Source organism: Bacillus sp. AY3-1 (assembly GCF_008368785.1).
Classification (GTDB): domain Bacteria; phylum Bacillota; class Bacilli; order Bacillales; family Bacillaceae_G; genus Bacillus_A; species Bacillus_A wiedmannii.
On the sequence record NZ_QORZ01000021.1, the window covers coordinates 115,343 to 173,013 of the forward strand.

Annotated in this window: 49 protein-coding genes, 2 pseudogenes and 1 riboswitch (2 of these 52 running past the window's edge); of the genes and pseudogenes, 17 read left to right on the forward strand and 34 right to left on the reverse strand. The window is 34.8% G+C overall.

The window, feature by feature from the left end; all coding sequences use genetic code 11:
- The 5 genes in view from DN389_RS22575 to DN389_RS22595 are tightly spaced (at most 19 nt apart) and all read right to left on the reverse strand, a layout consistent with a single transcriptional unit that may run on beyond the window.
- Positions 1–633: the 5' portion of a uracil-DNA glycosylase gene (locus tag DN389_RS22575; RefSeq protein ID WP_098189261.1), read on the reverse strand. 45 nt of this gene lie to the left of the window's left edge; 633 of the gene's 678 nt are visible here — the first part of the coding sequence; its start codon is at positions 631–633; its stop codon lies off the left edge, out of view.
- A gap of 19 nt (positions 634–652) precedes the next feature.
- Positions 653–1,645: an ABC transporter permease gene (locus tag DN389_RS22580; protein WP_097858893.1), complete on the reverse strand. Its 993-nt coding sequence runs from the start codon at positions 1,643–1,645 to the stop codon at positions 653–655.
- Positions 1,638–2,555 (reverse strand): ABC transporter ATP-binding protein, encoded by a 918-nt coding sequence (locus DN389_RS22585; protein ID WP_097858892.1) that lies wholly within the window; start codon positions 2,553–2,555, stop codon positions 1,638–1,640. Before DN389_RS22585 ends, DN389_RS22580 begins: the two co-directional genes overlap by 8 nt.
- A complete protein-coding gene (locus tag DN389_RS22590; RefSeq protein WP_117584456.1) occupies positions 2,552–3,433 on the reverse strand; it encodes an SGNH/GDSL hydrolase family protein in 882 nt (293 codons plus the stop codon). The genes DN389_RS22585 and DN389_RS22590 overlap by 4 nt, the downstream gene beginning before the upstream one ends.
- 10 nt (positions 3,434–3,443) lie before the next feature.
- Positions 3,444–4,421: a LacI family DNA-binding transcriptional regulator gene (locus DN389_RS22595; protein WP_149237641.1), complete on the reverse strand. Its 978-nt coding sequence runs from the start codon at positions 4,419–4,421 to the stop codon at positions 3,444–3,446.
- A 98-nt stretch (positions 4,422–4,519) separates the two neighbouring features.
- Between DN389_RS22595 and DN389_RS22600 the strand changes: the two genes are divergently transcribed.
- Positions 4,520–5,146 (forward strand): YczE/YyaS/YitT family protein, encoded by a 627-nt coding sequence (locus DN389_RS22600; protein WP_060487941.1) that lies wholly within the window; start codon positions 4,520–4,522, stop codon positions 5,144–5,146.
- 30 nt (positions 5,147–5,176) lie between these two features.
- On the opposite strand, the gene DN389_RS22605 is transcribed toward DN389_RS22600, so the two are convergent.
- From DN389_RS22605 to DN389_RS22615, 3 genes are all read right to left on the reverse strand, one after another.
- Complete coding sequence (locus DN389_RS22605; RefSeq protein WP_098802365.1) at positions 5,177–6,472, reverse strand: homoserine dehydrogenase; 1,296 nt, start codon at positions 6,470–6,472, stop codon at positions 5,177–5,179.
- A 141-nt stretch (positions 6,473–6,613) separates the two neighbouring features.
- Positions 6,614–7,519, reverse strand: a complete 906-nt coding sequence (gene metA / locus DN389_RS22610; protein WP_098189258.1) for a homoserine O-acetyltransferase MetA — start codon at positions 7,517–7,519, stop codon at positions 6,614–6,616.
- Complete coding sequence (locus tag DN389_RS22615) at positions 7,503–8,801, reverse strand: bifunctional O-acetylhomoserine aminocarboxypropyltransferase/cysteine synthase (RefSeq protein ID WP_149237642.1); 1,299 nt, start codon at positions 8,799–8,801, stop codon at positions 7,503–7,505. Before DN389_RS22615 ends, metA begins: the two co-directional genes overlap by 17 nt.
- Before the next feature lie 92 nt (positions 8,802–8,893).
- Positions 8,894–8,998: riboswitch (SAM riboswitch) on the reverse strand.
- Between the two features lie 281 nt (positions 8,999–9,279).
- Between DN389_RS22615 and tnpA the strand changes: the two are divergent.
- The 3 genes and pseudogenes from tnpA to DN389_RS22630 form a co-directional block, all read left to right on the forward strand.
- A pseudogene (gene tnpA / locus DN389_RS22620) lies at positions 9,280–9,525 on the forward strand (IS200/IS605 family transposase); the annotation flags it as partial.
- Between the two features lie 3 nt (positions 9,526–9,528).
- Positions 9,529–10,617 (forward strand): IS200/IS605 family element RNA-guided endonuclease TnpB, encoded by a 1,089-nt coding sequence (gene tnpB / locus DN389_RS22625; RefSeq protein ID WP_075311655.1) that lies wholly within the window; start codon positions 9,529–9,531, stop codon positions 10,615–10,617.
- A gap of 169 nt (positions 10,618–10,786) precedes the next feature.
- Positions 10,787–12,019, forward strand: coding sequence for a chloride channel protein (locus tag DN389_RS22630; RefSeq protein ID WP_075311657.1), 1,233 nt, complete (start codon positions 10,787–10,789; stop codon positions 12,017–12,019).
- A 40-nt stretch (positions 12,020–12,059) separates the two neighbouring features.
- Here DN389_RS22630 and DN389_RS22635 read toward each other — a convergent pair whose 3' ends face one another.
- Positions 12,060–12,755, reverse strand: coding sequence for a YjjG family noncanonical pyrimidine nucleotidase (locus DN389_RS22635; protein WP_048542774.1), 696 nt, complete (start codon positions 12,753–12,755; stop codon positions 12,060–12,062).
- A 106-nt stretch (positions 12,756–12,861) separates the two neighbouring features.
- On the opposite strand from DN389_RS22635, the gene DN389_RS22640 reads away from it, so the two are divergent.
- Complete coding sequence (locus tag DN389_RS22640) at positions 12,862–13,533, forward strand: transcriptional regulator YeiL (RefSeq protein WP_087981907.1); 672 nt, start codon at positions 12,862–12,864, stop codon at positions 13,531–13,533.
- A gap of 62 nt (positions 13,534–13,595) precedes the next feature.
- Here DN389_RS22640 and DN389_RS22645 read toward each other — a convergent pair whose 3' ends face one another.
- The 3 genes from DN389_RS22645 to DN389_RS22660 form a co-directional block, all read right to left on the reverse strand.
- A complete protein-coding gene (locus DN389_RS22645; protein ID WP_000246726.1) occupies positions 13,596–14,222 on the reverse strand; it encodes an FMN-dependent NADH-azoreductase in 627 nt (208 codons plus the stop codon).
- A 190-nt stretch (positions 14,223–14,412) separates the two neighbouring features.
- The gene (locus DN389_RS22655) at positions 14,413–15,060 is read right to left on the reverse strand and encodes a response regulator (protein ID WP_000695802.1); all 648 of its coding nucleotides are present in this window, start codon (positions 15,058–15,060) and stop codon (positions 14,413–14,415) included.
- A gap of 20 nt (positions 15,061–15,080) precedes the next feature.
- Complete coding sequence (locus DN389_RS22660) at positions 15,081–16,652, reverse strand: GAF domain-containing sensor histidine kinase (RefSeq protein ID WP_046955478.1); 1,572 nt, start codon at positions 16,650–16,652, stop codon at positions 15,081–15,083.
- A gap of 134 nt (positions 16,653–16,786) precedes the next feature.
- Here DN389_RS22660 and pdxK point away from each other — a divergent pair, with 134 nt between their 5' ends.
- Complete coding sequence (pdxK, locus tag DN389_RS22665) at positions 16,787–17,611, forward strand: pyridoxine/pyridoxal/pyridoxamine kinase (RefSeq protein WP_000174240.1); 825 nt, start codon at positions 16,787–16,789, stop codon at positions 17,609–17,611.
- A gap of 85 nt (positions 17,612–17,696) precedes the next feature.
- Here the strand turns inward: pdxK and DN389_RS22670 are convergent, their stop codons facing one another.
- The 8 genes from DN389_RS22670 to DN389_RS22710 all read right to left on the reverse strand — a co-directional run bounded on the left by DN389_RS22670 (position 17,697) and on the right by DN389_RS22710 (position 27,109).
- Positions 17,697–18,755 carry a GGDEF domain-containing protein gene (locus DN389_RS22670; protein WP_097858884.1) on the reverse strand — a complete coding sequence of 353 codons (1,059 nt, stop codon included), beginning with the start codon at positions 18,753–18,755 and terminating at the stop codon, positions 17,697–17,699.
- Between the two features lie 146 nt (positions 18,756–18,901).
- Complete coding sequence (locus DN389_RS22675) at positions 18,902–19,105, reverse strand: YbdD/YjiX family protein (RefSeq protein ID WP_000919820.1); 204 nt, start codon at positions 19,103–19,105, stop codon at positions 18,902–18,904.
- Entirely contained in the window at positions 19,098–21,173 is a 2,076-nt protein-coding gene (gene cstA, locus DN389_RS22680; RefSeq protein ID WP_098191153.1) for a carbon starvation protein CstA, read from the reverse strand. Before cstA ends, DN389_RS22675 begins: the two co-directional genes overlap by 8 nt.
- A 121-nt stretch (positions 21,174–21,294) precedes the next feature.
- The gene (locus DN389_RS22685; RefSeq protein ID WP_060487932.1) at positions 21,295–22,011 is read right to left on the reverse strand and encodes a LytR/AlgR family response regulator transcription factor; all 717 of its coding nucleotides are present in this window, start codon (positions 22,009–22,011) and stop codon (positions 21,295–21,297) included.
- A 269-nt stretch (positions 22,012–22,280) separates the two neighbouring features.
- Positions 22,281–23,480, reverse strand: coding sequence for an MFS transporter (locus DN389_RS22690; RefSeq protein WP_000521099.1), 1,200 nt, complete (start codon positions 23,478–23,480; stop codon positions 22,281–22,283).
- A 291-nt stretch (positions 23,481–23,771) separates the two neighbouring features.
- Positions 23,772–24,512, reverse strand: coding sequence for a WecB/TagA/CpsF family glycosyltransferase (locus DN389_RS22700; protein WP_046955475.1), 741 nt, complete (start codon positions 24,510–24,512; stop codon positions 23,772–23,774).
- A gap of 15 nt (positions 24,513–24,527) precedes the next feature.
- On the reverse strand, positions 24,528–25,628 hold the full coding sequence (locus DN389_RS22705) for a glycosyltransferase family 4 protein (protein WP_098814962.1): 1,101 nt from the start codon (positions 25,626–25,628) through the stop codon (positions 24,528–24,530).
- An 80-nt stretch (positions 25,629–25,708) separates the two neighbouring features.
- Positions 25,709–27,109 carry an O-antigen ligase family protein gene (locus tag DN389_RS22710; RefSeq protein WP_149237643.1) on the reverse strand — a complete coding sequence of 467 codons (1,401 nt, stop codon included), beginning with the start codon at positions 27,107–27,109 and terminating at the stop codon, positions 25,709–25,711.
- 271 nt (positions 27,110–27,380) lie between these two features.
- On the opposite strand from DN389_RS22710, the gene DN389_RS22715 reads away from it, so the two are divergent.
- The 3 genes and pseudogenes from DN389_RS22715 (at position 27,381) to DN389_RS29245 (ending at position 29,436) form a co-directional block, all read left to right on the forward strand.
- On the forward strand, positions 27,381–28,013 hold the full coding sequence (locus tag DN389_RS22715; protein ID WP_000924371.1) for a trimeric intracellular cation channel family protein: 633 nt from the start codon (positions 27,381–27,383) through the stop codon (positions 28,011–28,013).
- Positions 28,014–28,254: 241 nt separating this feature from the next.
- Positions 28,255–28,632: pseudogene (locus DN389_RS29240) on the forward strand (protoglobin family protein); the annotation flags it as partial.
- The gene (locus tag DN389_RS29245) at positions 28,630–29,436 is read left to right on the forward strand and encodes a methyl-accepting chemotaxis protein (RefSeq protein WP_370512820.1); all 807 of its coding nucleotides are present in this window, start codon (positions 28,630–28,632) and stop codon (positions 29,434–29,436) included. The pseudogene DN389_RS29240 and the gene DN389_RS29245, both read left to right, overlap by 3 nt.
- A gap of 93 nt (positions 29,437–29,529) precedes the next feature.
- Here DN389_RS29245 and DN389_RS22725 read toward each other — a convergent pair whose 3' ends face one another.
- A complete protein-coding gene (locus DN389_RS22725; RefSeq protein WP_098191149.1) occupies positions 29,530–30,843 on the reverse strand; it encodes an ArnT family glycosyltransferase in 1,314 nt (437 codons plus the stop codon).
- 320 nt (positions 30,844–31,163) lie between these two features.
- On the opposite strand from DN389_RS22725, the gene DN389_RS22730 reads away from it, so the two are divergent.
- The 5 genes from DN389_RS22730 (at position 31,164) to DN389_RS22750 (ending at position 37,813) form a co-directional block, all read left to right on the forward strand.
- Entirely contained in the window at positions 31,164–31,676 is a 513-nt protein-coding gene (locus DN389_RS22730) for an acyl-CoA thioesterase (protein WP_000412137.1), read from the forward strand.
- Positions 31,677–32,111: 435 nt separating this feature from the next.
- Entirely contained in the window at positions 32,112–33,566 is a 1,455-nt protein-coding gene (locus DN389_RS22735) for an oligosaccharide flippase family protein (protein ID WP_060487927.1), read from the forward strand.
- Positions 33,567–33,594: 28 nt separating this feature from the next.
- Positions 33,595–34,416, forward strand: a complete 822-nt coding sequence (locus DN389_RS22740) for a glycosyltransferase family 2 protein (RefSeq protein WP_046958597.1) — start codon at positions 33,595–33,597, stop codon at positions 34,414–34,416.
- Between the two features lie 246 nt (positions 34,417–34,662).
- On the forward strand, positions 34,663–36,255 hold the full coding sequence (locus DN389_RS22745; RefSeq protein WP_003295909.1) for an ABC-F family ATP-binding cassette domain-containing protein: 1,593 nt from the start codon (positions 34,663–34,665) through the stop codon (positions 36,253–36,255).
- A gap of 97 nt (positions 36,256–36,352) precedes the next feature.
- Positions 36,353–37,813 (forward strand): ArnT family glycosyltransferase, encoded by a 1,461-nt coding sequence (locus DN389_RS22750; RefSeq protein WP_097914816.1) that lies wholly within the window; start codon positions 36,353–36,355, stop codon positions 37,811–37,813.
- A 190-nt stretch (positions 37,814–38,003) separates the two neighbouring features.
- On the opposite strand, the gene DN389_RS22755 is transcribed toward DN389_RS22750, so the two are convergent.
- Positions 38,004–38,876, reverse strand: coding sequence for a TetR/AcrR family transcriptional regulator (locus DN389_RS22755; protein ID WP_097858877.1), 873 nt, complete (start codon positions 38,874–38,876; stop codon positions 38,004–38,006).
- A 293-nt stretch (positions 38,877–39,169) separates the two neighbouring features.
- Between DN389_RS22755 and DN389_RS22760 the strand changes: the two genes are divergently transcribed.
- Positions 39,170–42,286: an efflux RND transporter permease subunit gene (locus tag DN389_RS22760; protein ID WP_098191148.1), complete on the forward strand. Its 3,117-nt coding sequence runs from the start codon at positions 39,170–39,172 to the stop codon at positions 42,284–42,286.
- A 25-nt stretch (positions 42,287–42,311) separates the two neighbouring features.
- Here the strand turns inward: DN389_RS22760 and msrB are convergent, their stop codons facing one another.
- The 6 genes from msrB to lytS form a co-directional block, all read right to left on the reverse strand.
- Positions 42,312–43,277, reverse strand: coding sequence for a peptide-methionine (R)-S-oxide reductase MsrB (msrB, locus tag DN389_RS22765; RefSeq protein ID WP_046958602.1), 966 nt, complete (start codon positions 43,275–43,277; stop codon positions 42,312–42,314).
- Positions 43,278–43,368: 91 nt separating this feature from the next.
- Complete coding sequence (locus DN389_RS22770) at positions 43,369–44,412, reverse strand: AI-2E family transporter (RefSeq protein WP_149237644.1); 1,044 nt, start codon at positions 44,410–44,412, stop codon at positions 43,369–43,371.
- Between the two features lie 328 nt (positions 44,413–44,740).
- A complete protein-coding gene (gene lrgB, locus DN389_RS22775) occupies positions 44,741–45,433 on the reverse strand; it encodes an antiholin-like protein LrgB (RefSeq protein ID WP_000168869.1) in 693 nt (230 codons plus the stop codon).
- Between the two features lie 34 nt (positions 45,434–45,467).
- Positions 45,468–45,899 carry an antiholin-like murein hydrolase modulator LrgA gene (gene lrgA / locus DN389_RS22780; protein ID WP_000104908.1) on the reverse strand — a complete coding sequence of 144 codons (432 nt, stop codon included), beginning with the start codon at positions 45,897–45,899 and terminating at the stop codon, positions 45,468–45,470.
- Between the two features lie 133 nt (positions 45,900–46,032).
- Positions 46,033–46,773, reverse strand: a complete 741-nt coding sequence (locus DN389_RS22785) for a LytR/AlgR family response regulator transcription factor (protein WP_000921823.1) — start codon at positions 46,771–46,773, stop codon at positions 46,033–46,035.
- Positions 46,751–48,520 (reverse strand): two-component system sensor histidine kinase LytS, encoded by a 1,770-nt coding sequence (gene lytS / locus DN389_RS22790; protein WP_000933595.1) that lies wholly within the window; start codon positions 48,518–48,520, stop codon positions 46,751–46,753. The genes DN389_RS22785 and lytS overlap by 23 nt, the downstream gene beginning before the upstream one ends.
- Positions 48,521–48,848: 328 nt before the next feature.
- Here lytS and DN389_RS22795 point away from each other — a divergent pair, with 328 nt between their 5' ends.
- Positions 48,849–50,147, forward strand: coding sequence for an MFS transporter (locus DN389_RS22795; protein ID WP_098191147.1), 1,299 nt, complete (start codon positions 48,849–48,851; stop codon positions 50,145–50,147).
- A gap of 108 nt (positions 50,148–50,255) precedes the next feature.
- Here DN389_RS22795 and DN389_RS22800 read toward each other — a convergent pair whose 3' ends face one another.
- Both DN389_RS22800 and DN389_RS22805 read right to left on the reverse strand, forming a co-directional pair.
- Positions 50,256–51,824 carry a BCCT family transporter gene (locus DN389_RS22800; RefSeq protein WP_149237645.1) on the reverse strand — a complete coding sequence of 523 codons (1,569 nt, stop codon included), beginning with the start codon at positions 51,822–51,824 and terminating at the stop codon, positions 50,256–50,258.
- Between the two features lie 361 nt (positions 51,825–52,185).
- The gene (locus tag DN389_RS22805; protein ID WP_088123826.1) at positions 52,186–53,256 is read right to left on the reverse strand and encodes a nitric oxide synthase oxygenase; all 1,071 of its coding nucleotides are present in this window, start codon (positions 53,254–53,256) and stop codon (positions 52,186–52,188) included.
- 217 nt (positions 53,257–53,473) lie between these two features.
- Between DN389_RS22805 and sodA the strand changes: the two genes are divergently transcribed.
- Positions 53,474–54,100 carry a superoxide dismutase [Mn] gene (sodA, locus tag DN389_RS22815; protein ID WP_088123827.1) on the forward strand — a complete coding sequence of 209 codons (627 nt, stop codon included), beginning with the start codon at positions 53,474–53,476 and terminating at the stop codon, positions 54,098–54,100.
- Positions 54,101–54,188: 88 nt separating this feature from the next.
- Here sodA and DN389_RS22820 read toward each other — a convergent pair whose 3' ends face one another.
- The 4 genes from DN389_RS22820 to trhA form a co-directional block, all read right to left on the reverse strand.
- On the reverse strand, positions 54,189–55,076 hold the full coding sequence (locus tag DN389_RS22820; protein ID WP_149237646.1) for an NAD-dependent epimerase/dehydratase family protein: 888 nt from the start codon (positions 55,074–55,076) through the stop codon (positions 54,189–54,191).
- A gap of 99 nt (positions 55,077–55,175) precedes the next feature.
- Positions 55,176–55,766 carry an AmiS/UreI family transporter gene (locus DN389_RS22825; protein WP_000542569.1) on the reverse strand — a complete coding sequence of 197 codons (591 nt, stop codon included), beginning with the start codon at positions 55,764–55,766 and terminating at the stop codon, positions 55,176–55,178.
- Between the two features lie 460 nt (positions 55,767–56,226).
- Positions 56,227–57,243, reverse strand: a complete 1,017-nt coding sequence (galE, locus tag DN389_RS22830; RefSeq protein WP_088123828.1) for a UDP-glucose 4-epimerase GalE — start codon at positions 57,241–57,243, stop codon at positions 56,227–56,229.
- Between the two features lie 213 nt (positions 57,244–57,456).
- Positions 57,457–57,671, reverse strand: partial view of a PAQR family membrane homeostasis protein TrhA gene (gene trhA / locus DN389_RS22835; RefSeq protein ID WP_000995371.1) — the final stretch only. The gene runs 433 nt beyond the window's last position; the window shows 215 of its 648 coding nt (coding positions 434–648); its start codon lies beyond the right edge, outside the window — the gene reads right to left on this strand; it ends in the stop codon at positions 57,457–57,459.

The following is a 57,671-nucleotide window of genomic DNA, read 5'->3' on the forward strand; positions in this document are numbered from 1 at the left end:
AGCTAAAATCGTATTTACTTTAGAGTATGGCCTACTACCAAAGAAACCACGTCTTGCCGATAATGGGCTTGGGTGTACAGATTCGATAATATGATGATTCGGATTCGTAATTAACTTCTTCTTCGCCTGCGCATGGCGCCCCCACAATATGAAAATAACTGGCTTTTCACGTTCATTCAACAGTTCAATCACACGATCTGTGAAGTGTTCCCATCCTTTTCCCTTATGAGAATTTGCTTCACTTTGACGAACTGTTAATACTGTATTTAGTAGTAATACTCCTTGCTCTGCCCACTTTACTAAATAACCGTTATTCGGAATTTCATAACCATATTCCTCTCGAAGTTCTTTATACATATTTAACAATGATGGTGGTGTTTTAACACCAGGTTGTACAGAAAAACTTAAACCATGCGCTTGATTCGGTCCATGATATGGATCTTGTCCTAAAATAACAACCTTTGTATTTTCATAACTTGTATACTGAAGAGCGTTAAAAATATCTTCTACCTTCGGATAAACAACATGTGTACTATACTCTTCTTTCAAAAAACCAGCCAACTTGCGATAATATTCTTTCTCAAATTCTGGTGCCAATAATGGTCCCCAATCATTTTTTAAAACATTTTCCATACTTTCACTTCCTGTTCAATTAATTCACCATATCCTGCTTTGTAAATACTACAAATGAAATAATAAGAGATACAACTCCCCAAACAGTTAAATTCATTAAAGAAAATCCCATGGATAAACCTTGTAATGCAGGTAGTTTCCCTGATAAATAATCCGTTAATGATAAATTCACACTAAAAATATATTTCGCACCTTCCCAAGATGTTGCGAATGAGCTTAAAATACCACCTGCGATTAATGCGGCTAGCATAATGCCCATACCAGCTGGTGTATTTCGAATTAAAACAGAAACCATAAATGATATAGTTCCGACAACGATAGCAACAAACCAAGCTAATCCGTACGCCATCAAGATATATTGCCACTGCGGAATAAGATGTACAAAATTCGTATTTAACATTTCCTTATCGATAACAAACCCAGTTAAAACGGGTAAATTCCATCCTGAGTATCCAAATACAAGCCCCGATAATACGTAAGCAAACAAACCGACAAGAAGCAGTATGAGTGAAATGAAAAATAACATCGTCACGTACTTACTAAGGAGTATTTTCCAGCGCCGGATCGGCCGTGTAAGTAACATCTTCATCGTTCCATCACTTCGTTCTCCTGAAACAATATCAATAGCGACAATCATTACGAGAAGCGGAATAAACAATGTAATTCCTTGCTCAATAAACGCCCTTACAAAAGTAGGTGCGCCCGGTGCCATCGGGTTAATATCATGATCTAAATAATATTGTTGTTGCTCCACTCTTACCTTTAACCAATCACGCCATTCTTCTGGTAATCTAGAGTTGTTCAAGCGATTTTGAGAATCAACAATTTGTTGTTGTAATGACACTTTCCAATCCGTTGTACCGAGCCTTTTTTGTGTCGTTTCTACTTCACGGTACTGCGCATACACGAAAAGCGGAATCAAGATTGCTAAAATAAGCATGACAACAACAATCCGTTTCTTACGATAAACCTTTTCTGATTCGTTTAAAACTAGATTCGCAAATTCACGCATGTTGCTCACCCCTTGTGAGTTCAATAAATAAATCTTCTAGCGTAAATACGAGCTCCTTAACGCTATGCACATCTATCCCATTTTGAACAAAATGTTTATTCCAACTGCTTATAGATGCAATATCCATGCGGCATAGTAATCGATCGCCTTCTATACTCACTTCTCTTACTTCTTCAGCATCTTCTAGCATATTTTTCGCCTTAGAAATCGGTGTAACAATCCATTCTACACGATCACTTGCTGTTTTAATTAACTCTTCAACCTTGGCAACTGTTATCATTTTTCCTTTATGAATAATCGCCACACGGTCACATATCATTTGTACTTCGCTTAGCAAGTGACTTGAAATAAACACACTCATGTTTTCTTCTTTCACAAGCTTATGTATAAATTCCCTAAGTTCTCTAATTCCAGCTGGGTCTAAACCATTTGTTGGCTCATCTAATATGAGCAATTTTGGATTTCCAAGAAGCGCTTGCGCAATGCCAAGGCGCTGTTTCATACCGAGTGAGTATGTTTTTACCTTATCGTGAATTCTTTCATCTAAATGAACCATTTGAGCAATTTCAATAATACGTTCATCTGATATATCACCTAGCATACGGGCAAATTGTTTTAAATTTTCCCATCCCGTTAAATATGTATACAGTTCTGGGTTTTCAACGATACTCCCAATTTGACGCATCGCTTCTCTGAAATTTTCCTTAATAGAATAACCACCGATAGAAATCGTACCTTCTGTTTCTTTAATCAATCCAACTAACATTCGAATAGTAGTTGTTTTTCCGGCACCATTCGGTCCTAGGAAGCCAAACACTTCTCCTTGTTTTACATCGAAGGAAATATTCTCTACAATTGTCTTCTTTCCAATTACCTTCTTCACGTCTCGTACGGAAAGTATCGTCGTCATTTTACCCCTCCTTGTTCTAGTTTTAATTTACTCGCAACATTTTGAACTAATCGGTCCGCCATATATGTATACCCTACTTCATTCGGATGGAAATGATCGGAGTATAATAAATCTTTCCCGCGGTTTTGGAATAAATCAAATGTCGGTGTAATATATACATTTTTATCATTTAACGCTAATTTTTCTAAAGATGCATTCCAGTCTACAACAATGTTTGAAGAACCTTTTAAATCTTCTACATCTTCAAAAGGATTATATAAACCTAGCCAAAAAATAGGACTATCTGTATTTAACTTACGAATTTCTTCTATAATTTTCTTTGCTTCATTCTGGAATGTTTCTGTATCAGGACGGTATGTTTCTAAATCTACCTTTCCAAGCGATTCCCAACCTGGAAATAAATCATTCCCTCCAATCGTTAAAACGATTACATCTGCTTGCTTAATTGAATATTGAGCACCACTACTCTCCATTTGTTTTAATAAGTCAGGCATTTTCGCACCACTAACAGCTAAGTTCGTTAAAGCAACCTTTTGCTTATAATCTTTTTGTAAATCTTCTTTCACCCTTCCAATATAGCCAATTCCTTCTTTATCACCAACACCGCGTGTTAATGAATCACCTAAACTAACGATTTTTAACGTTCCCGTTTTCTTTTTCTCTTTTGCCACTACATCGGTCTTTTTAATTAAATTTGAAGCTTTCGGATTTAACACATCATTTACACCTGAAACAAAGCCATATGCAAATAAACAGAAAGATGCAATTGTAATGAGTAGAATTACTTTTACTACTTTTGATCTCATATCAAAACCCCTTTTAGCCCTCATAGATTGTCCATAATTATACCAAACGCAATTTTGAAAAGCGATTTTCACACCTTATCTATTATGTTGTTTCCCTATGTACTAATTCTGGCAATAGCTCTACATGCTTTATATCGATTTTCTCATCATTAATCTTGTCATATAACAATTCAAATGCCTTCACACCAACATTTTTACTACAATACGAAATCGTCGTAATACCTAAAGTGTCCGCCACATCTTGATCATCACAACCGATAATCGTAATATCTTCCGGAATACGAATTCCTTGTTTTTTCGCTTCCGTTACCATTCCCGCCGCAATATGGTTGCAAGATACAAGAAACGCGGTTGGTTTTACTGACATATGGACCCATTCCCTAATCACATTACGCCCATCTTCCACTGTAAAACAGCCTTTAAACTTCCAGGCCTCCATCGGTGTTACAGCAATCTGTTGAAGCGAATCCTCATACGCTTGTTTTCTTCGCTGACTATTAATGCTATTACTTCTTCCAATGCAATACCCAATACTTGTATGGCCGGCATCTATTAAGCTCTTCATCCCGCGCGAAAAGACTTTATAGTAATCAATATGCACACTCGAAATGAAATTCGAGTCTATTTCTTCACACATAACAATTGGACCAAATTTCGTATATTCTTCAAGCTTTTCCTTACTATTTGCTCGGGAACATATAATAACCCCATCAAGCTTTTTCATTTTTAACATATTCAAAATTTCTAATTCTCTTTCCTCACTATAATTCGTCTGACAAAGCATCATATTATAGTTATTCTTTGCTGTTTCCTTTGATATTCCCTCGATAATAGCGCTATAATATTGATCATTTACGTGCGGTAATAAAACACCAATGACATTCGTTTTTCCTTTCACTAAATGAATTGCATTCACATTTTGCGTATAATTTAATTCTTCTATAATTGCTAAAATTTCTTTTCGTTTCTGTTCATTCACATATGGATGATTATTCAGTACACGTGAAACAGTTGAAACAGATACTCCAGCAAGTTCAGCAATCTTCCTTATATTCGTCATCTCATTTTCCCCTTCTCTGCAAAAATTCTCCCTTGACCTGGTAAGCTTTCCACAATATATCCTTTCCTAGCAAATATATTTTGAAAGGATATACAACTATGCTTCGATTCAAATTAGAATATATATTTTTCATTGGCGGTCTACTCACTCTCGCCATCGGTATTAATATGATGACGACAATTACTTCCTTTGGACTTAGCCCTTATGATTCCTTCTTTATTGCACTATATCAAAATTTTGGGATAAGTATCGGTTTTTGGATTTTCATAATTAACTTTGCTTTTACCCTTATCGTACTCTTTTGGAATAAAAAACAAATTACGATCGGTACAATTGTAACGATGGCTCTTATTTCTCTTTTTGTTGATTGGATTGGTTCCATGCCAACTATTATGGACGCTATCCGTTCTCTTCCAAAATATATAACACTTATTTGCGGAAATCTATTCGTTGGAGCTGGAATTGGTCTTTACGTCTCTACAAACCTTTGCGCAGCACCTCAAGAAGCTTTCGTTTTAACCGTTTCTGAGAAAAAGAAATGGACATTTAGAAGAACAGAAATTTCGTTAGCGTTTTTATTTTTAACATTAAGCTTCCTATTAGATGGACCTATCTATTTTGGAACAATCATCTTATCCTTTACAACAGGCTGGATTATCCAAGCATTTATTCAAATTGGTACGAAGATTTTAAATAGAAAAGAGCCTATTAAGCAAGCTGCTTAACAGGCTCTTTCTGTTTTATGAGAAGAGATACTACTTAGCATCTCCTTCAATTCGATAGTTTGCTTTCAAACAATCTATTTCTTCATACCCTTGCAACGTATGTAGAATATAATCATAATCAGCGAGAGACGCACGATGCGTCACAATTACAATTTCAGCCTTCCCTTTCTCTTCAAGCGGCATTTGAATAATCTTTTCAAAGCTAACGCCACGCTCAGAGAACAATGCAGTAATTTTTGCAAATACACCAATTTCATCTTTTACATGAAGTCTTAAAAATTTCTTCACAACAATTTCGTCTGGTTCTTTTAATACTTTTTTATACTGCGGGGATACCGCACTATTTCCGTTTACACCTAATCGAATATTTTGCATTACAGCTACTAAATCTGAAACAACAGCTGTTGCTGTCGGTAAACTTCCTGCACCTGGCCCATAAAACATCGTTTCTCCGACCGCTTCACCATACACATATACAGCGTTATATTCGTTTTGCACGGCCGCAAGAGGATGTGTATTTGGAAGTAGTGTCGGTTCAACTGTCACCTCTAATTTTTCACCATCTCGCTTCGCAAGACCGATTAATTTAATCGTGTATCCTAAACTCTTACTGTATTCAATATCTTCTTCTGTAATAGAAGTAATCCCTTTTACCTTCACATCTCCAAGCTCTACATTTGTAGAAAAACCAAGGGTAGCCAAAATCGTCATTTTTCTCGCTGCATCTAAACCTTCCACATCTGATGTTGGATCTGCTTCTGCAAATCCAAGTTGTTGGGCTTCTTTTAACACGTCGTTGTATGCTCTCCCTTCATCTGACATTTTCGTCAAAATAAAATTTGTCGTTCCATTTACAATTCCCATTACTTTCGTAATAAGATCTGAAGAAAGTCCTTCTACGATACTTCGTAAAATCGGAATCCCTCCAGCTACACTTGCTTCATAAAATAAATCTGCTTTATTATCTTTTGCTACCGCTAAGAGTTCCGCCCCGTGTAACGCCATTAAATCTTTATTGGCAGTCACAACATGCTTCCCGCTCTGTAAGGCTTGCAAAATATATGCTTTTGCATCATCGATGCCACCCATCACTTCGATGACAACGTCAATATTTGGATTATCTAAAATTTCATTTACATCTTGTGTTAATAGAGTAGAAGGTACCTCTACTTCTCTCTCTTTTTCAATATTTTGTACTAGTACTTTCGTTACTTTTACAGGACAACCTACTTGGTGGATAAGTCGCTCTTGATGATCTGTAATAATACGAACTACACCGCTACCAACTGTCCCAAGACCTAATAAACCAACTTGAATTTCTTTCATAATACTGTCCACCCCTCAAAAATTGTGTTTAGATGAAATTATATGAGTGAAAAATCTGAAAAACAATGTTTTTTGAACATTCGGAAAAATATAAGTTAATCTTTACAAAGAAAACGTTACCACGTGTTACACAATCTTTTTTTATAATACATAAGGGGTTTCTTGATACACGTAATAATTCAGCCAATTAGAGAATAATAGATTCCCATGGCTTCTCCACCTTACAAGTGGTTTCTCATCTGGATTATTATGCTTAAAATAATTTTTCGGCACATCAATATTTAACCCTTTTTGGCGGTCCCGTTCGTATTCTTGCTTTAACGTATCACAACTATATTCACTATGCCCGAGCGCAAACACTTGCCTTCCTTCTTGCCCAATGACAAGGTGAACACCCGCTTCCTCAGAATTTGCTAATAATGTTAAGTCTGTCACCTCTCTAATATCACGCTCTCGTACTTCTGTATGACGAGAATGCGGGGCAAAAAACAATTCATCAAACCCTTGTAACAATTTCACATGTTGCTCACGAACTTCATGTTCAAATACACCGAACATTTTTTCCTTAAGAGGATACTTTGGAACACCATAATGATGATACAAGCCAGCCTGTGCCCCCCAGCAAATATGAAGCGTAGATGTTACATTCTTTTTTGAATACTCCATAATACATTTAAGCTCTTCCCAATAATCTACCTCTTCAAAAGAAAGAGTTTCAACTGGTGCTCCTGTAATAATAAGTCCATCAAATTTCTCATTCTCAATATCACGAAATGTTTTATAGAAACTCGTTAAATGGTCCTGCGCTACATTGCGAGACAAATGTGATTCCATATGAAGTAAGTGAACATCTAATTGCAGCGGTGTGTTGCCAATTAAACGAAGTAATTGCGCTTCTGTTTCTTGCTTTGTAGGCATTAAATTTAAGATAGCAATTTTCAATGCCCGGATATCTTGTGTTTCTGCTCGCTCCTTCGTCATTACAAAAATATTTTCCTTCTGCAACACTTTGCGAGCTGGTAAATCTCTATCAATTATGATCGGCATGTTCTTTGCCTCCGACTAGCGCTGCTTCTAAATCTGCAATAATATCAGAAACATCTTCTATACCAACCGATAAACGAATTAAATCTGATGTAACGCCAGCTAGACGCTGATCTTCAGCATTTAATTGTCTATGCGTTGTGCTAGCAGGATGTATAACACAAGTTCGTGCATCCGCTACATGCGTTACGAGAGTTGCTAGTTTTACATTTGCGATAAATTCTTTCGCTGCTTCTAATCCGCCCTTAATGCCGAATGTTAAAACACCACTAGCACCTTTTTTCAAATACGTTTGTGCTAACGAGTAATTTTCATTGCTATCTAATCCCGGATAATTCACCCATTCAATACGTTCATGGTTAGCAAGCCACTTAGCAACTGCGAGAGCATTTTCACTATGACGCTCCATTCTTAAATGTAGCGTTTCTAAGCCGATATTGCTAATATACGCATTGAATGGGCTCATACAGTTTCCATAGTCTCTTAATAATTGAACACGTGCCTTCACAATATACGCTGCTGCACCAAAATTTTGAACGTAACTTACGCCGTGATAACTTGGATCCGGTTCAACAAGTTCAGGATATTTCCCATTTGTCCAATCAAAGTTCCCTCCGTCAATGACAATGCCGCCTAAAGAGCTTGCATGACCATCAATATATTTCGTCGTAGAATGAACGATAATATTTGCTCCGTGCTCAAATGCTTGGCATAAATAAGGAGTTGCTAATGTATTATCCACGATAAAAGGTACTTCTAACTCTTTCGCTGCATCTGAAAATTCTTTGAAATTTAAAACGTTCATCGCTGGATTTCCTAACGACTCTGCATAAACAAGTTTCGTCTTATCATTAGCAAGGGCCACAATTTCATCAGCACTTAAATTCGGATTAAAGAACGTAACGTCAATACCAAGCTTACGCAAACTTACTCCAAATAAATTAAACGTTCCGCCATAAACTGTGGAAGAACAAAGCAAGTGGTCTCCGCTACTACAAATATTTAAAACAGCAAGCATAATAGCAGCCTGCCCAGAAGCCGTTGCAACAGCTCCTACACCACCCTCTAAATCCGCTAACTTTTGCTCAAATGCAGCTAAAGTAGGATTTCCAATACGCGTATATATATATCCTTCTGCCTCTAAATTAAATAGCGCTGCTAAATCATCTGAAGTATCGTATTTATACGTTGTACTTTGATAAAGTGGCAAAACACGCGGTTCACCATTCTTTGGTGTATAGCCACCTTGCACACAAATTGTTCCTTTTCCCCATGATTCTCCCATCTCTCATTCTCCTTTCTTTTATACAAAATAAAAAACTGCTCCTTTCCTGAAAACAAGAAAGGAGCAGTTTGAAAACACGCTCTAAAGGCTCTTTCTTATCTTTCAGGATTATTACCTGCAGGATTTGGCACAATTCCGTTATACGGCTGTTGCCAAGGTTTCATCGGGCCTGTCCCTCCACCTTTTCTTGATAAGACTATGCAATTACCGTTGATTTTATAGCAATAATTTCCTAATGTCAATCAGTTTTTCTGAATGTTCTAAATTAAACACGAAGAATTTGACATACATAACAAAAGAAATATATTCCATATTCATTTGAAAAAGACCTTTTAAAACCCTCGATTACTATATAAAATTAAGTAAGTAGTTTAACTGTATACATTTCAAATTCTCACGATACCTCAATATATTTAATAAGCCAACCTCTCAAAAAAATACTATATATATTCATTTCATTTCACAGGAGCATATTTAATGGAATCATGATGTAGACCATGTACATATCTTATTCAAGGCACATCCGAATACAGAAATGACAAAGTTCATTAATGCTTATAAAAGTGCAAGTTCTCGACTAATCAAGAGAGACTTTCCCCATGTGAGAAAGAAACTTTCGAAAGAAATGTTTTGGTCAAGAAGCTTTTGCTTGATTACTACGGGTGGTTCGCCGATAGATGTAGTAAAGAAATATATTGAAAATCAAGGGAAAAGTGAGGTATAGGCAATGTTAAAATCATACAAATATCGTATCTATCCAAATAAAGAACAACAAATGTTTTTCTCAAAAACATTTGGATGTGTTCGATTTGTATACAACAAGATGCTTGCAGAGAGAATCAAATCTTATCAAGAATCACAGGATAAACTTGATAAATCTGTTAAATATCCCACGCCTGCACAATATAAGGCTGAATTTCCATTCCTAAAGGAAGTTGATAGTCTTGCGTTGGCGAATGCTCAAATGAATTTGAATAAAGCATACGCTAACTTTTTTCGTGATAAATCTGTTGGATTCCCGAAATTCAAAAGTAAAAAGGATAACCATCGTAGTTATACAACAAATAACCAAAAAGGCACGGTTTACATTGAGAGTGGTTATATTAAGCTGCCAAAACTAAAGACCTTGGTAAAGATTAAACAGCACAGGCAATTCTTTGGATTAATTAAGTCTACTACAGTGTCTCAAACACCTACTGGTAAATACTTTGTATCGATTTTAGTAGAAGAAAATGAGCAATTGTTTCCTAAAGTTGATACAAAAGTTGGTATTGATGTTGGGCTAAAAGACTTTGCAATATTGTCTAATGGCAAGAAATATGAGAACCCTAAATGGTTGAGAAAAGCGGAAAGAAGATTAGCTCTTCTGCAGCGCTCTTTGTCGCGTAAAAAGAAAGGTTCAAACAATAGAAACAAGGCCAGGTTACAAGTTGCAAGACTTCATGAGAAGATTGCGAATCAACGCAATGATTTTCTTCACAAGATAAGCAATGAAATCACAAACGAAAACCAAGTAATTGTGATTGAGAACTTGAAAGTGAAGAACATGCAAAAAAATCACAAATTAGCAAAAGCAATCAGTGAAGTATCTTGGGCTAAATTCAGAGAGCATCTTGACTATAAAGCAATATGGAAAGGTCGCGATTTGATAATCGCACCTAAGAATTATGCGAGTAGCCAATTGTGTTCTTGCTGTGGTTATAAAAATAAGGAAGTCAAGAATCTAAGCCTTAGAGAGTGGACTTGCCCTGAATGCAATAGCCATCATGATAGAGATGTAAACGCAAGTATAAACTTACTAAAATTAGCCATGTAATTGGTATTTTCTTTAGGGGTAGGTACTACCCTTATAGCTTGGTAAATATAGATAGCTAATAAAAGTATCTACTTCCCAAGAAGCTCCCACTTCAAACAGTCCGTAAGGACGTTAAGTGGTGAGTAGTTCACTCCTTTCGACATTAGAACTTACATAACGGAGGTATAACATGACAAACACAAAGGACATGCACTATATACTCGTCCTATACGGCATTCTTTTAGGCTCTATAGTAGGAGCAACAGTCTGGCTATTTTTAGTTACAATAAATATCGGCATTCACTTTATTTGGGGATACTTACCTACTATTTTCTCTTCTCCCCCGTATTACACTATTTGTGTAACAACTATCGGTGGTATTCTCGTTGGTTTAACCCAAAAATACTTCGGCACATATCCACGTCTTATGCCGGAAGTGATGGGTGAATATAAAAAAACAGGTAGAATTGAATACCGTTTTGTACATAAAGCTACTTTAACTGCGATTATCGTTTTAATATTTGGAGCTAGCTTAGGTCCCGAAGCAGCACTTGTTGGAATTATCGGTGGACTTTGTACATGGGTAGGGGATCGCTTTACATTTGCCTTAAAAGGAATGAATGAACTAACAGAGGTTGGAATTGGCGCTACTTTAAGTGTAATTTTTAACGCGCCATTATTCGGTTATTTAGCTCCAAATGAAAATGAGGGTGAGCAAATTAACGAATTTTCTAAAGGAAAAAAAGCAATTGTATATTTAGCTACCACTTTCGCTGGCTTTTCCGTTTATTTATTACTTAGTAAATTCGATAATCGCGGATCCTTTATCGTTGATTTTGGGGAAGGTTCCCTTTCTCTTAATGAATGGATCGCCTTTCTACCACTTGCTAGTATTGGTGCTATAGTTGGTTTCTTTTATTTCAAATTTGAATTCACATTAGAGAAATTAATCCATCCCTTCAGGGAATACAAACTATCACTTGGTATTATCGGTGGTATTTTATTAGGAATTACAGGAACTTTTCTCCCGTACACGTTATTCTCAGGAGAACACCAATTAAAAGATTTAGTCGTTGAATGGAGTCACTTGTCCTTCTGGGTATTACTTCTTTCAGGTGTTTTAAAATTATGTATTACTGCCGTTTGTTTAAATACAGGCTGGCGCGGTGGACATATTTTCCCAATTATATTTGCTGGATCTAGTATCGGATATGCTATAGCTTCCATTATCCCGATAGATCCAATCGCTTCGGTAGCCATCGTCACGACAGCAATTTCAAGCTATGCATTAAGAAAACCAATTGCTATAACATTACTATTACTCATGTTTTTCCCGCTCAATTTACTATTACCGATGCTTGGAGCGGCAGCGATTGGTAATGCATTTCCACTTCCTAAAAATAACGAAGCTACAAACGAATAAAAATAGGCAGTAGGGACAAAAGTTCCACTGCCTATTTTTATTACACACGTTGCTTCAATAACGCGTATAACTCTTCAAAATTTTGTACTTCATATGTTGGCACAATCTCGCTATTATTTGATTTCTTTTCTGGATTAAACCAACAAGTATCAATTCCCGCTACATATCCACCTTTCATATCAGCACTTAACGAATCCCCAATAATGAGCCCTTCTTCAGGGGAAAAATTAGGAATTCGTTCAAAAACATAATCAAAATACTCTTTCATCGGCTTTTGGAATCCCGTATCTTCAGAAACGAAAATATCTTTAAACAAGGCATGTAATCCTGCATTACGTAAACGTTTATCTTGCGTCTTAGAAATACCGTTTGTCACTATATATAAATCGTACTCACTTTGAATTTGACTTATAAATTCAAACGCACCTTGCATAAGTTGGTCTCCTTCTTCTAAGTAGCTACGATAATTATTTTCGAATAATACTCCATCTACTTCTTCCCCGTACTCTTTAAACAAAATTGAAAACCGCGTATTTACAACTTCATCACGGTTCATTTCACCTTCCTCAAAAGCATCCCAAAGACTTTTATTAATTTTTTTATAGTGCCCTTCAACCTCGCTAGTTAGAGGAATCCCTTTCTCTTCAAACAGCATACGTAACGCCATTTTCTCCGCCTTCTGAAAATCTAACAATGTATCATCTACATCAAATAGCAATGTTTTATATTTTTTCATAAGCCCTTCACACTCTCTTTTCTACAAAAACAAATTTACGTAAATCGTATCATTCCTTCTTGTAAACATAATAGGAGATATCTCATACTAAACATGAGGTGAAAATATGAAAGTCAGCAAAAATAGCGAAGAAATCTCTCATTACATGCAAACTTACAACGTCCATACTCTTTTTTCTTTTAATGTCTTACCGTATGCTGAACTACATTCCTTTCAAAAGAGAGAAAGGATATGTAATGAAGGCGTTGATGTTCCTTATCTTTATTACTTAATTTCCGGAAAAGCGAAAATATATATGAGTCACAAAAACGGGAAGGTCTCCTTAATTAACTTTATTCAAGCACCTTCGTTCATTGGAGAATTAGGGTTAATTGGCGTTGAATCCGTTACGAAAACGGTGGAAGTGATTGAAGATTGTATGTGCTTAGCGCTCCCTCTTAAAGATTGTCAGCATCTTTTATTGCAAGATGCTACCTTTCTACAGAAACTATGTAAATTTATCGGCGAAAAAACAATTAGCCGAACAGAAAGTTACGCCAAAAACAATAGTTATCCGTTCGAAAATCGATTAGCGGCTTTTATTCTATTAACAGAACAAAATAACAGTTATACAGAAAAACATACCGAGGCTTCGGAATACTTAAATGTCAGCTACCGCCATCTTTTATACGTATTAAACCAGTTTTGCCAGCAAAATTACTTAAAAAAAGACGGAAGAACCTATTACATACAAGATCGAATTCAATTAGAAAAACTGGCTGATGAACTTAAAATATAAAAAAGTAGCATTAACGTTTACCTGTTAATGCTACTTTTTTCGAGTGACGATTCTATTTTCAATTAAAATTTACTTGCCACTTTAGCTGCTTCTTCAAGACCAGCTGTAATGATTTCTTCTGCTTTATCTGGGAATTGGTTATGTCCTTCAATAACTACTGTTTCCATATTTGTTGCACCGAAGAAGCCCATCATGCTTGCTACATATTTAACAGCCATTTCTACTTCAGCTGCTGGACCTTCAGAATATACGCCGCCGCGCGCGTTTAATAATGCAATCTTCTTATCTCCAATTAGACCAACTGGACCTTCTGGCGTATATTTAAACGTTTTGCCAGCTCGGTTTAAATAATCAATATATGTGTGTAGCACTGCTGGAATCGTTAAGTTCCATAATGGGAAACCGAAAACGACTTTATCAGCTTCTAAAAATTGATTTAAATACTTATCAGCAACTGCTACTGCTTTTGCTTCCTCTTCAGTTAAATCAAATCCTTTACCTGCTTTGAATGTACCATTAATCATATCTACGCCTACATATGGTAATTCTTCTTTATATAAATCAAGTTCTACTACTGTATCATTTGGATGTGCTTCTTTATAGTTTGCTAAAAATGCCTCGTATAATTTCACACTAACTGCTTGTTCCGCTGGGCGGTTGTTTGCTTTTACAAATAAAACTGTTGCCATTGTTTTTCCTCCTAGTACTCACTCTTCTGTTGTTATATGCTTTCAAAAAAGGTATCCCTTGTAATTGTTGTTTTGTTGCTTACAAACATATTTTATCTTTATATCAAGACAATTTCGTCCTCACATAGACGTATTTTTCCATAAAAAAAGTCCACCTTCTAAAGGCGAACTAGGTCTTACGACTTTTGTCTTACACAATTCCATTTTTCACTGCATATAATGCTGCTTGCGTGCGATCAGATAAATTCAACTTACTCAAAATACTACTTACATGAGCTTTTACCGTTTTTTCTGTAATAACTAAAACAGAAGCGATCTCTTTATTACTCATCCCTTTCGCTAATAGCTGCAACACTTCATTTTCTCTCGCCGTTAGCACATCCACTTGAATAGAAGGTTCTTCTTCCTTTTCTTCCACAGGTAATGTTTGAGAGAGAAGAGTATTTGCTATATCTGGATGTAACTGTATATTCCCTTTATACGCACTACGAATTGCCTCAACAAGTTGATCTGGTTCTACATCTTTTAAAATATACCCGCTTGCTCCCGCCCTTAACGCTGGTAAAACATGCGCCTGATCAGAAAAGCTTGTTAATACAATTACTTTCACATCAGGATATTCTTTTTTGATACACGCTGTCGCCTCGACACCATCCATTTCGGGCATATATAAATCCATTAGTACAACATCAGGATTTGTTTCTCCTACTTTCACTAATGCTTCTTTCCCGTTATTTGCTTCTCCAACTAACTCTAAATCTTCCTGTGTACTTAAGAAAAATGCTAATCCTTTTAAAACGACTGTATGATCATCAACTAATAATACTTTTATTTTCACAAACTTCCCTCATTTTCACATCATAATGGTACATTTATTTTTATACTTGTTCGTTTTTTTTCACTTACAATTTTAATTGTTCCACCAATTAGTTCTACTCTTTCGCGCATCGTTGTCATGCCAAGTGACTTCTTCTCTTTTATGTCCTTTTCTATAAACCCATTACCTTGATCCACTATTTCTAATGATACATTGTTCTCAGTTACTTTAAAATAAATCGTCGCTTCCTTTACACCTGCATGCTTACTCACATTGTTTAGCGCCTCTTGTCCAATGCGCCACAGTGCTTCTTCTACTACACGAGGTAAGTCACGAACACCAGTAACTTGCTCCCTAATCTTCAATCCTAAGTTTTCACCGTACTGCTTTAGAGCAGGTAATAACCCTTTCTCTAATCCTGCCGGACGAAGCTGCCAAATTAATGTCCTCATTTCTTTTAAAGCTCCTTGTGCTAATTCACGCATCTCATGCAAAGATTGATCTACCTTTTCATTTTGACCTTTTAAAACTGCCTCAGCGCCTTTTGTCATAAAGGTTAACGAAAATAGCTTTTGTGAGACTGAGTCATGTAAATCTCTTGCCAACCGATTCCTTTCTTCCATTCGTACAAGTTCACGGCGCTGCTCATTTAATCTTAAATTCTCGATTATTAACGAGACATGATTCGATAGCGCTTGGATTACATCTATTGTGTTAACATCAAATTCTCCATTATTCAAACTAACACATAAAACACCAAATATATGATTTTGAATATGTATTGGTGTAGCAATAACAGCTCTATTTAGATGTACACTATGCCCAATTTGATGTTTTAGTAGCACCGGCTCATCTTGTTCTAACGCCTTCTTTGCCGCTTCTTTTACATCCTCTTGTAACTCTTCCTGACTATAGGACGCTCGCAAAGATAATTCCTTTTCTTCCCTAATAAAAAAAGCCACTTGATTCCATTGAAATACTTCACCTATATGATTTACCACTTTTTCAGGTAATACATTAAATTTATGAATCGTTTTTAAATCTTGAATAAAACGTTCCAATTTCACATAATAATGTGCTCTTCGCTTTTCATTTTCATATAATTTTGTTCGCTTTAAGGCCGTCCCAATTTGGAAAGCAACCGATTGAAGTAATACTAATTCTTCTTCCGAAAAATGCGTTTTACCAGGACTTGCCACATTTAACACACCAAACTTTTCTCCTCCAGCCTTTAAAGGAACCGTAGCATGATGAAGAATGCCTTCTGTATCTCCCCAATTATATTCAATTGCATTATTAATTCTTTTACATTCAATAATATTAACGGCTCTCTCCAATTTCCCATCCACAAAGCCACGTAAACACCAACATTCCCCTTCACACATCGGACGTTTATTTTCATATGTAAGTGCCTCTGGCAACTGGTAATCAATCAACTTCGTATACTTCCCATTTTCATCCGCAAGAAAAATCCATCCTGTCGTTAAACCTGTTACACTAAGCAATTTTTCTAGCACCGCTTGCAATACATGGTATGTATCATTTGATGTATTTAGTGTTTCTGCAATTTCTTTTAATATAACTAATTCATTTGTGCGATTATCTCGAAACATAATCAGTCTCCTACACGCAAAATTTTAAATAGCTCCTAAAATAAATCATCTACTTTTCACTTTGTACTTATTCGTAACATTGATATAATGGTGAAAACATAGTTTTCATTATATCACTTGAGGGGGCTTTCATAATGACATTAAATAAAGCACTTACTATCGCTGGTTCTGATACAAGTGGCGGTGCTGGTATACAAGCAGATTTAAAAACATTCCAAGAACTTGGTGTATACGGAATGACATCTCTTACGACAATCGTAACGATGGATCCACATAACGGTTGGGCACATAACGTATTCCCAATCCCAGCTTCTACATTAAAACCACAATTAGAAACGACAATTGACGGTGTTGGAGTAGATGCTTTAAAAACAGGTATGCTTGGATCAGTAGAAATTATTGAAATGGTTGCTGAAACAATCGAAAAACATAATTTCAAAAATGTAGTAGTTGACCCTGTTATGGTATGTAAAGGTGCTGATGAAGCATTACATCCTGAAACAAATGACTGCTTACGTGACGTTCTTGTGCCAAAAGCATTAGTTGTAACGCCAAACTTATTTGAAGCTTACCAATTAAGCGGTGTGAAAATTAATTCTCTTGAGGACATGAAAGAAGCAGCGAAGAAAATCCATGCTTTAGGTGCGAAATATGTCCTAATTAAAGGCGGAAGTAAGCTTGGTACGGAAACTGCAATCGACGTCCTATATGATGGAGAAACATTCGATCTTCTAGAATCAGAAAAAATTGATACGACAAATACACACGGCGCAGGTTGTACATATTCTGCTGCTATCACAGCAGAACTTGCAAAAGGAAAATCCGTAAAAGAAGCAGTAAAAACTGCTAAAGAATTTATCACAGCGGCTATCCGCTATTCATTCAAAATTAACGAATACGTGGGCCCAACACATCACGGTGCATATCGTAAATTCGTTGTATCAAAAGAACTTGTCTAACATATGAATAAAAATACCCACAGAGTTCTTACATTGCCTCTGTGGGTATTTTTATGGGGCTTTACATCTTCTGGTCATCTTACCTTTAAGATGCAGAACTGACCTGATTTCTTCCATTTCTTTTAGAGTAATATAATGCATCATCAGCTGCTTGAATAAATTGATTTGGTGATGACTCAAACTCTGAAATCCCTACCGAAACCGTAATTTTTATTTTTGTTCCATCTAACAATTGAAATGAATGTTTTTCAACAGCTGTACGAATTTGCTCCCCCATACAAATTCCATAAGCTATTTCCCTCTTCGGTATCAAAAGTGCAAATTCCTCTCCACCCTTTCGAAAAGTCAAATCCGGAAATGTTGAAATTTCTCTTAAAATACGCCCTACTTGTTTTAATACTTCGTCTCCTGCAGGATGTCCATACGTATCATTTACATGCTTAAAGTGATCAATATCGATAAGTAATAAACAAAGTGAATCATTTTTCACACGTTTATTACTAATATGACGATTCATCTCTAAATCAAATTGCCTTACGTTTCCTAGACCTGTTAATGCATCTACCGTTGCGTATTGCTTCATCGTTTGAAATAACTCATTAGATTGCAATACGTAATTTGCACTAAAAAACGTGATATATCCTGTAACAATACTAGAAAATAAATATAATCCCACTATGTGGATGTCTTTAATTAACCATATATATAGCGCTGGGATTAGAATAGATAAAATATATGTATGTAACCATGCCCACTTTTCTGCTAAAGAAAGCTTCATACGCGAAATAAAGATACTACCTATCCCTATCGCAATGATTGTATAAAAAGCTACTTGAGAAGCTAATGAATAATCCATAAATAATAATCTAGTTACTAAAATCATACTAACAGCTATAGTACTCGCTATTGGTCCTCCAATTATAACGGCTAGAATGACGGCTAAGTAGCGTAAATCCAATAGGATAGTACCAACATGAACACCGAAATACATTAGTAATATACCTAATATTCCAGTAAAAACACCTACTACACATTTCTGCCAAAAAGAGAACCCTTCTTTTAATGGCTTGTCTCTTAAAAGCTGACCTCCAATAAAAATAAAGGAAAGAATAATTGTTGTGTTTACAAATAGATCCCTTAACATAAAATAATCTCCCTACTTTTCCATCTATCCCTTTCCTTATTTTATTGTATACGAAATCCCTATAATTCCCAAAGCTTTTATTTATTTTTTGCTGTTCCACGTGAAACAGCAAAAAACAAAAAAGGACGAAAGTTCGTCCTTTTTTGTTAACAGCAACGTGATATCTTTCCGCCTTTTGCATTAAACCTAGCTTCTTGCGCCTCAGCAAAAAATTGCTTTTGACATACAACCTCTTCTTCTGGATGATGCTTTTTCATATGCTCTACATATGTTTCATAGCTTGGTACCCCAACGAGTAAACTAATAAAGTGTTTCCTTTTTCCCCATACTTTCCGTAGTCGTTTAAGCATAGTTCCTCGACTCACTTTCATCTCTAGAAATATATGGCGCCTCTTTTAACGGCATCGGCTTATTTCTTAATACTTGAATCCAAATTCGAATTGCAGAAATTAATACAGCGATTACAACTATCATAAAAATCCCACAAAGCGCTGCATCAATATAATCATTGAAAATAATTTGTTTCATTTGAGCGACATTTTTAGCTGGTGCTAACACTTTTCCCTCATCTAATGCTCCCTGAAACACCTTTGCATGAGATAGAAATCCTATTTTAGGGTTTTCATGAAATAGCTTTTGATAACCCGCCGTCATCGTTACAATAAGCAATCCGACAGTTGGAATAAGTGTCACCCAAACATATGCCTTTTTCTCCATTTTAAACAAAATTGTCGTTCCAAGTAATAATGCAATACCTGCTAACATTTGATTTGCAATACCGAAAAGTGGCCATAATGTATTAATTCCACCAAGCGGATCAACTACCCCTTGGTATAAGAAATAACCCCATCCTAATACGCATAACGTTGTAGCTATTACATTCGCTAATGTAGAATCCGTTTTCCCAAATGGCTTATATACATGTCCTAAAATATCTTGAATCATAAATCGGCCTACACGCGTTCCAGCATCAATTGTCGTTAAAATGAATAGAGCTTCAAAGAGGATTGCAAAATGATACCAAAAGGCCATCATGGCTGTTCCACCTATTACTTGTGAGAAAATATACGCCATACCTATCGCTAACGTTGGTGCACCACCTGTGCGTGATAAAATCGTTTGCTCTCCAACGTTTACAGCGAGATCTTTTAGTTCATTTGGTGTAATAGCAAATCCCCATGAGGAAATAACTTGAGCTGCCTGCGAGACATCCGTACCGATAAGTGCTGCGGGACTATTAATCGCAAAATAAGTTCCTGGTGTTAATACACAAGCTGCAATCATCGCCATCGCGGCTACAAATGATTCCATTAACATTGCCCCATAACCGATTGGCTGTGCGTGTCCCTCTTGTTCAATCATCTTTGGTGTCGTACCTGATGAAACGAGAGCATGGAATCCAGACACCGCACCACAAGCAATTGTAATAAATAAGAATGGGAATAAATTTCCAGAGAAAACAGGACCTGTTCCATCGATAAATTTCGAAACTGCTGGCATTTGTAAATCTGGTGCTACAATTAAAATACCAATTGCTAATCCAACAATTGTTCCGACTTTTAAAAATGTGCTTAAATAATCACGTGGTGCTAAAAGCATCCAAACTGGTAAGGCCGATGCGATAAATCCATATACAATAAGCATAATAGCAATCGTTTCACCGCTAAACGTGAACATGCTTGCAAGCGTTGGATGCTCTGCTACATACTGTCCTCCAATAAGAGACAGTATAAGTAGAATAATTCCGATTACTGACCCTTCTCCAACCCGGCCAGGCCTAATGTAGCGCATGTACACTCCCATTAAAATAGCAATAGGAATCGTTGCTGCTATTGTAAACATTCCCCAAGGACTTCCGACAAGCGCCTTTACTACCACTAATGCTAATACCGCTAATAAAATAATCATAATGCCTAAAATGCCTATCATTGCAATAAGCCCTGTAACAGGACCGATCTCATCTTTAATCATTTCTCCTAAAGATTTACCATTCCGTCTCATCGAAGCAAATAAAATTACAAAATCTTGTACAGCTCCAGCGACAACTACCCCAACAATAATCCATATTGTCCCTGGTAAATATCCCATTTGCGCTGCCAAAATCGGTCCTACTAAAGGGCCTGCCCCAGCAATTGCTGCAAAATGGTGCCCAAATAATACCCACTTATTTGTCGGAACATAATCTTTTCCATCGTTTAATGTATGGGCTGGCGTTTGCCTATTATTATCTAAACCAAATACCTTTCTCGCTATAAATCTACTATAAAAGCGGTAAGCAACTGCATACACACATACCGCAGCTACTAAGAGCCACACGGCATTAATAGTTTCACCTTGTGATAAAGCTATTACACCAAAAGCACCTGCGCCTACTGCTGCAATAACTCCCCATAGTAAAATCGACTTCAATGTTTTCACATACAATCCCCCCAATACTATCGCTTAGTGGGATTGTACTAAATTTTCTGAATATTTAATTTGAATCCTCCTTATCATGAAGGATTTTTAGTTTATCATGTTAAAAAATTCGCATTACCTACTATAATTCAATCTTATTTCGAAGTCGTTTCACATAATTACGACTAACTGGAATCGGTTGCTCATCATATTTATCTAAATACAGATTATATGTGCCATTATAATAAGGTTTTAGTTCTTGTACATATGACATATTAATTAAATAACTTTTATGCACACGTAAAAAATCATATACATTTAGCTTATTTTCCAGCTCCTGAAGTGTATATGTTGAAATATACTGATTATTTGTTGTATAAATTGAAACCGTTTTGTTTTCCTTATTTTTGCTTACATATACAATATCTTCAGGGAAAATATACCGAATTCCCTCTTGACCTTCTATCGGTAGTTTTCGCAAATAACTCTTTGCTTTCTCGCCTTGCTCTTTACACATTCTATATAAAAGGAATTGCAAATCTTCCTCACGAAATGGGCGTAGTAAATAATAAAATGCTTGAAAACGAAATGCCGTAATCGACTCTTCTATATCTTCACCCATAAAAATCAATTTCGTATAACAATTTACTTCCCGTAATAAACTCGCATATTCAAAACCAGTTCCATCTAGTAATTTTGAATTCAAGAAAACAAAATCTGGTGTATGCTTTTTCATGATAAATAATGATTCTGTTCCCGTATTCGCTTCAAAACATTCTATATTCCTTATATTTTCAGTAAATTTTTCAGCTAAACTTCTTCGCTCTTCTGCTTCTTCCATGATCAGTAAAATTTTCATTTCTTCAACCACCTAATTCTTTTGTCCATATGTCTTGTTGTATACATTCGCCTTTATAAGAAACATTCCCTTTTTCTTACTATACCATTATTTATCTAAAAAAACAGAAAAAAGGAAACCACGACGGTTCCCCCTGCCCTTTTATTCCATTATTTGTAGGAAGTAACACTCACTGAATGCGAAGAAATGAGTGTTACTTCCCCAAAAACACAATTGGTGCTGGCTAATAATCAGCGAGGGATAAATCCCTCACCGATTAAACTTTCACCTTATACTAATTCTCGTTGCTTCGTTTCTTGCCCAAGTACAATTACAGCAACTACGCCAATTAAAATTGATCCACAGAAAATCGTAAATATTAGTGATAGTGAAGCCTGTGAAGCAACTAAATATCCTACTAATAGCGGCCCAAGAATACCACCAATACGACCGAATGCTGCTGCCATCCCTGCACCTGTACCACGAATAACCGTTGGATACTGTTCCGGTGTATAAGCGTATAATGCACCCCAAGCACCTAAATTAAAGAAGGATAGTAACATGCCTGCTACGATTAATACCGTTAATGACTCCGCCACTCCAAACAAATAAGCACTACATGCTGTACCGATTAAATACGTAACTAAAACGAACTTACGACCAAGTCGTTCAATAAACCAAGCAGCCGTGAAATATCCTGGCAATTGAGCTAACGTCATAATAAGTACGTACTGGAAACTTTTTATTAAACTAAATCCTTTTAATACCATCACACTAGGTAACCAAAGGAACATCCCATAGTACGAAAAGACAACAGAAAACCATAGAATCCATAACATAATTGTTGCCTTACGATATTCCCCAGACCAAACTGACTTTACATTTTCGATAACAGATGGTCTTTTTTCAGCCTTTTGAAATCTCGGAGAATCCGGTAAATTCCATCTTAAATATAAAGCATATAATGCCGGAACCGCGCTCAATACCATTGCAACTTCCCAACCATATTTCGGAATAACAAAATACGAGATAAGGGCTGCAATTAGCCATCCACCTGCCCAAAAGCTTTCTAATAGCACAACTATTTTGCCACGTTCATGCGCTTCAACGCTCTCTGATACTAATGTAGACGCAACTGGAAGCTCTCCGCCAAGCCCCATACCAATTAAAAATCGTAAAACAAGGAACATCGCAAGTGTCGTCGTTAAAGCAGTTAAACCACTACCGATAGAAAATAGTAATAATGTAATAATAAAGACTGATTTCCGCCCTATTTTATCTGATAGTATTCCAAAAACGAGTGCTCCGACTGCCATACCAATCGAATTAATGCTGCCTATCCAGCCCATTTCTTGCGTACTTAATCCCCAATCTTTTTGCAGTGCTACCATTACAAATGAAAGCATTCCAACATCCATTGCATCAAATAACCATCCAAGCCCTGCTATACCAAGTAGCTTTCGCTTCGAAATTTCTTTCACCTTGCCCACAAGAAGTCCTCCTTACACAGCTGTCTTTACACATCATTTTACATGTGTGAATTGTATAAGTAAAATACTTTCGTTCAAAAAATTCTCCTTCATCATTCCCCAAAAATAAAATACTTATCACACTATTTGAGGGCAGTAAGACTCCCACCTCAAAATTCAGCTGAAACAAAAAGGTTAAATTGAAGACCAACTACCATTAAACGTCCAATTGGTGAGGGTTAACCATCAGTGATGGATGAGCAAAACCTCACTTTATTAAAAATGACCAAATAAAAAAGTAGCGATATTCCGCTACTTTTTCGAACGCATGACTTCTTTTAAAAATTCCGCTAATACTAACTGACGACGCCAGCGCGTTGGATTACTACACAATCTATAAAACCACTCTAAGTTAATTGCTTGAATCCATTTTGGTGCACGTTTTACCTCTCCAGCCCATACATCTAAACTTCCGCCCACTCCAACAGCCATCTTCGTTTCTAAACGATGCTTATTAGTTTGGATAAAATTCTCTTGTCTTGGGAAACCAAGCGCGACAAGTAATAAATCTGGTTTTGCTTCTTGAATACGAGAAACGATACTCTCTTCTTCTTCTTGTTTAAAGTACCCATCTTGTGTACCCACAATAGATACTGCTGAATATGTCTTCGTTAAATGATCTGCTGCAGCTTGTACAACATGCGGTTTTGCACCAAGTAAGAAAACAGATACTGGCTTATTCTCCTCTGATAACTTTGCAAATAGATTACACATTAAATCAAAACCTGCTACACGTTCCTTTACAGGTGTACCTAACATACCACTTGCTTTTACAACTCCAATACCGTCAGGTGTAATTAAATCTGTATTTAATAATGTTTTATGGAATGTTTCATCCTTTTTTGCACACATAACAATTTCAGGATTTGCTGTTACTACCTGAAAAGTATGAGTTCGCTCCAATTCTAGTTGTCCCTTCAAATATTGGATCGTTTCATCCATTGTCATTGTAGAAAAAGGAACACCTAGAATATCAACCGTTTTTACTTCCATGATTAACTATCCTCTCTATTTCAGTAAAAGTTTTTTATATGCATTATAAGTATCTTCATACAAATTCTTTAGCGAGAAATGAGTAGATGCATGAGTATATAAACGATTTCCCATCGCTTCTAATTCACCATTCAACCATTTTTCATAAGCATTTTCTAACGCGTTTGCTAACGAATCCGCATCACCAATCGGTACAATCCATCCATACGTATCATCAACTATTAACTTCTTCATATCACCTACATTTGTTGCAATAGATGTTAAGCGTTGATTAGCCGCTTCTAATAAAACAAGAGGGAAGCTTTCGCTATAAGAGGTTAACAAATTAATGTGTGCAGATGCATATAATTCTTTTGAATCTGTACGAAAACCTAGAAAAATCACCTTATCCTCTAAGCCCTTTTGTTTCACCATCTCTTTTAATTCTGCTTCTATAGGTCCATCACCAAGCAAGAGCACCTTTATATTTGGAATTTTAATTTTTTGTAACGCTTCAAATAAAATATCATGACCTTTAACAGGATGAAGACGCGCTACTTGAACAGCTGTAAATACTCCTTCATCAATGCCAAATTCACTTTTATCATAAGGTTTTGCTGGAGTATTATCATACTCGATTCCATTATAAACCGTACAAATCTTCTCTTCTGGTACACCTAGTTTTATTATGTTTCTCTTAAAGTTTTCCGTAATTGCAAAGAATAAATCTACCTTCCTGAAAGAACGTAAATTTAACTTCGTAAATACCCATCCTTTTAATCCCCTCTTCATAAAATCCAACGTTGGATCACTGTGGACAGTCATTATCCATTTCGCTTTTATACCTTTTTTCAAGAGGGAGAGATAGAAATTTGCTCGTGCGCCATGTGTATGCACAATGTCAAATTGATTTTCATTAATAAATGCCTTTATTTTTGAAAGAATTGATAGGTCGTACCGAGATGATTGGGTAAAAACATGCACTTGAATACCAAGGTTTCTCGCCTCTCTAGCAATCGCACCTTCTTCAAATACCATTAATTCCACTTCTTCCTTTGAAAATTGAGATAAAAGTGAAATAATATGTGTTTTCCCCCCACCTTCTTCTGCACCAGCATTTAGATGTAACACTTTCATTTCCTATTTCCTCCACACTTTTTATTTTTACTTACTATAACAAAAATAAAAGCTAACATGCGCTAGCTTTTATTTTTTAATCATTCAATTTCCAAATCAACAAGTAGGTATGCGCTAATAAGGACTAAATAAAAACTTACACCCGGTGCCATTAAAACATGACCAGCTATAAATGAAATACCTAAAGCCAAACCTATTCCAGTCATTATTAATACATATTTCACAGTGAATAATTGTTTGAATTTAGTCAATACAAGTCTAATAATTTTAAATCCAAAGTATACAAAAGGTAGTAAAAGTAACACAAGTCCACCAATTCCAAATGAATAGAACCAATCATGGAAATCTCGTTCAATTAATTTCGGCTCACCTTTATAATTACCTGAATAACCCATACCTAATACTTTTTGAGAAAGAGGAGCTTTTTCATAGTACTCTTTATACTGCTGTTCAAATAATTCCCTGCCACTAAAAATAATAGCCTGTGTTTCCTCTTTCTGTTCTTTTTCTTTTTCAATTTCTTTCTCTTTTTCCGTCTCAATAACGTGAGGTTTATGTTCTTTCAATTCTTCTACTTGTTTCGCATTTTCTTCCTTCTTCTCATTTTGCAGCTTCTCAATTACTTGAAAATGTAGCCCCATATTTTTCATAAATGGTGAGAAAGGAGTGTATGCCATTACCCCTAGAAAAACAGTCATTGCAATCATACCATTTAATACATATGCATTTTTCTTTGCATCTTTACGTTGCATAAATGCCTGAATAAAACACATGATGAACGCAATAATCATTGTAGCAAAAATCGCTCCAAATCCAACCTTTGTACCAACGGCAAACAATGAAAAAATAATCAAAATAGAAGGAATCCAGCAATATATTTTAGACATACTAGTTGTTTTTTCAATAGAATATAAAACAACTATTGGACAAATAATCGCCAGAATTGAACCTAATTCATTCCCTGCATAAAACCATCCACGTGAACCAACCTTTAACCAATCATAACTGTTATAATCTGTTCCTGTTACAACCGAAACTACCATTACTATATTTATAATTAATGCTGCATAGGCAATATTGTTTCGCATTTTAAAATGCCTATTTTCTTTAAGTGATTTAAAGACCAAAATATAGCAAGTAAACATGATAAACGGATATAAAGATTTCGCTATAAACTTAATCTCTTCCCCTAATACGATAGGATCCTTAACCAATTTATTATTAATTAGTCCTATAGTGAAAAAAGCACCCATTCCAATTATATACAGCAAGTACTTAAGATTCCCTCTTTTCCTAGCTTGGAATACAATGTATATTCCTCCTAGGCCCATGACAAATAGACGCGCAAGAACTCCAATGGTTGTATCAATTTTTAAAACCATTATACAAAATGCCGTGAGTAAATCTAGAATTGGCTGTAACATTATAAAAATCAGTAAGAAATTTTCAAATTTACTACTTATACTGTTTTCCTTTAACATTTAAAGCCTCCATAACTATTACATAATTTCAACCTATAGAATAAACATTTTTTATTCATCTCAAATGTTTATTATAACATAACCTTATTGTTAAACTATCCGATTTATATACCAATTTTTATAATAGAAAAGGTAATAAATTTGTATTTTCAAACGCTTTCTTTCCTAATTTATTCTTTTTTTTTACACGTAAAGAAAATACATTGTTATTTCCAAAACTTTAGTGTATATTTTTTCTCTGGAACATCTTTATAAGGAAGGAATTAGAGCCATGTTATTAATCGATATATTTACGTTTCTTGGCATTATCGCCGCTGCCATTTCTGGTACATTAGTTGGTTTGAAAAAAGATTTAGATTTATTCGGTGTCCTTTGTTTAGCTGTAGCTACTGCGCTCGGCGGCGGTATTATTCGTGATATTATGATTGGTAACCTGCCTCCTGTCGCATTTGTAAAACCTATTTACTTTTTCGTAAGCGTATTATCAGCATTATTTACTTGTATGTTTTTTGAGCGCATCAATAAACTTCAAGTCGTTATTATGCTTTCTGATGCTGTTGGTTTAGGTGTATTTACAGCTATTGGTGCAAATGCAGCAATGTCACATCACGTTGACGCCTCGTTTTTAGTAGTTTCAATGGGCGTCATTACAGGTATTGGAGGCGGTATTTTGCGTGACATTTGCGCTCAAGATATCCCTTACGTATTCCGAAAAGAAATTTACGCAATCGCTTCTATCTTAGGAGCAATTAGCTTCCTAATCACACATGCAATGGGCGCGCACGTATTAGCCTTCTATGTTTGTTTATTAGTAACATTCGTTATTCGTGTCGTGACTGTAATATATAATGTACATTTCCCAGTTTTCTTTAAAACACACGCTAAGATTAATAAAGGCCATTAAGAGGATTCTACATAGAATTCTCTTAATTTATATACAATTCCATATACTGTAGAGTAATTTTGTATAACAATATATAATTACATTAGAATACAAAATTGAAAACGCTTTACAAACAGGGGGAAGAATGATGCTTGGGGTTTTTAAAAAAAATAAAACAAACACCAGTATAATTGAGTTAAGTAAAGGCCAACAAATAATATTTAATGTGCCTGCTAATTCTGAACTAAAAACTCAAATGGATATGCTACATATTTCGAAGGAAGATTTACAAATTGTAAAAGTATTACAGCCGTTTATTTATGAGGAAATAGATTGGATCACTGAAAAATTCTACACCAACATCACAAAACAACCTAATTTAATTGCCGTTATTGAACGCTACAGCTCTATTCCCAAATTAAAACAAACGTTAAAGACACATATTAAAGAATTGTTTAGCGGTAATATGTATGAAGATTTTATTGAACAACGTGCTAAAATTGCAAGAAGACATGTACAAATTGGTTTACATAGAAAATGGTATACTGCAGCCTATCAAGAATTATTCCGTTCCGTCATGAAGATTTTGCAAACTAAAATTTCAACAATAGAGGATTTTTCTTATTCTATAAATGTAATAAACAAATTATTTACATTAGAACAAGAACTTGTTATTGCGGCTTATGAATCCGAATATGAAAGAATTCAAAAAGAACATGAAAAAGAAAAAGAACTGACAGCTATGACGATTACACATATTGCAACAGAACTAGCAGCAGTATCTGAAAAAACAAGTTCTTCTATTCAACAGTTAACATCTAAATCAGAAAATATTGTAGGAATTGCAAAAACAGGTACATCATTAGCCACAACATCAGAAGAAAAGGCTAATAAAGGAAAAGAACAATTAAATCTGCAAAACAAACGTATGGAAAGCATTCAAACAAATATGGAAACTATCATTACTGATACTCGTGAACTTCTCGATATTTCTAATAAAATTAACGAAATCATTGATATCGTAAAATCAATCGCTGAGCAAACAAATTTACTAGCATTAAATGCTGCTATTGAATCTGCACGTGCTGGTGAATTCGGTAAAGGTTTTTCAGTCGTAGCGGGAGAAATTCGAAAGTTATCAGAGCAAACGAAAGAATCTATCTACAACGTTACAAAGCTCGTTGAAAAAACTAATAAACAAATTATCCACGTCTCTTCCTCCGTAGAACAAATTAGCTCTCTCGTATCTGAAGGGACAGATAGTATGCATGCGACAGATCAATATTTCCAAGAAATCGTAAAAGATATGTCTAACTCTAAAGACCAGAATAAAAAAATTGAAAATGAATTAGAAGTTATTTCACAGGTAATGAAGAGTATTCAAGACGACTCCTCAAAAATGGCCTTAACAGCGGATAGTTTGCAGCTAGAACTAAACCGATAAAGCAAACAAATATAAGGGTGGAGATTCTTCATCTCTCCTTTGTATGAACTCTAATCATCCATCTACAAAAAAAGAATCCAAAATGGATTCTTTTTATTTTCTGAAAAATATTTTTTGACAGTAAACATAACTCATATAAACACCAAAGCTTTGTAAAATAAACAAGGCTGGCACAATCATATTGTAATATGCCATATGTACTTGGAAAAGTCTTAACAACACATATCCACTAATTAACAATAAGAACAACATATATCCTTCATTTTGTTTTGTCTTAATAAGGAAATGTAATAATGCTATAGCCATAAATAATGTTACCGTTATATATATAAGTTTTTCACATTTAAATAGAATAGAATTTACTCCCTCATCTGAAAACTGATTAATCACTGGTTTTAAAAGATTAAATCTTTCATCTTCAATCTCTTTTAACTTTTGATTAATGTGCTCTGATACACTTTGATTTTTCGTTATTTTTTCCTCACTTTGATTTTTCCCAATTAAAACAGATTGAACATACATCTCATTCGAAATCGTGTATTGGGACATTCCCATTGCCTTAATTCCGTAATTCACACAAAAATGAGCACTATAAAATAGAATTAGTATGCCTATCATCTTTAATAGCACTTTTTGTTTCGTTGCTGATTGAAAAAATTCAATTAACAACACATATACAGTGATAAAAATAGGAAGAAATAATCCCATTGGGAAAATCATATTGCTAAATGCAAAGAAGATTGCTGAAAACACCCACATATAAGGATGATCTAATCCTTTATATAAAAGTATGTAACAAGCAAAATAAAATAGAAATATTGCGAGCGATTCTTGTGTTAATAAGGAACTCATAAATATATTTGAGATATATAAAGCATAAAATCCAGATGCAATACGACCACACTCTTCCCCAAAAATCATTGACGTAATGCGATAAATGAAGAATGCGGTCCCTGTACAAAATAAAACATTAAATAGCTGTAAAGCAAATACCGTATCACCAAATATACGAATAATAATCGATTCATAAATGATAAAAGGTAACTGAGCTACATTCCCTATGTTATTACCAATTGCAACCTGCTTTGCAGATTCATACATTGCTTTCATATCACCAATCATTGGAACATCTATAAATATAACCATACTAAGTCTCACAACTATAGATGTGCCTATAAGAAAAATAAGAAATTGTTTATCTGTAAAACGATATTGTAAAATCGATGTTACTAACAAAATAAGGATAATAAAAATTACTAATATAATTGTTAAACTCATTGTACTTCCTTCAAAAAATTGCTTACTCGTTTCAAATGCTGACCAGCAACTATAAATAAAAAATGCGAGCATCGTACCAACCATTATTTTACTGAAGAAAGATGAAAAATTTGTTTGTATATGATTCATATGTCCATTGCACCTCTATTTCCATTCATAACACAACGATTCTATCATGAATGGGCACACAGCTGATAGGGAATTTATATAACAAATATGTATTCTTCACTTTTCACTTGCAATGTAAGCGAATCCTCTTTTACACTACATTTTAGACAAAATAAATTTTCTTTCAGTTGCATGAATATACTTGCAGAAGTATTCCTCCCCCTCTATCCATACCTTTTACTCATTTGAATATCTGGTAAAATCCAATAGGAACTAATACTCCTTTTATGTCATAAAGAACATGTCACTCTGATTGAAAACGTAACCTAGGGGCTGATTATATGGAAAAGAAATTTATGAGAGAATCAAAAGCAATTAAAACAACACGTGTTTTCCCAAACGATTTGAACAATCATCAAACTTTATTCGGTGGAAAATTATTAGCGGAAATTGATAGTATTGCTTCTATTGCAGCTGCCAGACATAGCAGAAAGCATTGCGTTACAGCATCTATTGATTCTGTTAATTTTTTAACACCAATTCAACAAGCTGATTCTGTTTGTTACGAAGCGTTTGTTTGTTATACTGGTAAATCATCTATGGAAGTATTTGTGAAGGTTATCGCAGAAAGCTTATTATTAGGAGAACGTCGCATCGCTGCTACTTGCTTTATTACATTCGTAGCTCTAAAAGATGGGAAACCTTCTTCGGTTCCGCAAGTACTGCCAGAAACTGAAGAAGAACATTGGTTGCACAAAACTGGTCTAGAACGTGCAGAAGACCGAAAAAAAGGACGTCTAAAAAGTAAAGAAATGGCTGAAGTACTAACTTTAAATAAACCTTGGAGCGTATAAAAAACAATTTCCTTCTGAGCGAATATGTAGTATATATATTCGCTCATTGCTTTGTAAACAATTCAAACATCCACTACGATTTTTATAGTCACCCCTTAACATATATATATCTATCTTAACTACGCATATCCATTCTTATTTTCTTTTTTATACAATTTATTTTATATTTATTTCTATACAAGCAATAGTTGATTTACAAAGTTTATGTAAGGTACACTTATACTCGTAATTAACAAATGAAGGTGATGATTTATTGCTCATATAAAAAACTATACCTTCAAAACTGTATATAAAATGTATTTCATTATACTAAAATTATTCACACTTCAAATGTATTTTTATATGGAGCCAAATAATTATCTCTAATAAGGGTTCTTAATACGATATAAATGATATTTTGATTAAATCGTATTACTTTAATGAAAAGGTGAAATCATGCAAAAATCAATTATTTCTAATATCTTTTATAAAATACTGCTCAATACATTTAATATTATACTCCCAATCTTAGTTGGTCCTTACGCGTATCGAATGCTAGGAGCCAATTCAATAGGAACTGTTAACTATGCTGAAACTATTTTTAATTATTTTTTCATATTCGCAGTATTTGGTGTATATCAATACGGACTACGTGAAATGAGTTTAATAAAAAATGATAAAAGTAAAGTTTCTAAGTTATTTACAAGTCTTTATGTAATTAACTTTACGACTAGTATTTTGGCCTTACTATCCTTTTTACTCTTTAGTTACATTGGATACGGTAACGAAAACTTATTCCCTGTCCTTCTAATCTTCGGCTTCAATTTCATTTCAAATATATTTTATGTGGAGTGGTTCAATGAAGCATATGAAAATTATGATTTCATTACTAAAAAAACAATTGTTGTTCGACTTATCTATGTTGGACTTCTTTTCTCTCTAGTTCATGGAGTGAATGATTATAAAACATTTGCCTGCTTATTAGTGCTATCAACATTCTTAAATCATTTTATTAGTTTTATATATGTGAAACGCCAAGTTAAATTTGATTTTTCTAACTTAACGATTATTCCACATTTAAAACCCTTAGTATTAGTCGTTATTTTTTCAAATGCCAATATTTTATATACACAATTAGATCGACTTGTCTTAGGCGCATACGCAGGAAAAATAGAAGTCGCTTTCTATGTTATGGCTTTCCAAATTATGACTATCATCAATACACTTATGTTAAGTGTTGTACAAGTCACGATTCCAAGGCTTTCGTATTTATCTGGAAACGCAGCTGAAAATGAATATGAATATTTATTAAATAGAATTTCAAAGGTATATTTCATTACCTTATTTCCTGCGGCAATCGGTCTAATGCTCATTGCCCATAAGGCCGTCATTATTTATGGTGGAAAGGAATTCGCTCCCGCTGGTAATACTTTAATTATTTTTGCTTTTTATATGATCACAGTAGGTATTGAGTCTATCTTATCGAATCAAATTATTTATGTGAAAAAGAAAGAAAATATTTTGGTGCGCTTTTTATTTATTTGTGGATTCGTCAACTTAGCATCCAATATCGCATTAATATTTTTCGATATACTCACTCCCACAACAGCAATTTTCACAACAACCATTGCAAACATTGGATTAATTACTCTCGAATATATATATATAAAAAAGAAATTAAAAGTGAATTATACATTGTTTGATATTCAAAAACTTAAATACCTATTTTATTCTCTAACATTTTTACCAATAGCGTTTATTATAAAAAAGTTAGTCTCTGGACAAATCATACAATTCGCCCTAGTAATATTGATATGCGGATCAACATACATTCTTATCTTATTTGTAACAAAAGATGAGATTCTATTAGCTCTACTAGGAAAGCTACAAGCACGATTCAAAAAGGTGTAAACGCAACCTCTTAAAGGAGCTGTTAAAATTGAAATTTTCTTTGATTATGGCCACTTGTGGTAGACGTGATGATATTCTAGATCTACTAAAGTCACTTAAACAACAAACTTATAAAAACTTCGAACTTATTGTAGTAGATCAAAATGACATTCCAATCTCTGAGCTCTTTGAGGAATATACCAATAATTTTTCTATTAACTATATTTATACACCTATTAAAGGCCTATCTCGCGCAAGAAATATCGGCTTACAAGTAGCTGATGGCGATGTTATTGCTTTTCCAGATGATGATTGTATTTACGAAACGAATGTCTTAGAGAGCATAGTAGCAACGTTTAACTCAAATGCACATATTCAATTTATATCGACAAACACTACAAACGTTGAAAAAACAGGATCTTTAATACATGCGCCTGATAAAGATATCATTCTAAATAATAAGTATGGATTCATGGGCCCCTCTTTCGCTCTGTTTTTTACAAAACAATTTGTACAAGACGTTGGCACATTTAATGAAGATTTAGGTGTTGGATCTGGAACAATTTATGGCGCCGGTGAAGAGACTGATTTCGTACTACGAGGTATGAAAAAAAATTATATAGGTTTATTTAGAAAAAATCTTTTCGTGTACCATCCTGTAAAAGAGGATACTATAGATGAACAATCATTAAACAGAGCTATTTCTTACGCTGGTGGTTTTGGTAAAGTTATTCGTTTACATTATGGATTTCCTTACCTTGTACGTGCAGTCGTTGCCGCTACATTCCGCATGATGCAAAATATATTTAACAATAAACGTAAATTCCATGCAAATCGGGTAAGAGGCATTATCCGTGGATACTTTAAATAATTTTTATTTCCCCTAAAAAAGGTGCAATCATTTTTAATAAACTGATTGTACCTTCTATTTATCTATCTTTCTATTATAGACAAAATAGTCTTTTCTAACCCTTCACGCTACGACGTTTTTGGTACTTCTCCAATAAATCTCTCATACTTATCACCATCATATATATTTTTTTCAAAATAATGAAACATAATTTTTGAAAAAATATACATTTTGAAATGATAGCATTATACGAAAGAATTTAGTATCATGATTCAAGATACTATTTCAAGTTGGACGGAGGATATTATGAGCTTATTAACAGTCGAAAAACTAGGACATACATTTGGCGATCGTACATTATTTAAAGATGTATCTATGCGATTACTAGCGGGTGAGCACGTTGGATTAGTTGGTGCAAATGGTGTTGGTAAATCAACATTTATGAATATTATTACTGGTCAACTTATCCATGATGAGGGCCGTGTAGAATGGACACCTGGTACAAATTACGGTTATTTAGATCAACATACAATTTTAACACCCGGTCGCACAATTCGTGATGTATTAGCCGATGCATTTCTACCTCTATTTCAAAAAGAAAAAGCTTTAAATGAAGTTACAGAAAAAATGGGCACTGCTACACCAGAAGAATTAGAGGAACTTCTTGAGCAAATGGCAGAAATACAAGATGCTCTTGAAGCAGGTGGTTTCTATTTATTAGATATTAAAATTGAGGAAGCAGCTCGTGGTCTTGGAATTGATGCAATCGGTTTAGATCGTGATGTTGCTGCATTAAGTGGTGGACAACGTACAAAAGTATTACTTGCAAAGTTACTACTTGAACAACCAGAAGTATTACTATTAGACGAACCTACCAACTATCTAGACGTTGAACATATTCATTGGTTAACAAGTTATTTAAAAGAATATCCACATGCCTTCCTATTAATTTCCCATGATACGGAATTTATGAATAAATGTGTTGATGTTATTTTCCATCTAGAATTCACAAAAATGACGCGTTATACAGCGACATATGAAAAATTCCTAGAGCTAGCGGAAATCAATAAAAATCAGCATATAAACGCTTATGAAAAACAACGCGAATTTATTAAAAAGCAAGAAGACTTTATTGCGAAAAACAAAGCTCGTTATTCAACGACGGGTCGTGCAAAGAGTCGTCAAAAACAACTTGATCGCATGGAGCGTATTGATCGTCCTGAAACAGCAATTAAGCCAGAATTCTCTTTCAAAGAGTGTCGCGCAAGTAGTCGTTTCGTCTTTGAAGGTGAAGATGTAGAAATCGGATATACACATCCATTATTACCAAAATTAACGATGACAATTGAACGCGGTGAAAAAATTGCAATTGTTGGATGTAATGGTGTTGGTAAATCAACATTACTAAAAACAATTTTAGGCAAGATTAAACCATTAAGTGGTAAAACAAGCCTTGGTGATTTCCTAACGCCATCATACTTCGAACAAGAAGTAAAAGCTGATAATATAACACCGATTGATGACGTGTGGAATACATTTCCTAGCATGGACCAACATCAAATCCGTGCAATGTTAGCAAAATGTGGTTTGAAAAATGAACATATCTCTCGCCCTCTAAATCAATTAAGTGGTGGTGAACAGGCAAAGGTTCGTTTATGTAAACTAATGGGAGAAGAAAGTAACTGGCTACTATTTGATGAGCCAACAAACCACCTTGATGTTACAGCAAAAGAAGAGCTTAAGAAAGCTATGAAAGCATATAAAGGAACGATTCTACTTGTATGTCACGAACCAGACTTTTATGAAGATTGGATAACAAAAGTTTGGGACGTAGAAGAATGGTCTCAACAAAACTCTTAATTTCTTAAAACAAGCCCTATGCAGACCAAGTTAAGTTTGCATAGGGCCATTTTCATTGAAATAACTTATAAAATTCATTAAGGAGTTTAAACATATAATGCAAAATACATTTTCTCTAAAAGCCAATGCATTTTTTGTAAAGTGTTTATTACTACTATGCCTATTTATTTATGCAGCCATAACATGGTATTCCATATCCATAATCGGAAGTACTTCCGGTTCTCGTTTCCTTGCTATAGTCCCGCCCCTTATTATAGGTTTACTCCTTTTACTTATTGGTTACATTGCGAATAAATATATGTCAAAAATAGTATTTACTATTTCACTTATTACTTTAGCTTTTTCGATTCGATTGATCTGGATTCTCAATATTCCAACCCCTATCGAATCTGACTTTGCAATGATGTACTATAGCGCAGTCCAAGCCGCTAAAGGCGACTTTAGTTTTGCTCAAAATACATACTATACTTCATGGGTGTATCAACTTGGTTTTACAATGTATCAAGCTTTTATTATAAAATTATTCGGAGAATCCCCTACACTGCTGAAGATTTTAAATGTTGCATATTGTACAGGAACAACATTACTGGTTTACATGATTACTTCAAAGGTATTTAATGAATGGTCTGGACGTATTGCAGGTGTAATATACTCGCTATATATCCCAAGCATTATAATGAGCTCTGTATTAACAAATCAACACCTTGCTACCTTCTTCTTTTACCTTGGTTTTTATATATTAATTACAAAGGGATTAAGCCATAAATATATGTGGATTTTTATAGGAATCTTCCTATCTCTAGGAGATATCATCCGTCCACTCGGTGCCTTAATTTTGATTGCCGTAACTATTTATACCTTTTTACAAGGAATATTAGGAAAATCAAAACAGAGTGTTTTCCATTCTATAAAAAAACTTGTTGGTATTTTCATCATTTTTTACCTTGTACATTATATTATTAGCTACATACTTATATCCACCGGTGTTACACAATATCCGCTCTCTAATCGTGATCCGCTCTGGAAATTCACAGTAGGGTTTAATCATGACACAAAAGGCGGTTATTCTGAGGAAGATGCAGAATATATTACATCCATTGAAATTGGTGAGGAACGGACAGTCGCTGAAAAAAAACTTATTCAAGAACGCATAGCTGATCCGAAAAAAGTTTTATTTTTATTTAAAGACAAGTTCATACTTATGTGGGCCGATTACGATTCAGCTCCGATGTGGAGTTTATTTGGATTAGAAAATAAAGACAATGATATAATCACATTAAAAGACAACCTTATAAAATACGAAAGATATATTTATGTTACCACCTTGCTATTTGGTATATTGTCACTTCTTTATCTTATAATAACTAAACAAAATGAAACTCCTTATACATTATTTTTACTACTAATAATTGGTTATGTAGCTATTCATTTCTTAATCGAATATCAAACAAGATATCGTTATTTCATCGTTCCTAGCTTTACGATTATTCAAAGCTATGGATTGTATATATGTCATATCCTAATAACAAAAAGAAACTCAATACAAGGTTTAAAATAAAAAGATTATTGAACTTTATATACACAATACAGATTATCTTATCGAATAATATAAAAGTACACCAAACATGCACAATGCCATATCAGCCCTTTGAAATATTCACGTAATAACACCCTTACATGATTTACAACAATATAAGGAAGCAGTATTCGTTCATTAATAAAAAAGGTAACAATGAAAACTATCATTGTTACCTTTTTATATTGTAATACCCCATAAGTCGTAAGCGAAATTCTTTTAAATTTGGATGTTCCTCTAAATTAGATAACATCCCTTGAATGACCGGGATCCTTGGATTTTGCAATCTCATTTCTGCCTCCAAAACATCTAATGTAACAAGCAATTCCTCATCTTCTAGTTGATCAGCTAATGTGCGTTTAAAAACAATAATTTCTTTTAAAAAGTGTTCCTTAACCTGCTCCTTAATAAGCTCTGATTTGCAAAGGAATTCTCCAAGCTTTTCTTCATGTAACACAGGTTCTTCCGAAGATTCTACCAATCCATCTACTAAATCATCTACTCTTTTCAAAATAAAAGAAGAAACATAAGATAAGTCAATTTCTGGTGCTTGTAAAATGATTAGTTCTAAATATCCACGGCATATCCCTTCTACCATAATGACTAAATCTAATAAATAAGGCATAACCTTTTCACCATAAATAGACAATAAACTATTCCGATAAAATGCGTGAGACTCTAACTTCATCCTCATCATAAACTCTTCTACTTCTTTATTAAAAGGAATCGCATTTTCCCTCGCATGCATAATAATAAATTCTTTATGCTTTTGTATATCGTTAAACTGACAATGCAATTGCTTTGCAAATTTTTCACGCGGCAATAACGATTCATTTTCAATATCCAGCATTTTATTTTGAATCTTGTCATAGTAATATCGGAGTGTTGCTAATAAAAGCTCATCTTTCGATTTAAAGTATAAATAGAAAGCTCCCTTAGATATGCCACAAGCTGTCACAATTTCCTGTACTGATGTCGCATTTACACCCTTAGTCGCAAATAACTTCATAGCCATCTCTATAATTAAGCGCTCTTTTTCTTTCATATCATGTCTCTCCTAAATTTAATCTCGCATCTTATTATGAATTTATCCCGCATTAACGGGCAGTAAGCCCCCCGCCTCAAAATTCAGCGAAAGCAAAGAAGTTAGGTGGGGGGCTCAACTGCCCGTAAAAGCCCGATTGGTTCAACTAATAATCAGTGGTGATGAAAAAATCCCCACTGATTAAAGTTTCACTTTATTATACCATCCCTTTTCATTGACGACTGACCAATCAGTCAGTTATATTATGTATTAGACTGACCAGTTGGTCAATACAATACAAAGGGAGCGCAAACATGAACAAAATTATTAATTTCTCGTTAAAAAATAAGTTCGCAGTTTGGCTACTAACCATTATTGTTACCATTGCAGGTATTTATTCTGGGCTGAATATGAAGCTGGAAACAATTCCTGATATTACAACACCTGTTGTAACAGTAACTACGGTTTATCCTGGTGCTACACCAGAAGAAGTAGCTGACAAAGTTTCAAAACCGATGGAAGAGCAACTACAAAATTTAAGTGGTGTAAACGTTGTTAGTTCATCATCTTTTCAAAACGCATCTTCTATTCAGGTAGAATATGATTTTGATAAAAATATGGAAAAGGCTGAAACAGAAATTAAAGAAGCTCTCACAAATGTGAAACTCCCAGAAGGTGTAAAAGACCCGAAAGTTTCACGTGTAAACTTCAATGCCTTTCCAGTTATTTCGTTAAGCGTAGCAAGTAAAAATGAATCTTTAGCTACCTTAACTGAAAATGTAGAAAAAAATGTTGTTCCCGGATTAAAAGGACTTGATGGGGTCGCATCTGTTCAAATTTCAGGTCAACAAGTAGATGAAGTACAACTTGTCTTCAAGAAAGATAAGATGAAAGAATTAGGTTTAAGTGAAGATACTGTAAAAAATGTAATTAAAGGATCGGACGCATCTTTACCACTTGGCTTATATACATTTAAAGACACGGAAAAATCAGTTGTTGTAGATGGAAATATTACAACAATGAAAGCATTAAAAGAATTAAAAATCCCAGCTGTTCCTTCATCACCGGGCGGTCAAGGTAATCAAAGTGCTGGAGCTGGTACACAAATGCCGCAAATGAATCCAGCGGCTATGAACGGGATTCCGACAGTTACATTAGACGAAATTACTGACATTAAAGAAGTCGGAAAAGCAGAATCTATTTCCCGAACAAATGGAAAAGAAGCAATTGGAATTCAAATTGTGAAGGCTGCTGACGCGAATACAGTCGATGTTGTAAATGCAGTGAAAGATAAAGTAAAAGAACTTGAGAAAAAATATAAAGACTTAGAGATTATTTCAACATTCGACCAAGGTGCACCGATTGAAAAATCAGTAGAAACAATGCTGAGTAAAGCTATTTTTGGTGCTATCTTTGCGATTGTTATTATTATGCTGTTCCTACGAAATATCCGAACAACATTAATCTCTGTCGTTTCCATACCACTTTCTTTATTAATTGCTGTATTAGTCATAAAACAAATGGATATTACGCTTAACATTATGACACTTGGAGCAATGACAGTCGCTATTGGACGCGTTGTTGATGACTCCATTGTTGTTATTGAAAATATTTACCGACGAATGTCGTTATCAGAAGAGAAACTGCGCGGAAAAGATTTAATTCGTGAAGCTACGAAGGAAATGTTCATCCCAATTATGTCTTCTACCATTGTAACAATTGCTGTATTCTTACCGCTTGGACTAGTAAAAGGTATGATTGGTGAAATGTTCTTACCGTTTGCCTTAACTATCGTCTTCGCTTTATTAGCATCGTTAATAGTAGCAGTTACAATCGTGCCGATGTTAGCTCACTCTTTATTTAAAAAAGAGAGCATGAGGGAAAAAGAAGTACATCATGAAGAAAAACCAAGTAAATTAGCAAACGGGTATAAACACATACTTGCATGGGCTTTAAATCATAAAATCATCACATCAAGCATTGCTGTCCTTCTATTAGTTGGTAGTCTTGCACTTGTGCCAATTATCGGTGTAAGTTTCTTACCATCTGAAGAAGAAAAAATGATCATTACAACGTACAACCCTGAACCAGGTCAAACGTTAGAAGACGTTGAAAAAATTGCAACGAAAGCTGAGAAGCACTTCCAAGATAATAAAGACGTCAAAACAATTCAATTCTCATTAGGTGGCGAAAACCCAATGAGTCCTGGTCAATCAAATCAAGCAATGTTCTTCGTGCAATATGATAACGACACGAAAAACTTCGAAAAAGAAAAAGAGCAAGTCGTTAAAGATTTACAGAAGATGTCTGGAAAAGGCGAATGGAAAAACCAAGACTTCGGAGCGAGTGGCGGTAGTAATGAAATTAAACTATACGTTTACGGAGATAGCTCGGAAGACATTAAACCTATTGTCAAAGATATTCAAAATATCATGAAGAAAAATAAAGACTTAAAGGATATTGACTCTAGTATTGCAAAAACGTATGCAGAGTACACTTTAGTCGCAGATCAGGAAAAACTAAGTAAAATGGGTCTAACAGCTGCACAAATCGGAATGGGACTTTCTAATCAACATGATCGACCTGTTCTGACAACAATTAAAAAAGACGGTAAAGATGTCAACGTATATGTCGAAGCTGAAAAACAAAATTATGCAACAATCGATGACTTAACAAATCGTAAAATTACAACGCCACTTGGTACTGAAGTCGCTGTGAAAGATGTTATGACTGTAAAAGAAGGGGAAACTTCGAATACAGTGAAACACCGCGATGGCCGTGTTTATGCGGAAGTAAGTGCAAAACTAACATCTGATGACGTTTCAAAAGCATCTGCCGCTGTTCAAAAAGAAGTAGATAAAATGGATCTTCCTTCTGGCATAGATGTTTCTATGGGCGGTGTTACAAAAGATATTGAAGAATCATTCAAGCAACTTGGCTTAGCGATGTTAGCTGCGATTGCCATTGTATACTTCGTTCTTGTCGTTACATTTGGCGGTGCCCTTGCACCATTCGCAATTTTATTCTCGCTACCATTCACAATTATCGGAGCTCTTGTTGCCTTATTAATCTCTGGTGAAACGTTAAGTGTCTCTGCAATGATTGGTGCACTTATGTTAATCGGTATCGTTGTAACAAACGCTATCGTACTTATCGACCGCGTTATTCACAAGGAAAATGAAGGGCTATCAACACGTGAAGCCTTATTGGAAGCCGGTGCAACACGCCTTCGTCCTATTTTAATGACTGCAATTGCAACAATCGGGGCTCTTATCCCGCTTGCATTAGGATTTGAAGGTAGCGGCTTAATTTCTAAAGGACTTGGTGTAACAGTAATTGGTGGATTAACAAGTTCAACGCTATTAACACTTCTTATTGTTCCAATCGTTTATGAAGTATTAAGCAAGTTCAAAAAGAAAAAAGTAAAATAAAAAAATAACCTCGCTAATTGCGAGGTTATTTTTTATTCCCAAATACGACTAGAAAATCACCATATCCTTCTTTCTCTAATTCCTCTTTTCGGATAAATCGAAGGGCTGCGGAATTAATACAGTAACGAAGACCATTTGGTCCTGGGCCATCCGGGAATACATGGCCTAGATGTGAATCTCCCTCTTTGCTTCTCACTTCCGTACGCGTCATATTATGACTGACATCCATTTTTTCTTTCACACTTGCTGACATAACTGGCTTCGTAAAGCTAGGCCATCCACACCCGCTATCAAATTTATCTAAAGAAGTAAATAACGGTTCACCTGAGACGATATCTACATAAAGTCCTTCTTCTTTATGATTCCAATATTCATTTTGAAAGGGTGGCTCAGTTCCATTTTCCTGTGTTACATAAAATTGCATCTCATTTAGTTTTTCTTTTAAATGAGCATTATCTTTTTGCCAATGTTGTTTAATAAACGCATCCCGCCCTGACCCTTTACGGTATAACTCATAGCGGAATGTATTTTTCTTATGATATCCTTGGTGATAGTCTTCAGCTGGATAAAACGTAGCTGCTGGTAATATTTTTGTCGCAATTGGTTTTGAAAAGCGTCCACTCTTTGCAAGCTCTTCTTTTGAAGCATTTGCTTTTTTATGTTGTTCTTCATTATGATAAAAAATCACTGTTTCGTAAGACTGTCCGCGGTCGTGGAATTGACCACCTATATCAGTCGGATCAATTTGTCTCCAGTATATATTTAATAACTCCTCATACGGCATTTTATTTGCATCAAATGTAATTTGTACTGCCTCATAATGTCCAGTCGTTTCTGAACATACTTCTTTATATGTTGGACTCTCTTTATGACCACCTGTATAACCAGAAACAACCTTTATAATTCCTTCCATCTCTTCAAATGGCGAAACCATACACCAGAAGCACCCTCCAGCAAATGTAGCTAACTCTACCTTTTCATTTACAGCCATTATTTCACCCCTATTCTATCTTCTGCTTACAGTATGGCATAAAAAACATCATGTTATAAAAGAAAAAGCATCGAACATCGATGCTTTTTCTTTACTTCACCTTATTTTTTCTGGCTTCATTCTCCATTTCATCACTTGTCACATCTAAGACATCTAATAAGAAAATGAAGATTGGAATACCGATAATTAATCCCCATACACCTAAGAAGTGTTCTGAGAAGATTAATACCATAAATGTATAGAAAATCGGTAAGTTTGTTTTTTGCGACATGAACTTCGGATTTAACACGTAACTTTCAAGCGCATGAATTACTGTTACGATAATTAAAATATAAACAACGTACATAATACCGCCAATATTGTAAGCAATCATACAAAGCGGGAATAACGAAATGATAACCCCAGCTACTGGAATTAAACCAAGTAAGAAGATCATTAACGCTAAACCTAATAATTGCGGGAATCCTAATATCCATAGTGCAATAACGGATAAAACACAGTTAACAACTGCAATTAAAAATTGTGCTTCAATTACTTTTCCGAATGAACGTGCAAATTTCTTACCGAAGTACTCAATTTCAGTATAGAAAATTGCAAGTCGGCTTTCTTTAAATTTTGCAGTAAAAGCAACGATACGAGCTTTCTCCAATAAGAAAAATAAACTTAAAATTAAAGAAAGTAATACTTGAAGGCCAAATTTTCCAACATTCGTAATCGATTTATACAAAATGTCAACGCCTTGTCCTACATATTTCGAAAGTTCCATATGATTGACAGCGTTAACTGCATACTTAATTAATTCACTATCTGGTGGGTTTCTTAAAAACACGTTAAATTGATAAATCAATTGTGAAATTTGTATCGTTAATACTGGTAAATATTTGAATAATGTAATAACAATTCCACCGATTAACATTACATATAGAAATGCTATAATGAGCTTTCGATTAATGGGCATGAAGTGATCTAATTTGCGGGAAATAAACTTTTGGAATCGATCCATTAAATACGTGAGAATAAACGTAATTAAAATTAAATTCAACATACTTTGCAGCCCGTATAACATGAGAGCAAGTATTACTAATACGAGAAACCTCTGAAATCCTTTGCTTTGAAACAGGTTTTTTATTTGCATAATCGACGAGTACTCTCTCCTGTCCTATAAAGTAAAACGTTAATAAGTAGATTTTTTCTCTCTTCTCTACCTTTAATTATTTATTCATATAAAGATTTTTATAAACTTATTATAGATCTCTCTTAGCAGATCCTATAGTAGCTTACTTCTTATTTTACAATACAATGACCTAATTCAAAACGTATTCTACACAGTATTAATGAAGATTTAAGGAAACTTACATTTTTTTAAAATAGGTCTTACCACTACTGTAACATAAAAAGCAAGCTATCAGTAGAAATCTGTCCTACAAATAGCTTGCTTTTCTCATTTTTTTAAGTAAGTTTTATTAGCCAATGAATGGCATAAACATCGGTATGACAACTACAGTTACAACCCCTACTACTGTTACAGCAATACTTGCCATAGCTGCCTCTACTTCACCCATTTCAATTCCTACTGCCACTCCTAATGCGTGACCTGCTGTTCCAAGTGCTAAACCTTTTGCAATTGGATGTTTTACTCTAAATGTTTTTAAGAATAATGCTCCTAATGCGTATACAATAACCGCGTTAAAAATAACTGCAAACGATGTAATTGCTGGTATACCACCAATACTTTCAGAGATCGGTAATGCAATTGCTGTTGTTGCTGCTTGTGGTAACATTGAATTCATTACTGCTGTATCTAGACCAATTGCTTTTGCAACAATGAACACGACAATTACTGAGCAAATAGATCCAACCACGATAGCCGATAAAATTTGCCACCAATATTTTTTCAACTTATCCACTTGTTTATATAATGGAATTGCAAACGCGATTGTTGCTGGTTCTAAGAAGAAGCTAATCATTTTTCCGCCAGTATTATATTCTTCAAAAGTAAAGTTACCTACTTTTAGAAAGACAATTCCTAATACCATCGCTACGAATAATGGTGTGAATAAGAAGAATCCTTTTGAATGCTTAAATAATAATGTTCCGATTCCGTATGCGATTAATGAAACGACGATTCCGAAATATGGAGTCATTGTGCTTGCCATGTTCATTCCCTCCTAACAATATATACTAAATTGGTTACGCAACTTTTCCGTGCTTGCGTCCTTTATTTACTACTTTCAATTCTTTCGTATCTTCTATTTCTTTATCGTCTTTTCCTAAAATAAATTGTGCAAATAATCCTGTTACAGCGAGTAAAATAATTGTTGCGACAACAATTACAGTTAAAATTTGTACAAAATATTGTCCCATTACACCGAGAGAATTAATAACCGAAATACCTGATGGAACGAAAAGGAATCCGATAATACCTGTTAAAGCCGTTCCGAGTGATTCAACTTGTTCCAATTTAATAACTTTTAAACATAATAGGCTAAATAAAATAACTAATCCGATCACCGATGAAGGCATCGGAATTGGTAAATGCGTTGCAATAATATTAGAAACTAACATAATAGCTGAAAATATGAATGCTTGTGATAAGAAACTATATACTTTTTTCGTACTCATTTTGGCCACCTCTTTCGATTTGGTACCTTTATTGTATAAGATAAAAACAAAACTGTAAGCGTTTACATAGTGGAACGTCAAATATACAAAATTAGTTACAAAAATAGGCAGACGAAATACAAAAAGCTACTTCTTAAATACGAAGTAGCTTTTTGAGTTCTTTTGCATATGTACGGCTAACAGGTACTTTTGATCCTTCTTTCATAATTAAATTATATGTAGAATTGAACCATGGTTGTATTTCTGTAATATGATTAATATTTGCAATAAAACTACGATGGACACGCATAAAACTTGCTTGTGGCAACTTCTTTTCCAAAATTACAAGCGTATCATGTGTTACATACGTTTCTCTCATTGTTTTTACTGTCACTTTTCCGTCCACAAGTCCTACATATATAATATCTTCAATATTCACGAGTACAATCGATTCTTCAATTGGTAATGCTAATTTATGCATCTCGGTCGTTACGTCTACACTCTTTACTTCTTGTTTTGTTTCTAATTTTATTTGTTTTTGCTTTTTATATTTCTTTAGTGTCTGTACGATACGTTCTTCATCAAATGGCTTTAAAATGTAGTCTAACGCATCTACTTCAAATGCTTGCAATGCATATTGATCATAGGCAGTAGCAAACACAATTGCAGGGGGATTTTTCATCTTCTTTAATATATTTGCAATTTCAAATCCGTTATCATCAGATAGCTGAATGTCTAGGAACACAATATCTGGTTTGTTTTTCATTAATTCCTCTAGTGCATCCTCTACACAATCCGCCTCACCAATTATCTCTACTTCTTTCGTTTGCTCTAATAAATATTTCAATTCATCACGCGCTAACATTTCATCATCAACTACTAATACTTTTAACACTCCGTTTTTCCTCCCCTACTTTTTTCGGAATTACAAAGAGGAACTTTGTCCCTTGCTCTAATTCACTTTCAATTTGAAGCATTGTCTCTTTCCCAAATAACCCGATAAGTCGTTCATTAATATTATATAAAGCTGTTCCAGTCCCTTTCTTTGATGGAACTACCATTTTCCCTAATTGTCCTAGACGTTCACTCTCAATTCCTTGTCCATTATCTTGGACTTCAAAATGCACCATCCCCTCTTTTTCAAACACATGTACTTCAACTTCGCACACCGGCTGCTTTTTCGGAAAAGCATGGCGCAATGCATTTTCAACTAATAACTGCAGTACAAATGGTGGAACTAAGGTCGTCTTTAACTCTTCCTCAATGTACATCTTCACTTCATACTTATTCGGAAACCTCGCTTGTTCTAACGATAAATATGCATGTACATGATTTAACTCTTGTTCTAATGGAATAAGCAATTGGCGTGCCCCTTGCAAATTACAACGAAAATACACGCTAAGCTGCAATAATAATTTTCTCGCTTTTTCTACATCTGTTCGGCATAAAGCCGATACAGTATTAATTGCATTAAATAAAAAATGCGGATTGATTTGTGCTTGTAACGCTTTTATTTCGGCATCTTGCAATAACTTACTTTGTAACTCTGCTTCACCTAACTCAAGTTGTGTAGAGAATATTTTTGCTAACCCTTCTGCTAATTCCTCTTCCACACGACTTAACTGGCTAGAATTTTTAAAATATAATTTTAATGTCCCAATTGTATTTCCATGTGAAGTTAGTGGAATAACGATTGCCGCCTGCAAAGGGCAGCCTTCATGTTGACAATTAATAACCTCACGCGATTTCGCTTTCATTATTTTTCCTGTGTTCAACACTTCTTTCGATAAACCAGTTATTAAACTATGTGAAGGAATATGGTGATCTGACGCTAATCCAACGTGAGCTAATATTTTCTCTGTATCTGTTAAGGATACCGCATCTGTTCCCGTAAAGCGGTGAATAATTTGTGCCACATGTTTACAAGAATCCTCTGTTAATCCGCGGCGAAAATATGGTAATGTTTTGTCAGCAATTCGTAATACTTTATGCGTTTGTAAAGCTTTCGCATTTTCTTCCTGGCGCAAAATAGCTTGTATCATAGAAAGTAAAATAAAACTCCCGAAACTATTTACAAGTATCATTGGTATCGCAATTGTTTTCACGATACTAATCCCATCCTCTACGATTAATAGGATCATAATCATCTCTAAAGAAACGATAAACACACTTAAAATCGCTGAAAATTTAGGCGTAATTGCACGATTATATTTTTTAAAAATGTATCCAATATACCCCGTTATAACACCTGCTAAAATTGATGAAATTGCACAGCTTAGCGCTGTCGTCCCGCCAAGCATATAACGGTGAATACCCGCAATCGATCCCACTCCAATGCCGACGATAGGACCACCAAGCAATCCACTAATTCCAACACCCATAATACGTGTATTCGCAATTGTACTAGATGACGAAACACCTTGTAGCCAATTTTCTTTCATAATTGTATTCCCGGCAATTTCAATTCCTGTGTAATTGCTTACAATTGTAAACACTGAAAAAATACAAATAAGCTTAAGCTTATCTACATATCCATCTTGTCTATGAAGAAGGCGCCTGAACGTTTTAATATGAGAAAGTAAAAATCCTAAAATAACAATAAGTCCGACACGTTCAATCATCATAAGTACTAAATTTAGCATCTGTGATTCATTCCTTTTTATATGAGTTAGTTTTATTATGGGAAAATAATGAAGTGGGCGTCAAGGAGAATGAAGTATCTTTTGAAATATTTTACACATAACTATCCCCTCTTTATTTGACAATCTAATAGAAGAGTGCTAAAAATAAAGTAATATAATACAGTCCTTTAACCCAACCCCGTGAGGTTGAGAAGGAAGTCGGAATATACTATACGTATGGTCTTTTTTAGGGATACGTATGCTTTTTTGGCCTTCTCATCATATCAGGTGAGAAGGCCTTTTGTTATTCTTCCATAGCGACTGTAGAAGAAAATAAGGAGGAGTAATGATGAACGTTACTACTGATGTACAATCAACAACAGAGGAAACGAAGGAGAAAAGATATAAAACATTGCTTGGTTCTGCGCTAGGATATGCAGCAGAAGGTTTAGATATGTTGCTCTTATCTTTCGTACTGGTCTACATTTTAAAAGAATTTCATTTGAGCCCTGTTGAAGGTGGAAACTTAACATTAGCTACCACAATAGGAATGCTAATCGGGTCTTATTTATTCGGATTTATTGCTGATTTATTTGGGCGTATCCGTACGATGGCCTTCACAATCTTACTATTTTCACTCGCAACAGCACTTATTTATTTCGCAACAGATTATTGGCAATTATTAATTCTTCGCTTTTTAGTTGGAATGGGAGTTGGTGGTGAATTCGGGATTGGAATGGCCATCGTAACTGAAACATGGTCTAAAGAAATGCGCGCTAAGGCGACATCCGTTGTTGCACTTGGATGGCAATTTGGCGTACTAGTCGCTTCACTCCTTCCAGCATTTATCGTCCCGCATTTCGGATGGAGAGCTGTTTTCTTATTTGGACTCATTCCCGCTCTACTAGCTGTTTACGTCCGCAAAAGTTTAAGTGAACCGAAAATATGGGAACAAAAACAACGATACAAAAAAGAATTGTTACAAAAAGAAGCTGAAGGTCATTTAACAACTGCTGAGGCAGAACAACTAAAGCAAATGAAAAAGTTCCCACTTCGAAAGTTATTTGCCAATAAAAAAGTAACGATAACAACAATCGGTCTTATTATTATGTCATTCATCCAGAACTTCGGATATTATGGAATTTTCACATGGATGCCAACTATTTTAGCGAATAAATATAACTACACATTAGCAAAAGCGAGCGGTTGGATGTTCATCTCTACAATCGGCATGCTAATTGGAATTGCAACTTTTGGTATTCTAGCCGATAAAATTGGCCGCCGTAAAACTTTTACAATCTATTATGTCGGTGGTACTATATATTGTCTCATTTACTTCTTCTTATTCACAGACTCAACATCATTGTTATGGGGAAGTGCACTGCTTGGATTCTTTGCCAATGGCATGATGGGGGGATTCGGAGCAGTTTTAGCTGAAAACTACCCTGCTGAAGCTCGCTCGACAGCAGAGAACTTTATTTTCGGTACAGGACGTGGGTTAGCTGGATTTGGACCTGTTATTATCGGCTTACTTGCTGCAGGTGGTAATTTAATGGGAGCACTATCTCTCATCTTCATTATTTATCCAATTGGTTTAGTTACAATGCTATTATGTGTCCCAGAGACGAAAGATAAAGTATTAGAATAGATTGAAACTGTACAGGGTACTATCTCCTTCGAGAAAAGTAGTTAAATAAATAGTAAAGAGGAAGCATTTCATTTGAGATGCTTCCTCTTTTTATATAAATACAATTATTTATTTTGATTTACTAGCTTTTTGGAACAAGAAGGAAGTTTTCTCTTCTTCTTTTACAATACCTTGTTTTAAGGCTAATTCCCCTGCAACTTTAGGCGCTAGCCATAGCATTGGGAATAACAGAATGGATACTGGAACAGCCGTCACTACAATGAAGGATTGTAAGGCGTTAATACTTCCCTCACCCATGTATAAAAGAATCGCTGCAACTGCACCCATAATAAGCGACCAAAAAACTCGCAAGCTAATTCTAGGATCTCCATCTCCAGTCACTGCCATTGAAATCGAATAAGCCATTGAATCTCCTGTTGTTACTACAAATAAAATTGTTAATAAAAGAAATGCAGGTCCAATAATATTAGATAGTGGCAGTTGCTCTGTAATTGCAATCATAGCCGCTGGCATACCAGATTCACTTAATGCCACCGAGATAGAACCAGGATTCATTAACTCATAAAACACACCTGATCCCCCTAGTATAGTAAACCAAAACGTTGTAATAATAGGTGCAATAATTCCAATTGCAACGATGATTTCTCGGATTGTTCTTCCTTTTGAAATTCGGCTCACTAAAATTGCCATCATCGGTCCGTATCCAATAAACCATCCCCAGAAAAAGATTGTCCATGATCCTAACCAAGCCGTATCACCACGATATGTGCTCATTGGAATAAATTCATTTATATAAAATCCAAACGAAGAAACAAATGAATCAATAATAAATCCACCTGGTCCAAACAGTAATACGAATACCATTAATAAAACTGCTAACCTAACATTTAAATTACTTATAATTTGAATCCCTTTATCAATTCCCGTTACCGCAGATATAGTAGAAACAGCTACTACACAAACAATAATGGCTAATTGAGTAGTAAACACATCAGGAATGTTAAACAATGCTTGTAACCCATAACTTGCTTGTAGTCCTAAAAATCCGATTGGACCAATCGTCCCTGCAGCTACCGCAATAATGGCAAATACATCGATCATTGTTCCAAGCCAACTCTTTCGCAATCTCTCCCCAAAGATAGGATATAAAAGCGTTCGAGGTTTTAACGGCATATCTTTATGATAATGCCCGTACATCATAACTACCGCACTAATTGTACCTAAAATCGTCCAAGCCAGGAAACCCCAGTGCATATAACTTTGTGCTAAAGCAGGCATTACCGCTTCTTTCGTCCCAGCAGTTATACCTTCATGTATTGGTGGCACCGTCATCAAATGGTACATCGGCTCTGCGGCTGCCCAAAAAACGCCACCTCCAGCAAGTAATGTAGACATAATAATAGCGAGCCATTTTGTCGTACTAATCTCAGGTTTTTCTAGCCCCCCAAGTTTAACTCTCCCATATTTCGAAAATGCCATACACATTGCAACAACAAATGTGCCAATTAATAAAACTTGCCAAAAGGCACCAAAATATTTAATTGAAGCTGCAAAACTGCTATTAATGACTCCCTCTACGTAACTTTTATTTAAAATAACTGCAATTACAAATAATAAAAGTGAGCCACCACTAATAAGAAATACAGGCCAATCCGTTTTTCGACTCTTCATTCTCATTTACACTTCCTCCTTCCTCAGCAATCTAAAAAAACAACTTTATTATGTTTTATTGTTTACATCCAAAACACAATGATTATATAAGCATAATAATTCATCAATTTTCTACACACTTATGTTGTCCCTAAAAATATGCTAAATCCCTTATTTAAAAGAAAATTTCTATTCCTATTACATAAAAAAGCAAAACAAAAAACCTTATATTTCTATAAGGTCTTCGAAACAGAAATTTGATTATAACATAAGGAACTCCTTGGTTCAAAAAGCTCCTTCCAAAAATATCCGAGAGTAAAGGCTTCCATTTGCTACGTAACAGTAATTAAAAAAAATTATAATTTGCATAAAAAAACTATACTAAATATTATTTATGAAAGAAATTTGGCTTCAAAATTTCATTCGGATACGGTTTATGATAAATATGAGTGGTAGCTGGAGATAATGGCGGAATGAGCCACACCCAATTGCCCGTTACAACACGACCACAAGCTACTTCTTGCTTCTCAAATTGTTGAAATTGTTGTGCAGCAGTATGATGGTCAACAATACTAACTCCTTGTTTTTTAAAGGAATGTAACACAGCTACGTTTAATTCAATTAACGCCTTATCTTTCCATAACGTACCGTTTCTCGATGTATCGAGCTTCATCATCTCCGCAACAGCCGGCAGTAAATTATAACGATCATGATCCGCTAAGTTACGCGCCCCAATCTCCGTCCCCATATACCATCCATTGAACGGAGCAGCTGTATAGGAAATACCGCCAATTTCTAAGCGCATATCTGAAATCATTGGAACCCCATACCATTTTGCTCCTAAAGATGAGATTGGGTACTCTGGATGTTCAATTGGTACCTCTTTCACTTCTTTTTTAGGAATTTCTTTATATACAGGTTCTTTTCCATCGACAGAAAAAACAAGTGGCAATACATCGAAATTCATACCTTCTCCTTGCCAGCCAAGTTCCTGACAAAAATCCGTAAACGCAGTGGAATGAGAGTCACCAATCACTCCCATTTCTGTTTTATATCCTGCATACCTAATCAATTGGTGATTATAAATTCGTATATTATTTTCTTCACCTTGATATTGCTTAAAAATTGTAATTGTCGGTTTAACTTTCCCATCGTTCGTTGCATATTTAATATGATGAATTAATGCATTGTATACACCTTCCTCATCATTTACTTCACGTGCATCTAATATGTGCATCTTACTCCAAAATAGTCTTCCAATACATCGATTACTATTGCGCCATGCCATTCGTGATCCATGAACAAGTTCTTCAAATGTATGCTCATACGTCCCCGTCTTCTCTATCTCAACTTGAATTTCTTTTATTCTCTCTTCTATGAATTGTTCTTTATTAAGTTCTTTATAGCAAACCGTAATAAAATGACTCGCTTCCTCTATTAATTGTTTCGTTTTACTCATAAACGATCTCCTTCTATTTCAACAAAACGTTACTACTTTACAGTATAAGCAAAAAGAATAAGAGTCACAAATGAAAGTCGAAGTGTTACTTTTATTGTAATATTTTTCAGAAAATTAAAGAGATTACTATTGACTTGTATAAAAAATAGGTGTATTTTTGACTCAGGTAAATTATTTTTACCTAGACCAACTTTTAAATAAGAAAGGAGGGAATGTTATGTCTTCATTTCAATTGCCAAAGCTTTCATATGACTATGATGAACTAGAGCCATATATCGATAGCAACACGCTTTCTATTCATCATGGAAAGCACCATGCGGCATACGTAAATAACTTGAATGCCGTTTTAGAAAACTATACGGAATTACATAATAAACCTGTAGAAGAGTTACTATGTAATTTAGAAACTTTACCAAAAGAAATTGTTACAGCTGTCAGAAATAACGGTGGTGGACATTATTGTCATAGTCTTTTTTGGGAAGTGATGAGCCCACGAGGTGGCGGCGAGCCTAATGGAGACGTTGCAAAAGTAATTGATTATTATTTCAATACCTTTGACAACTTAAAAGATCAACTGTCCAAAGCAGCAATTAGCCGTTTTGGAAGTGGCTATGGGTGGCTTGTCCTTGATGGTGAAGAACTTACTGTTATGAGTACACCTAATCAAGATACACCTTTGCAAGAAGGTAAAATTCCATTACTCGTCATCGATGTATGGGAACATGCCTATTATTTAAAGTATCAAAATCGGCGTCCAGAATTTGTTACCAACTGGTGGCATACAGTGAACTGGGACCAGGTAAATGAAAAGTATTTACAAGCAATGCAATCACAAAAACATTAGTCGTGCGTATAAGGTAAGTTTGGTAATGTAAAATTAGTATTGTCGAAATCCTCCAGAATCCCCCGGATTGCCACCGGGGGATTTATGATTATTTCATTGCATGTATGTAATAACGTAATACTTGTTCTATTTCTATTTTCAATTCTCGGAACGGGAATCCTAATTCACTAGCTTTTCCATTATGTAATGTACAATTAATCACTTCATTATAAGGCGCTGCATTATCTCCTACTTCTTGAACGAGTGCTTTTATTCTCGTATTTTCTTCTATGAAATGAATAACTTCTCGAGTAGAAACTACCCCATTGCTACAAGCATTAATTGGCCCTTCTATGTCCTTCATCCCGCACCAAACTAAAAATTCTCCTGCTTCTTTTTCATGTATAAATGACAACTCTCCATCTAGACCATTCACGGCGACAGGTTCTTGCCTCACAATATGTTCAACGTAAAATTGTAACCTTTTCGTATAATCGTTTTCTCCAATAACAACCGGAAAACGTACTGCAACAACTGGGAATGTTGCTTGTTGAAATGAAACCGCTTCGGCTACTCTCTTTCCTTCACTATAAGTAAAATCCTTCCTACCACCATACGTAATAGCATACTCGTACGGATTAAAGTTCTCTTCTAACAAGCCTATCGCTGGCTCGTAAACAGCCATTGAAGATGTCATAACGTATTTCTTCGTTTTTCCTCGTAACACTTCACATACTATCTTCGCCGCATTCGAGCTATAGCATAAATTATCGTATACGATATCATAACTTTTATCTTCTAGACGCTCAGCTAGTTGTTTTTCGTCTTCTCTATCTACAATCAATCTGTTTACTACACTTCCAAAAGAATCTTCAGTAATGCCTCTCGTCGCAATTGTTACATCGTGTCCAGCTTGCAAAAGTGCTTCTACTAAATGTTTACCAAAAAATCTTGTTCCCCCTAGCACCAATACTTTTTTCAAATTCATCATCCCCATTTTGATAAATTGTAAAATACTACCTCTCTATTATAAATGCTAATATAGAAAAAGCATGGAATTCGTTTAACGATTCCATGCTTTTCTACAGAAAATATATTAACGTACTCGATATTTATAAATACAATAACAGAAGTATAAAATAGAAATTACGGATACATAAACCCATAGTTCATATACGAATCCCTCTCCCCATACTCCCATAAAATAAAAGAGTGAAGGCAACGTCAATGTTACCCATGATTGTACGAAGGCAATTCTTCCAAGGTATTGATTGATATTCTTCTTTTGTGTATTTAATACAAAGAATAAATACCAAAGTAATGCCCACATAAACCACGTTAATGCATTAACAACATCGTGAAATTGAACAAATGAAACAACCATATAGAATAAAGCAATAATTGCTACCCAAATACAAAACCAACCTAAACCGCTACTATCCATTCCTTTTATAAAGGTAACACCTACATATAAATAGGTTAATCCAAATAAGAAAGTAGCTGCATATGAATACACTGTCCAATTGCTTTGGTCAGAAATCATGATCAAATAGAACGGAATAATAATTTGTAGTGCACCCACAAATAAATTAAAAACACCCGCACTTTTCATCTCTGCTTTCCCTAATATAACAAGACTATTTAAAAATAAAGCTGCACCCGAAAGTAATAATCCTACATACCCCATATATCCTCATGTGAAAACCTTATATTTTCACACTGTACCCTCCCCGTCTTGTAAAAATTATATTATTCCTTATTCTCCTTCTTACTTACAACTACATACAAAGTTTTTTCGAAAATAAGTCAGACTTCCTACCTTAAAAAACAATAGAAAAACCCTTTTCATACAGTAATGATGTCAATCAAAATATATCACGCAATAAAAACGCTTTCAATAATACGTAATTCAAGCAAATAGCCAATAAGATTATTTGATTATAAACGTACTTTAACAATGATACAAGTATTGGAATACTTTTCAATAGAACCGGTTGCTATTCAAATGCTATGGTCAGTAATATTTTATTACATTCTCTTTCCTAAGTTGAACATATTACTGACCCCAAGCAACATAATAAAGAATACAATTTATTATATACATAAAATATCCTACAAATTAATAAGAGAATGCTTTACTAACTACCTTAAATTATTTGATAGCCGTTTTTATTATTTACCTGCCATCTCCAAGAATCTAAGCACATCTCTTCTAACCCATATTCCGCTTCCCACCCTAATTCTCGTTTCGCTTTAGATACATCAGCAAAACATACCGCTACATCACCAGGACGACGCCCGATAATTTTATAAGGTATTTTTTTGCCCGAAACCTTCTCAAAAGCATTAACCATCTCCAATACACTATACCCTTTCCCTGTACCAAGGTTATATGCATCTATTCCTGTAGTTTCAAGCACTTTCTCAAGTGCCTTTACATGTCCTTTTGCAAGGTCAACAACGTGAATATAATCACGAACACCTGTCCCGTCTTTTGTTGGATAGTCATTTCCAAATATATTTAATTCCTTTAACTTCCCTACCGCTACTTGTGTTACATATGGCATTAAATTATTCGGAATCCCATTTGGATCTTCTCCAATACGACCACTTTGATGCGCCCCAAATGGGTTGAAATAACGAAGTAACGCGATACTCCATTCACCATCAGCTTTTGCAACATCACGCATAATTTGCTCTATCATTAACTTTGTTTGCCCATATGGATTTGTCACGCTTAATGGAAATTCTTCTGTAATTGGTGACGTTTTTGGAATTCCATATACAGTTGCAGATGAACTAAAAATAAATTTTTTAACATGATGTTTCTGCATCACATCACATAGTATGATTGTACTTATTATATTATTATAATAATATGTTAGAGGGATTGTAGTCGATTCCCCCACTGCTTTAAATCCAGCAAAATGTATAACCGCTTCAATGCTATTTTCCAAAAAAATCTCATTCATTTTTTCACGATTTAAAACACTTTCATTATAAAATTTAAATTGTTTCCCTGTTATTTCTTTTACTCGGTTTAAAGACTCTATTGAACTATTTGAAAGATTATCTACGACTATAATTTTATAATTATTATTTAATAATTCTATACACGTATGACTACCAATATATCCTGCTCCACCCGTTATAAGTATCGCCATATATATAGTCCCCCACTTATCATCAATTATAAAATCTCAATACACATCTATCCTATCATATTCCAAGATATAAATTCTAAATATTTTAAATTTTCTTTTATACAAAAAGCTACATAACCTTTAAGTTATGTAGCTCTTCAACATCTATATTTTTCTATATCATTTTTTATTACCCAAAAATTTTAGTAAAAGCTATCCAAACGTTCTGATTTGTTAAATTACGTAACAATATACACTTAAAAAGTGTGCCAGGCTTCCTAATAATACGAAAACATGAAAAATTTCATGGTGCCCCATATATTTAAACTCCAACCATTTTGGCTTAGCACCGTAAATAAACCCACCAATTGTATAAAAAATACCTCCAAGTACTAAGAAAAGGATACCTCCTGTACTTAAATTCTCAGCTAGCGGTGCAAAGAATAGAA

Coding starts and splice junctions, on each gene's coding strand:
- DN389_RS22580 (WP_097858893.1), bottom strand. CDS start 1,645: ATGCGTGAATTTGCGAATCTAGTTTTAAACGAATCAGAAAAGGTTTAT.
- DN389_RS22585 (WP_097858892.1), bottom strand. CDS start 2,555: ATGACGACGATACTTTCCGTACGAGACGTGAAGAAGGTAATTGGAAAG.
- DN389_RS22595 (WP_149237641.1), bottom strand. CDS start 4,421: ATGACGAATATAAGGAAGATTGCTGAACTTGCTGGAGTATCTGTTTCA.
- DN389_RS22600 (WP_060487941.1), top strand. CDS start 4,520: ATGCTTCGATTCAAATTAGAATATATATTTTTCATTGGCGGTCTACTC.
- DN389_RS22605 (WP_098802365.1), bottom strand. CDS start 6,472: ATGAAAGAAATTCAAGTTGGTTTATTAGGTCTTGGGACAGTTGGTAGC.
- metA (WP_098189258.1), bottom strand. CDS start 7,519: ATGCCGATCATAATTGATAGAGATTTACCAGCTCGCAAAGTGTTGCAG.
- DN389_RS22615 (WP_149237642.1), bottom strand. CDS start 8,801: ATGGGAGAATCATGGGGAAAAGGAACAATTTGTGTGCAAGGTGGCTAT.
- tnpB (WP_075311655.1), top strand. CDS start 9,529: ATGTTAAAATCATACAAATATCGTATCTATCCAAATAAAGAACAACAA.
- DN389_RS22630 (WP_075311657.1), top strand. CDS start 10,787: ATGACAAACACAAAGGACATGCACTATATACTCGTCCTATACGGCATT.
- DN389_RS22635 (WP_048542774.1), bottom strand. CDS start 12,755: ATGAAAAAATATAAAACATTGCTATTTGATGTAGATGATACATTGTTA.
- DN389_RS22640 (WP_087981907.1), top strand. CDS start 12,862: ATGAAAGTCAGCAAAAATAGCGAAGAAATCTCTCATTACATGCAAACT.
- DN389_RS22645 (WP_000246726.1), bottom strand. CDS start 14,222: ATGGCAACAGTTTTATTTGTAAAAGCAAACAACCGCCCAGCGGAACAA.
- DN389_RS22660 (WP_046955478.1), bottom strand. CDS start 16,652: ATGTTTCGAGATAATCGCACAAATGAATTAGTTATATTAAAAGAAATT.
- pdxK (WP_000174240.1), top strand. CDS start 16,787: ATGACATTAAATAAAGCACTTACTATCGCTGGTTCTGATACAAGTGGC.
- DN389_RS22670 (WP_097858884.1), bottom strand. CDS start 18,755: ATGTTAAGGGATCTATTTGTAAACACAACAATTATTCTTTCCTTTATT.
- DN389_RS22675 (WP_000919820.1), bottom strand. CDS start 19,105: ATGCTTAAACGACTACGGAAAGTATGGGGAAAAAGGAAACACTTTATT.
- DN389_RS22685 (WP_060487932.1), bottom strand. CDS start 22,011: ATGAAAATTTTACTGATCATGGAAGAAGCAGAAGAGCGAAGAAGTTTA.
- DN389_RS22700 (WP_046955475.1), bottom strand. CDS start 24,512: ATGGAAGTAAAAACGGTTGATATTCTAGGTGTTCCTTTTTCTACAATG.
- DN389_RS22705 (WP_098814962.1), bottom strand. CDS start 25,628: ATGAAAGTGTTACATCTAAATGCTGGTGCAGAAGAAGGTGGGGGGAAA.
- DN389_RS22710 (WP_149237643.1), bottom strand. CDS start 27,109: ATGTTAAAGGAAAACAGTATAAGTAGTAAATTTGAAAATTTCTTACTG.
- DN389_RS22715 (WP_000924371.1), top strand. CDS start 27,381: ATGTTATTAATCGATATATTTACGTTTCTTGGCATTATCGCCGCTGCC.
- DN389_RS22725 (WP_098191149.1), bottom strand. CDS start 30,843: ATGAATCATATACAAACAAATTTTTCATCTTTCTTCAGTAAAATAATG.
- DN389_RS22730 (WP_000412137.1), top strand. CDS start 31,164: ATGGAAAAGAAATTTATGAGAGAATCAAAAGCAATTAAAACAACACGT.
- DN389_RS22735 (WP_060487927.1), top strand. CDS start 32,112: ATGCAAAAATCAATTATTTCTAATATCTTTTATAAAATACTGCTCAAT.
- DN389_RS22745 (WP_003295909.1), top strand. CDS start 34,663: ATGATTCAAGATACTATTTCAAGTTGGACGGAGGATATTATGAGCTTA.
- DN389_RS22750 (WP_097914816.1), top strand. CDS start 36,353: ATGCAAAATACATTTTCTCTAAAAGCCAATGCATTTTTTGTAAAGTGT.
- DN389_RS22755 (WP_097858877.1), bottom strand. CDS start 38,876: ATGAAAGAAAAAGAGCGCTTAATTATAGAGATGGCTATGAAGTTATTT.
- DN389_RS22760 (WP_098191148.1), top strand. CDS start 39,170: ATGAACAAAATTATTAATTTCTCGTTAAAAAATAAGTTCGCAGTTTGG.
- msrB (WP_046958602.1), bottom strand. CDS start 43,277: ATGGCTGTAAATGAAAAGGTAGAGTTAGCTACATTTGCTGGAGGGTGC.
- DN389_RS22770 (WP_149237644.1), bottom strand. CDS start 44,412: ATGCAAATAAAAAACCTGTTTCAAAGCAAAGGATTTCAGAGGTTTCTC.
- lrgB (WP_000168869.1), bottom strand. CDS start 45,433: ATGGCAAGCACAATGACTCCATATTTCGGAATCGTCGTTTCATTAATC.
- lrgA (WP_000104908.1), bottom strand. CDS start 45,899: ATGAGTACGAAAAAAGTATATAGTTTCTTATCACAAGCATTCATATTT.
- lytS (WP_000933595.1), bottom strand. CDS start 48,520: ATGCTAAATTTAGTACTTATGATGATTGAACGTGTCGGACTTATTGTT.
- DN389_RS22795 (WP_098191147.1), top strand. CDS start 48,849: ATGAACGTTACTACTGATGTACAATCAACAACAGAGGAAACGAAGGAG.
- DN389_RS22800 (WP_149237645.1), bottom strand. CDS start 51,824: ATGAGAATGAAGAGTCGAAAAACGGATTGGCCTGTATTTCTTATTAGT.
- DN389_RS22805 (WP_088123826.1), bottom strand. CDS start 53,256: ATGAGTAAAACGAAACAATTAATAGAGGAAGCGAGTCATTTTATTACG.
- sodA (WP_088123827.1), top strand. CDS start 53,474: ATGTCTTCATTTCAATTGCCAAAGCTTTCATATGACTATGATGAACTA.
- DN389_RS22820 (WP_149237646.1), bottom strand. CDS start 55,076: ATGGGGATGATGAATTTGAAAAAAGTATTGGTGCTAGGGGGAACAAGA.
- DN389_RS22825 (WP_000542569.1), bottom strand. CDS start 55,766: ATGGGGTATGTAGGATTATTACTTTCGGGTGCAGCTTTATTTTTAAAT.
- galE (WP_088123828.1), bottom strand. CDS start 57,243: ATGGCGATACTTATAACGGGTGGAGCAGGATATATTGGTAGTCATACG.